Annotated in this window: 53 protein-coding genes and 1 other RNA gene (2 of these 54 running past the window's edge); 38 read left to right on the forward strand and 16 right to left on the reverse strand. The window is 65.5% G+C overall.

What is annotated here, in order from left to right; translation table 11 throughout:
* A protein-coding gene (gene hisD / locus BLV15_RS08270; RefSeq protein WP_090226478.1) for a histidinol dehydrogenase crosses the window boundary here: on the forward strand, positions 1–73 show its final stretch. The gene continues 1,235 nt to the left of window position 1, outside the view; the window shows 73 of its 1,308 coding nt (coding positions 1,236–1,308); its start codon lies beyond the left edge, outside the window; its stop codon occupies positions 71–73.
* 131 nt (positions 74–204) lie between these two features.
* Positions 205–1,272, forward strand: coding sequence for a histidinol-phosphate transaminase (hisC, locus tag BLV15_RS08275; protein WP_090226481.1), 1,068 nt, complete (start codon positions 205–207; stop codon positions 1,270–1,272).
* 65 nt (positions 1,273–1,337) lie between these two features.
* Here hisC and algW read toward each other — a convergent pair whose 3' ends face one another.
* A complete protein-coding gene (algW, locus tag BLV15_RS08280; protein ID WP_090226483.1) occupies positions 1,338–2,513 on the reverse strand; it encodes a Do family serine endopeptidase AlgW in 1,176 nt (391 codons plus the stop codon).
* A gap of 243 nt (positions 2,514–2,756) precedes the next feature.
* Here algW and BLV15_RS08285 point away from each other — a divergent pair, with 243 nt between their 5' ends.
* The 3 genes from BLV15_RS08285 to cysN all read left to right on the forward strand — a co-directional run bounded on the left by BLV15_RS08285 (position 2,757) and on the right by cysN (position 6,466).
* Positions 2,757–3,515, forward strand: a complete 759-nt coding sequence (locus BLV15_RS08285; protein WP_090226486.1) for a Nif3-like dinuclear metal center hexameric protein — start codon at positions 2,757–2,759, stop codon at positions 3,513–3,515.
* Between the two features lie 133 nt (positions 3,516–3,648).
* Positions 3,649–4,566 carry a sulfate adenylyltransferase subunit CysD gene (cysD, locus tag BLV15_RS08290; protein ID WP_090226488.1) on the forward strand — a complete coding sequence of 306 codons (918 nt, stop codon included), beginning with the start codon at positions 3,649–3,651 and terminating at the stop codon, positions 4,564–4,566.
* Between the two features lies 1 nt (position 4,567).
* Positions 4,568–6,466: a sulfate adenylyltransferase subunit CysN gene (gene cysN / locus BLV15_RS08295; protein ID WP_090226490.1), complete on the forward strand. Its 1,899-nt coding sequence runs from the start codon at positions 4,568–4,570 to the stop codon at positions 6,464–6,466.
* Between the two features lie 242 nt (positions 6,467–6,708).
* Here the strand turns inward: cysN and BLV15_RS08300 are convergent, their stop codons facing one another.
* Positions 6,709–7,149: a Z-ring associated ZapG family protein gene (locus BLV15_RS08300; protein ID WP_090226492.1), complete on the reverse strand. Its 441-nt coding sequence runs from the start codon at positions 7,147–7,149 to the stop codon at positions 6,709–6,711.
* Positions 7,150–7,378: 229 nt separating this feature from the next.
* Between BLV15_RS08300 and BLV15_RS08305 the strand changes: the two genes are divergently transcribed.
* The 3 genes from BLV15_RS08305 (at position 7,379) to zapE (ending at position 10,676) form a co-directional block, all read left to right on the forward strand.
* The gene (locus BLV15_RS08305) at positions 7,379–8,008 is read left to right on the forward strand and encodes an alpha/beta hydrolase (RefSeq protein WP_090226495.1); all 630 of its coding nucleotides are present in this window, start codon (positions 7,379–7,381) and stop codon (positions 8,006–8,008) included.
* 26 nt (positions 8,009–8,034) lie between these two features.
* A complete protein-coding gene (locus BLV15_RS08310; RefSeq protein ID WP_090226497.1) occupies positions 8,035–9,390 on the forward strand; it encodes a tryptophan--tRNA ligase in 1,356 nt (451 codons plus the stop codon).
* A gap of 194 nt (positions 9,391–9,584) precedes the next feature.
* Entirely contained in the window at positions 9,585–10,676 is a 1,092-nt protein-coding gene (gene zapE, locus BLV15_RS08315) for a cell division protein ZapE (protein WP_090226500.1), read from the forward strand.
* A gap of 60 nt (positions 10,677–10,736) precedes the next feature.
* Here the strand turns inward: zapE and BLV15_RS08320 are convergent, their stop codons facing one another.
* On the reverse strand, positions 10,737–11,630 hold the full coding sequence (locus tag BLV15_RS08320; protein ID WP_175534334.1) for a GlxA family transcriptional regulator: 894 nt from the start codon (positions 11,628–11,630) through the stop codon (positions 10,737–10,739).
* Positions 11,631–11,890: 260 nt separating this feature from the next.
* Between BLV15_RS08320 and BLV15_RS08325 the strand changes: the two genes are divergently transcribed.
* The 9 genes from BLV15_RS08325 (at position 11,891) to BLV15_RS08365 (ending at position 18,874) form a co-directional block, all read left to right on the forward strand.
* Positions 11,891–13,027 carry an acyl-CoA dehydrogenase family protein gene (locus BLV15_RS08325; protein ID WP_090226505.1) on the forward strand — a complete coding sequence of 379 codons (1,137 nt, stop codon included), beginning with the start codon at positions 11,891–11,893 and terminating at the stop codon, positions 13,025–13,027.
* A 51-nt stretch (positions 13,028–13,078) separates the two neighbouring features.
* A complete protein-coding gene (gene nfi, locus BLV15_RS08330) occupies positions 13,079–13,801 on the forward strand; it encodes a deoxyribonuclease V (RefSeq protein ID WP_090226508.1) in 723 nt (240 codons plus the stop codon).
* A 266-nt stretch (positions 13,802–14,067) separates the two neighbouring features.
* Positions 14,068–14,496 carry a 50S ribosomal protein L13 gene (gene rplM, locus BLV15_RS08335; RefSeq protein ID WP_090226511.1) on the forward strand — a complete coding sequence of 143 codons (429 nt, stop codon included), beginning with the start codon at positions 14,068–14,070 and terminating at the stop codon, positions 14,494–14,496.
* A 14-nt stretch (positions 14,497–14,510) separates the two neighbouring features.
* Positions 14,511–14,903, forward strand: a complete 393-nt coding sequence (gene rpsI / locus BLV15_RS08340) for a 30S ribosomal protein S9 (RefSeq protein ID WP_090226514.1) — start codon at positions 14,511–14,513, stop codon at positions 14,901–14,903.
* 252 nt (positions 14,904–15,155) lie between these two features.
* The gene (petA, locus tag BLV15_RS08345; RefSeq protein ID WP_090226516.1) at positions 15,156–15,749 is read left to right on the forward strand and encodes a ubiquinol-cytochrome c reductase iron-sulfur subunit; all 594 of its coding nucleotides are present in this window, start codon (positions 15,156–15,158) and stop codon (positions 15,747–15,749) included.
* Positions 15,749–16,960 carry a cytochrome b gene (locus BLV15_RS08350; protein ID WP_090226519.1) on the forward strand — a complete coding sequence of 404 codons (1,212 nt, stop codon included), beginning with the start codon at positions 15,749–15,751 and terminating at the stop codon, positions 16,958–16,960. The genes petA and BLV15_RS08350 overlap by 1 nt, the downstream gene beginning before the upstream one ends.
* Positions 16,960–17,742 carry a cytochrome c1 gene (locus BLV15_RS08355; RefSeq protein ID WP_090226522.1) on the forward strand — a complete coding sequence of 261 codons (783 nt, stop codon included), beginning with the start codon at positions 16,960–16,962 and terminating at the stop codon, positions 17,740–17,742. Before BLV15_RS08350 ends, BLV15_RS08355 begins: the two co-directional genes overlap by 1 nt.
* 91 nt (positions 17,743–17,833) lie before the next feature.
* A complete protein-coding gene (locus BLV15_RS08360) occupies positions 17,834–18,451 on the forward strand; it encodes a glutathione S-transferase N-terminal domain-containing protein (RefSeq protein ID WP_090226524.1) in 618 nt (205 codons plus the stop codon).
* A 15-nt stretch (positions 18,452–18,466) separates the two neighbouring features.
* Complete coding sequence (locus BLV15_RS08365; protein ID WP_090226526.1) at positions 18,467–18,874, forward strand: ClpXP protease specificity-enhancing factor; 408 nt, start codon at positions 18,467–18,469, stop codon at positions 18,872–18,874.
* A gap of 43 nt (positions 18,875–18,917) precedes the next feature.
* Here the strand turns inward: BLV15_RS08365 and BLV15_RS08370 are convergent, their stop codons facing one another.
* From BLV15_RS08370 to BLV15_RS08385, 4 genes are read right to left on the reverse strand one after another with little or no spacing between them, the layout of a single operon-like run.
* Positions 18,918–19,496, reverse strand: a complete 579-nt coding sequence (locus BLV15_RS08370) for a BON domain-containing protein (protein WP_090226527.1) — start codon at positions 19,494–19,496, stop codon at positions 18,918–18,920.
* Positions 19,493–20,086, reverse strand: coding sequence for a phosphoheptose isomerase (locus BLV15_RS08375; protein WP_090226530.1), 594 nt, complete (start codon positions 20,084–20,086; stop codon positions 19,493–19,495). Before BLV15_RS08375 ends, BLV15_RS08370 begins: the two co-directional genes overlap by 4 nt.
* A 29-nt stretch (positions 20,087–20,115) precedes the next feature.
* Positions 20,116–20,490, reverse strand: a complete 375-nt coding sequence (locus BLV15_RS08380; RefSeq protein ID WP_090226533.1) for a YraN family protein — start codon at positions 20,488–20,490, stop codon at positions 20,116–20,118.
* The gene (locus BLV15_RS08385; protein ID WP_090226535.1) at positions 20,487–22,298 is read right to left on the reverse strand and encodes a penicillin-binding protein activator; all 1,812 of its coding nucleotides are present in this window, start codon (positions 22,296–22,298) and stop codon (positions 20,487–20,489) included. Before BLV15_RS08385 ends, BLV15_RS08380 begins: the two co-directional genes overlap by 4 nt.
* Before the next feature lie 123 nt (positions 22,299–22,421).
* Here BLV15_RS08385 and rsmI point away from each other — a divergent pair, with 123 nt between their 5' ends.
* The 18 genes from rsmI to lpxC all read left to right on the forward strand — a co-directional run bounded on the left by rsmI (position 22,422) and on the right by lpxC (position 41,736).
* Entirely contained in the window at positions 22,422–23,288 is an 867-nt protein-coding gene (gene rsmI / locus BLV15_RS08390) for a 16S rRNA (cytidine(1402)-2'-O)-methyltransferase (protein WP_090226538.1), read from the forward strand.
* A 46-nt stretch (positions 23,289–23,334) separates the two neighbouring features.
* Positions 23,335–23,693: RNase P RNA component class A (gene rnpB, locus BLV15_RS08395), an RNA gene on the forward strand.
* A 298-nt stretch (positions 23,694–23,991) separates the two neighbouring features.
* Positions 23,992–24,447: a division/cell wall cluster transcriptional repressor MraZ gene (gene mraZ / locus BLV15_RS08400; protein WP_090226541.1), complete on the forward strand. Its 456-nt coding sequence runs from the start codon at positions 23,992–23,994 to the stop codon at positions 24,445–24,447.
* Between the two features lie 5 nt (positions 24,448–24,452).
* Positions 24,453–25,394 (forward strand): 16S rRNA (cytosine(1402)-N(4))-methyltransferase RsmH, encoded by a 942-nt coding sequence (gene rsmH / locus BLV15_RS08405; RefSeq protein WP_090226543.1) that lies wholly within the window; start codon positions 24,453–24,455, stop codon positions 25,392–25,394.
* The gene (gene ftsL, locus BLV15_RS08410) at positions 25,391–25,684 is read left to right on the forward strand and encodes a cell division protein FtsL (RefSeq protein WP_090226546.1); all 294 of its coding nucleotides are present in this window, start codon (positions 25,391–25,393) and stop codon (positions 25,682–25,684) included. The genes rsmH and ftsL overlap by 4 nt, the downstream gene beginning before the upstream one ends.
* Positions 25,681–27,417 carry a peptidoglycan D,D-transpeptidase FtsI family protein gene (locus BLV15_RS08415; RefSeq protein ID WP_090226550.1) on the forward strand — a complete coding sequence of 579 codons (1,737 nt, stop codon included), beginning with the start codon at positions 25,681–25,683 and terminating at the stop codon, positions 27,415–27,417. The genes ftsL and BLV15_RS08415 overlap by 4 nt, the downstream gene beginning before the upstream one ends.
* On the forward strand, positions 27,417–28,880 hold the full coding sequence (locus BLV15_RS08420) for a UDP-N-acetylmuramoyl-L-alanyl-D-glutamate--2,6-diaminopimelate ligase (RefSeq protein ID WP_090226552.1): 1,464 nt from the start codon (positions 27,417–27,419) through the stop codon (positions 28,878–28,880). The genes BLV15_RS08415 and BLV15_RS08420 overlap by 1 nt, the downstream gene beginning before the upstream one ends.
* Positions 28,873–30,234, forward strand: coding sequence for a UDP-N-acetylmuramoyl-tripeptide--D-alanyl-D-alanine ligase (locus BLV15_RS08425; RefSeq protein WP_090226555.1), 1,362 nt, complete (start codon positions 28,873–28,875; stop codon positions 30,232–30,234). The genes BLV15_RS08420 and BLV15_RS08425 overlap by 8 nt, the downstream gene beginning before the upstream one ends.
* Positions 30,235–30,236: 2 nt before the next feature.
* Positions 30,237–31,319 carry a phospho-N-acetylmuramoyl-pentapeptide-transferase gene (mraY, locus tag BLV15_RS08430; RefSeq protein WP_090226557.1) on the forward strand — a complete coding sequence of 361 codons (1,083 nt, stop codon included), beginning with the start codon at positions 30,237–30,239 and terminating at the stop codon, positions 31,317–31,319.
* Positions 31,320–31,333: 14 nt separating this feature from the next.
* Positions 31,334–32,683 (forward strand): UDP-N-acetylmuramoyl-L-alanine--D-glutamate ligase, encoded by a 1,350-nt coding sequence (gene murD / locus BLV15_RS08435; RefSeq protein WP_090226559.1) that lies wholly within the window; start codon positions 31,334–31,336, stop codon positions 32,681–32,683.
* Positions 32,680–33,906, forward strand: coding sequence for a putative lipid II flippase FtsW (gene ftsW / locus BLV15_RS08440; RefSeq protein WP_090226562.1), 1,227 nt, complete (start codon positions 32,680–32,682; stop codon positions 33,904–33,906). The genes murD and ftsW overlap by 4 nt, the downstream gene beginning before the upstream one ends.
* Positions 33,896–34,966 carry an undecaprenyldiphospho-muramoylpentapeptide beta-N-acetylglucosaminyltransferase gene (murG, locus tag BLV15_RS08445; protein WP_090226564.1) on the forward strand — a complete coding sequence of 357 codons (1,071 nt, stop codon included), beginning with the start codon at positions 33,896–33,898 and terminating at the stop codon, positions 34,964–34,966. Before ftsW ends, murG begins: the two co-directional genes overlap by 11 nt.
* On the forward strand, positions 34,959–36,407 hold the full coding sequence (murC, locus tag BLV15_RS08450; RefSeq protein WP_090226567.1) for a UDP-N-acetylmuramate--L-alanine ligase: 1,449 nt from the start codon (positions 34,959–34,961) through the stop codon (positions 36,405–36,407). Before murG ends, murC begins: the two co-directional genes overlap by 8 nt.
* Positions 36,404–37,336, forward strand: a complete 933-nt coding sequence (locus BLV15_RS08455) for a D-alanine--D-alanine ligase (protein WP_090226570.1) — start codon at positions 36,404–36,406, stop codon at positions 37,334–37,336. Before murC ends, BLV15_RS08455 begins: the two co-directional genes overlap by 4 nt.
* 1 nt (position 37,337) lies before the next feature.
* Positions 37,338–38,219, forward strand: coding sequence for a cell division protein FtsQ/DivIB (locus BLV15_RS08460; protein WP_090226572.1), 882 nt, complete (start codon positions 37,338–37,340; stop codon positions 38,217–38,219).
* A 16-nt stretch (positions 38,220–38,235) separates the two neighbouring features.
* On the forward strand, positions 38,236–39,483 hold the full coding sequence (gene ftsA / locus BLV15_RS08465) for a cell division protein FtsA (RefSeq protein WP_090226575.1): 1,248 nt from the start codon (positions 38,236–38,238) through the stop codon (positions 39,481–39,483).
* 51 nt (positions 39,484–39,534) lie between these two features.
* Positions 39,535–40,713, forward strand: coding sequence for a cell division protein FtsZ (gene ftsZ, locus BLV15_RS08470; RefSeq protein WP_090226578.1), 1,179 nt, complete (start codon positions 39,535–39,537; stop codon positions 40,711–40,713).
* Positions 40,714–40,824: 111 nt separating this feature from the next.
* Positions 40,825–41,736, forward strand: coding sequence for a UDP-3-O-acyl-N-acetylglucosamine deacetylase (gene lpxC, locus BLV15_RS08475; protein WP_090226580.1), 912 nt, complete (start codon positions 40,825–40,827; stop codon positions 41,734–41,736).
* A gap of 117 nt (positions 41,737–41,853) precedes the next feature.
* Here the strand turns inward: lpxC and BLV15_RS08480 are convergent, their stop codons facing one another.
* Both BLV15_RS08480 and plsB read right to left on the reverse strand, forming a co-directional pair.
* Complete coding sequence (locus BLV15_RS08480; RefSeq protein WP_090226583.1) at positions 41,854–42,531, reverse strand: DUF4197 domain-containing protein; 678 nt, start codon at positions 42,529–42,531, stop codon at positions 41,854–41,856.
* Between the two features lie 69 nt (positions 42,532–42,600).
* On the reverse strand, positions 42,601–45,081 hold the full coding sequence (gene plsB, locus BLV15_RS08485; protein WP_090226586.1) for a glycerol-3-phosphate 1-O-acyltransferase PlsB: 2,481 nt from the start codon (positions 45,079–45,081) through the stop codon (positions 42,601–42,603).
* A 491-nt stretch (positions 45,082–45,572) separates the two neighbouring features.
* On the opposite strand from plsB, the gene BLV15_RS08490 reads away from it, so the two are divergent.
* Positions 45,573–45,782, forward strand: coding sequence for a cold-shock protein (locus tag BLV15_RS08490; RefSeq protein WP_090226589.1), 210 nt, complete (start codon positions 45,573–45,575; stop codon positions 45,780–45,782).
* A gap of 169 nt (positions 45,783–45,951) precedes the next feature.
* On the opposite strand, the gene BLV15_RS08495 is transcribed toward BLV15_RS08490, so the two are convergent.
* The 4 genes from BLV15_RS08495 to BLV15_RS08510 form a co-directional block, all read right to left on the reverse strand.
* The gene (locus BLV15_RS08495; RefSeq protein ID WP_090226593.1) at positions 45,952–46,323 is read right to left on the reverse strand and encodes a hypothetical protein; all 372 of its coding nucleotides are present in this window, start codon (positions 46,321–46,323) and stop codon (positions 45,952–45,954) included.
* A gap of 30 nt (positions 46,324–46,353) precedes the next feature.
* Complete coding sequence (locus BLV15_RS08500; protein WP_090226596.1) at positions 46,354–47,160, reverse strand: putative RNA methyltransferase; 807 nt, start codon at positions 47,158–47,160, stop codon at positions 46,354–46,356.
* Positions 47,160–48,311 carry a succinyl-diaminopimelate desuccinylase gene (dapE, locus tag BLV15_RS08505; protein ID WP_090226598.1) on the reverse strand — a complete coding sequence of 384 codons (1,152 nt, stop codon included), beginning with the start codon at positions 48,309–48,311 and terminating at the stop codon, positions 47,160–47,162. The genes BLV15_RS08500 and dapE overlap by 1 nt, the downstream gene beginning before the upstream one ends.
* Before the next feature lie 102 nt (positions 48,312–48,413).
* Complete coding sequence (locus tag BLV15_RS08510; protein WP_090226601.1) at positions 48,414–51,005, reverse strand: glycosyltransferase; 2,592 nt, start codon at positions 51,003–51,005, stop codon at positions 48,414–48,416.
* 328 nt (positions 51,006–51,333) lie between these two features.
* Between BLV15_RS08510 and tcdA the strand changes: the two genes are divergently transcribed.
* Together tcdA and BLV15_RS08520 are read left to right on the forward strand one after the other, a co-directional pair.
* The gene (tcdA, locus tag BLV15_RS08515) at positions 51,334–52,146 is read left to right on the forward strand and encodes a tRNA cyclic N6-threonylcarbamoyladenosine(37) synthase TcdA (RefSeq protein ID WP_090226604.1); all 813 of its coding nucleotides are present in this window, start codon (positions 51,334–51,336) and stop codon (positions 52,144–52,146) included.
* Positions 52,147–52,246: 100 nt separating this feature from the next.
* Positions 52,247–52,714: a YehS family protein gene (locus BLV15_RS08520; RefSeq protein WP_090226606.1), complete on the forward strand. Its 468-nt coding sequence runs from the start codon at positions 52,247–52,249 to the stop codon at positions 52,712–52,714.
* On the opposite strand, the gene BLV15_RS08525 is transcribed toward BLV15_RS08520, so the two are convergent.
* The 3 genes from BLV15_RS08525 to BLV15_RS08535 all read right to left on the reverse strand — a co-directional run.
* Complete coding sequence (locus BLV15_RS08525; protein ID WP_090226609.1) at positions 52,715–53,701, reverse strand: DUF72 domain-containing protein; 987 nt, start codon at positions 53,699–53,701, stop codon at positions 52,715–52,717.
* A gap of 375 nt (positions 53,702–54,076) precedes the next feature.
* Entirely contained in the window at positions 54,077–54,490 is a 414-nt protein-coding gene (locus BLV15_RS08530; protein ID WP_090226612.1) for a SufE family protein, read from the reverse strand.
* A protein-coding gene (locus BLV15_RS08535) for an aminotransferase class V-fold PLP-dependent enzyme (RefSeq protein ID WP_090226615.1) crosses the window boundary here: on the reverse strand, positions 54,487–55,216 show its 3' portion. It continues 476 nt past the right edge of the window; the window shows 730 of its 1,206 coding nt (coding positions 477–1,206); its start codon lies beyond the right edge, outside the window; it ends in the stop codon at positions 54,487–54,489. Before BLV15_RS08535 ends, BLV15_RS08530 begins: the two co-directional genes overlap by 4 nt.

The raw sequence follows: 55,216 nt of genomic DNA on the forward strand, positions 1-55,216 counted from the left end.
GGTGGCCTCGGTGCTCGCTCGCGGCGAGTCTCTGACCGCTCACGCGCGTAGTGCCGAGTACCGGATCAAGTGAGTAGGGTGCGCCGTGCGCACCTTGTGAGTGTTCCGGTGCGCACGGCGCACCCTATGGGGTCGTAGCTTCGTGCATCGAGCGAAGCGATACCCGTCACCCCTAATGCAACGTATTCGAGGAGAGAAGGGCAGATGAGCAAATTCTGGAGCCCCTTCGTCAAGAACCTGGTGCCCTACGTGCCGGGCGAGCAGCCGAAACTGACCAAACTGGTCAAGCTGAACACCAACGAGAACCCCTATGGCCCGTCGCCGAAAGCGATCGCCGCCATGCAGGCCGAGCTGGGCGACGCCCTGCGCCTGTACCCGGACCCGAACGGCGAGCGCCTCAAGCAGGCGGTCGCCGCGTTCCATGGCGTGCGCGCGGAGCAGGTCTTCGTCGGCAACGGTTCCGACGAGGTCCTGGCCCACGCGTTCTACGGGCTGTTCCAGCACGACCAGCCGCTGCTGTTCCCGGACATCAGCTACAGCTTCTATCCGGTCTATTGCGGCCTCTACGGCATCGATTACCGCACCGTACCGCTGGATGACGCCTTCCAGATCCGCATCGAGGATTACGCGCAGCCCAACGGCGGCATCGTCTTCCCCAACCCGAACGCGCCGACCGGCTGCCTGCTCGGTCTCGACGCCATCGAGCAACTGCTCGGTGCCAACCCCGATTCGGTGGTGCTGGTCGACGAGGCGTACATCGACTTCGGCGGCGTCAGCGCGGTGAGCCTGGTGGACCGCTATCCGAACCTGCTGGTCTGCCAGACCTTGTCGAAGTCGCGCTCGCTGGCCGGGTTGCGCGTCGGCCTGGCGATCGGTCACCCGCAGCTGATCGAAGCGCTGGAACGGATCAAGAACAGCTTCAACTCCTACCCGCTGGATCGCATCGCCATCGCCGGCGCGGCGGCGGCGTTCGAGGACCAGGCGTATTTCGAGCAGACCTGCGCGGCGGTGATCGACAGCCGCGAGAAGCTGGTGGGCGAGCTGAAGGGGCTGGGGTTCGAGGTGTTGCCGTCGGCGGCGAACTTCGTCTTCGCCCGGCATCCGCAGCGCGATGCGGCGCAGCTGGCGGCCGGGGTGCGCGAGCAGGGCGTCATCGTGCGACACTTCACGGCGCCGCGCATCGCCCAGTTCCTGCGCATCAGCATCGGTACGCCGGAGCAGAACGCGGCGTTGATCGAGGCGCTGTCCGGGCTGGGCCTGCCGCAGGCCTGAGCGAAGCACGGGTAAGAAAAGGCCGGGGCGCGTCGTGCGTCCCGGCCTTTTTCGTTGCGGCGGGCCTACTTCTTGTTCGGCGTCGCGGCCGGGGCAGGGGGCGCCGGGGGCGGGCGCACGCCGACCGGAGCCTTGAAACTCAGCGGCTTGCCGTTGCGCAGCACGTCGATGGTGACGTTCTCGCCGGGGTGCACGCGGGCGACCTGGTTCATCGCCGCGCGACCGTCCCGCGCGGTCACGCCGTCGATGCTGACGATCACGTCGCCGGGTTGCAGGCCGGCCTTCTGCGCGGGGCCTCCGTTATAGACGCCAGCCACCAGCACGCCGCTGTCCAGCTTGAACGAGGTCGCCAGTTCGGGCGTCAACTGCTGCACCTCGATCCCCAGCCAGCCGCGGATCACCTGGCCGTGCTCGATGATCGCTTCCATCACTTCCTGGGCCAGCTTCACCGGGATGGCGAAGCCGATGCCCAGCGAGCCGCCGCTGGTGCTGTTGGAGAAGATCGCGGTGTTGATGCCGATCAGATTGCCCTGCACGTCGACCAGCGCCCCGCCGGAGTTGCCGGGGTTGATCGCGGCGTCGGTCTGGATGAAGTCGGCGTAGGTGTTCAGCTTCTGGTCCTGGTAGCGGCCGGTGGCGCTGATGATGCCCATGGTCACCGTCTGGCCGACGCCGAAGGGGTTGCCGATGGCCAGCACGACGTCGCCGACGGCGATGTCGTCGGAGCGGCCGAGGGTGATCGCGGGCAGCTTCGGCAGGTCGATCTTGAGTACCGCGAGGTCGGTTTCCGGATCGCTGCCGACCACCCGGGCGAGGGCGTCGCGGCCGTCCTTGAGGGCCACGATGATCTGGTCGGCGCCGGCGGTGACGTGGTTGTTGGTCAGCAGGTAGCCTTCGTGGCTCATGATCACCGCCGAGCCGAGGCTCGACTCCATGCGCCGCTGGCGGGGCATGTTGTCACCGAAGAAGCGGCGGAACAGCGGGTCGTCGAGCAGCGGGTTGCTGGCCTTGTTGATCACCTTGGTGGTGTACAGGTTGGCTACCGCCGGCGCCGCGGCGACCACCGCGCTGGCGTAGGACACCGGGCCCTGGCGCTGCGGCAGGATCGAGATCGGCGCCTGCTGCAGGTTGACCTCGTGGCTGGGTATGCCGACCCACTCGGGATAGCGCTGAATGATCAGCATCGCCAGCAGCAAACCCACCACCAGGGGCCAGGCGAAGAAGCGCAGAGCCTTGAGCATCGCAGGAAAGTCTCGTCGGGAAATGGAGCGCGCCGTATCGGCGTCGCGGGTCGTACTGGCAGCGGTGCGGCGCGGATCGGTCCCCGCGCGGCGCCCGAAGTGGCGGCATTATAAGGGCTGGCCGGGTAAAAACGAGGGGCAGCGGTTTCACCTGCTGCCGCGCTTTTCCGTAGTATGGGCGGCCCTTGCCGAAGCCTGCCTCCGGGCCGGTTTCTCGTCCCGAACCCTTGCGTGGAGAAGCCCATGGCTGTCGCCCTGAGTGCCCTGGTCGAAGAGGCCGATCGTTACCTGAATGCCGCACGCATCCAGGATTACTGCCCCAATGGCCTGCAGGTCGAAGGACGACCGCAGGTGCAGCGGATCGTCAGCGGCGTGACCGCGAGCCAGGCCCTGCTGGACGCCGCGGCCGAGGTCGAGGCGGACGTGGTGCTGGTCCATCACGGTTACTTCTGGAAGAGCGAAGATCCCTGCGTGGTCGGCATGAAGCGCCGCCGCCTGAAGACCCTGCTGGTCCACGACATGAGCCTGCTGGCCTATCACCTGCCGCTGGACGTGCATGCCGAGGTCGGCAACAACGTGCAGCTGGCGCGCCAGCTCGACCTGATCGTCGAGGGCCCGCTGGAGCCGGAGAATCCGCGCAACGTGGCGCTGGTAGGTTCGCTCGCCGAACCCATGGCGGCGCGCGATTTCGCCCGGCGCGTGCAGAACGTCCTGCTGCGCGAACCGCTGCTGATCGAGGGCGATACGCCGATCCAGCGGGTCGCCTGGTGCACGGGCGGGGCGCAGGGCTACATCGATCAGGCGATCGCCGCCGGCGTCGACCTGTACCTCACCGGCGAGGCGTCGGAGCAGACCTTCCACAGCGCGCGGGAGAATGGCGTGAGCTTCATCGCCGCCGGCCACCACGCCACGGAGCGCTATGGCGTGCAGGCGCTAGGCGATTATCTGGCGCGCCGATTCGCCCTCGAACACCTGTTCATCGATTGCCCCAACCCGATCTGAGCAGGCGTTTCCGAGGGCATAACGCTAGATCGTTTCGATCTAGATGGCTCCCTGAATAGAAGAAGGCGCTGTGCTAGAGTGCGCGCTCGTCCACGGCCCGTCTGGCCGTATGTACCGATATCCGTGAGTAACCATGGTCGACAAACTGACGCATCTGAAGCAGCTGGAAGCCGAGAGCATCCACATCATTCGCGAGGTCGCCGCCGAGTTCGACAACCCGGTGATGCTGTATTCCATCGGCAAGGATTCCGCCGTGATGCTGCATCTGGCGCGCAAGGCCTTCTTCCCCGGCAAGCTGCCGTTCCCGGTCATGCACGTCGACACGCGCTGGAAATTCCAGGAGATGTACCGTTTCCGCGACAAGATGGTCGCCGAGATGGGCCTCGATCTGATCACCCACATCAACCCGGACGGCGTGGCGCAGAACATCAACCCCTTCACCCACGGCAGTGCCAAGCACACCGACATCATGAAGACCGAAGGGCTGAAGCAGGCGCTCGACAAGTACGGTTTCGATGCGGCCTTCGGTGGCGCGCGGCGCGACGAAGAGAAGTCTCGTGCCAAGGAGCGCGTGTATTCCTTCCGCGACAGCAAGCACCGCTGGGACCCGAAGAACCAGCGTCCGGAGCTGTGGAACGTCTACAACGGCAAAGTGAAGAAGGGCGAGTCGATCCGCGTGTTCCCGCTCTCCAACTGGACCGAGCTGGACATCTGGCAGTACATCTATCTGGAACAGATCCCGATCGTGCCGCTGTATTTCGCCGCCGAGCGCGACGTCATCGAGAAGAACGGCACGCTGCTGATGATCGACGACGAGCGCATCCTCGAGTACCTCACGGACGAAGAGAAAGCCCGCATCCAGAAGAAGAGGGTGCGTTTCCGTACCCTCGGTTGCTACCCGCTGACCGGTGCGGTGGAGTCCGATGCGACCAGCCTCACCGACATCATCCAGGAAATGCTCCTGACCCGGACTTCCGAACGCCAGGGCCGCGTGATCGATCACGACGGCGCCGGCTCGATGGAAGAGAAAAAACGTCAGGGGTACTTTTGATATGTCGCACCAATCCGAACTGATCAGCGAGGACATCCTCGCCTACCTGGCCCAGCACGAACGCAAGGAGCTGCTGCGCTTCCTCACCTGCGGCAACGTCGACGACGGCAAGAGCACCCTGATCGGGCGCCTGCTGCACGACTCCAAGATGATCTACGAGGACCATCTGGAAGCCATCACCCGCGACTCCAAGAAGGTCGGCACCACCGGTGACGACATCGATCTGGCGCTGCTGGTCGACGGTCTGCAGGCCGAGCGCGAGCAGGGCATCACCATCGATGTCGCCTACCGCTATTTCTCCACCGCCAAGCGCAAGTTCATCATCGCCGACACCCCCGGCCATGAGCAGTACACCCGCAACATGGCCACCGGCGCGTCCACCTGCGACCTGGCGATCATCCTCATCGATGCGCGCTACGGCGTGCAGACGCAGACCAAGCGCCACAGCTTCATCGCCTCCCTGCTGGGCATCCGCCACATCGTCGTGGCGATCAACAAGATGGACATCAACGGTTTCGACCAGGCGGTGTTCGAGCAGATCAAGGCCGATTACCTGGCCTTCGCCGAGCACATCCAACTGAAGCCGACCACCCTCGAGTTCGTGCCGATGTCGGCGCTCAAGGGCGATAACGTGGTCAACCGCAGCGAGCGCTCGCCGTGGTACACCGGCAAGCCGCTGATGGAAATTCTCGAGACCGTGGAGATCGCCGGCGACCGCAATTTCGACGACATGCGCTTCCCGGTGCAGTATGTCAACCGGCCGAACCTGAACTTCCGCGGCTTCGCCGGCACCCTGGCCAGCGGCGTGGTGCACAAGGGCGACGACGTCGTCGTGCTGCCGTCGGGCAAGGGCAGCCGGGTCAAGTCCATCGTCACCTACGAGGGCGAACTGGAGCAGGCCGGGCCTGGCCAGGCGATCACCCTGACCCTGGAAGACGAGATCGACGTGTCGCGCGGCGACATGCTGGTGCACGCCGACAACCGTCCCCAGGTGGTCGACAGCTTCGACGCCATGCTGGTGTGGATGGCCGAAGAGCCGATGCTGCCGGGCAAGAAATACGACATCAAGCGCGCCACCAGCTACGTGCCGGGCTCGATCGCCAGCCTCGCCCACAAGATCGATATCAACGAACTGCAGGAAGTGCCGGCGAGCACCCTGGCGCTCAACGAGATCGGCAAGGTGCGCATCGCCCTGGATGCCTCCATCGCCCTCGACGGCTACGCGCAAAACCGCACCACCGGCGCCTTCATCGTCATCGACCGGCTCACCAACGGCACTGTCGGCGCCGGCATGATCGTCGCCCAGCCGCTCGGCAGCGGCGTTGGCGGTCATCACGGCGCGCTGGCGCACGTGTCCACCGAGGAGCGCGCCACGCGTTTCGGGCAGCAGCCGGCCACCGTGCTGTTCAGCGGCCTTTCCGGCGCGGGCAAGAGCACCCTGGCCTACGCGGTCGAGCGCAAGCTGTTCGATTCCGGCCGCGCGGTCTACGTGCTGGACGGCCAGAACCTGCGCCACGACCTGAACAAGGGCCTGCCGCAGGACCGTTCCGGGCGCACCGAGAACTGGCGCCGTGCCGCCCACGTGGCACGCCAGTTCAACGAGGCCGGCCTGCTGACGCTGGCCGCGTTCGTTGCCCCGGACGCCGAAGGGCGCGAGCAGGCGAAGACCCTCATCGGCGCGCAGCGGCTGATCACCGTGCACGTCAAGGCGTCCCTGGAAGCCTGCCGCGCGCGCGATCCGCAAGGGTTGTACGCCGCCGGGCAGGGCAACATCCCGGGCGATTCCTTCGCCTACGACGAGCCGCAGGATGCCGATCTGGTCATCGATACCGAACAGGTTTCGCTGGAAGAGGGTGTCAGGCAGGTGCTGGAGTTGCTTCGCCAGCGCGGCGCGATCTAACCCGGCACGCGGCCCGCGGCGTTGAAAGCCGCGGGATCGCCGGACAGGTTCTGAAACGCCGTACGCCAAAAAAGCCCCGCTCGTGCGGGGCTTTTTCGTGTCTGGAGCGCGCCTCGGGTGCCGCGCTTCTCGTCAGGCGTCAGGCGTCAGGCGCCAGGCGAGCTTCCGTGGTGCCGGTTTCACCGCGTGCGGCCAACAAAAAGCCCCGCATTGGCGGGGCTTTCGTCAACCAGTTTGCGACGTCAGTGGCGATTCTTCAGCCCGTAGCCTTCGGCCAGGGTGCCGGCGGTATCGGCGCTTTTCGGCGCGTAGTCCTTCGGCACTTCCACGCTCGCCGGCGGCGTCAGGCGTTCGCGCGGGCTGTAGGCTTCGTCGGCGTGCAGCGCGGCGAGCAGGCGCTGGCGCGTCAGCTCGTCCAGGGCCAGACGGTTGGCGCCGTCGGACAGGTGCTCCTGCACGTCCTGATAGCTCTGGGTGAGTTTCTTCACCAGGCCGGCGGTGGTGTTGAAGTGGGTGACCACTTCGCTCTGGTAGGTATCGAAGCGTTCCTGCAGATCGTCGAGTTGACGCTGCGTGCGATTGGGCGCGGCGTGCGGCAGCAGGCGGGCGACCAGAAAACCGATGGCGATGCCGGCGAGCAGGGTGAGGGCCGGTAGCAACCAGGCCGTAAGCGTCTGTTCCACGAGTCCTTCCTCTATAAACGGCTTTGCTTTACGTTACCGGCTCGGGCCTGGGCTGTATACCGCGATGCGTGTCGCCAGGCTTGTCGTCGCGGCTTTCATGACCGCGACGCCGGATGCGATCGAGGGATCTCGCGATCCCCCTGCCCGGTGGTTTTTCGCGCACTCCGCTGAAATCCGCCGGGGTTCAACCAAGACGAGTCGACCCGCCACGAGGTCACGGAGTTCCCCCTTGCTCAGCCGCGAAACCCCCTTGCTGCTCGACGGCCCCTGCGGCCAACTCGAAGCCCTTCACCTCGACCTGCCCGAGGCCCGTGGCCTGGCGCTGGTCTGCCATCCCAATCCGATCCAGGGCGGCACCATGCTGAACAAGGTGGTTTCCACCCTGCAGCGTTCCGCCCGCGATTCTGGCTACACGACGTTGCGTTTCAATTACCGCGGCGTCGGTGCCAGTGCCGGCGCCTCGGACATGCGCGAGGGCGAAGTGGACGATGCCGAGGCCGCGGCCGACTGGCTGCTGGCACAGCATCCGGGATTGCCGCTGACGCTGCTCGGCTTCTCCTTCGGCGGCTTCGTCGTGGCCAGCCTGGCGGCGCGCCTCGAGGCCCGCGGCATCGCCGTGCAGAAGGTGTTCATGATCGCGCCGGCAGTGATGCGCCTGGGTGCCGACTTCGTCCTGCCGTCGCACGGGCAGATCACCCTGATCCAGCCGGAGCAGGACGAGGTGATCGAGCCGCAGCGGGTGTTCGACTGGAGCGCTGCGCAGGCGCGTGCCCATGAGCTGCTGAAAGTGGCAGAATGCGGCCACTTTTTTCACGGCAAACTGACCGATCTGAAAGATCTGCTGCTGCCTCGCCTCTGACCGAACGCCGCCAACAAGCGAACGCCATGACCACACGCATCCTCACCGGAATCACCACCACCGGCACGCCGCACCTGGGCAACTACGCCGGCGCCATTCGCCCGGCGATCGTCGCCAGCCGCGATCCGCAGGCGGATTCGTTCTATTTCCTCGCCGACTACCACGCGCTGATCAAGTGCGACGACCCGCTGCGCATCCAGCGCTCGCGCCTGGAGATCGCCGCCACCTGGCTGGCCTGTGGGCTGGACCCCGAGCGCGCGACCTTCTACCGGCAGTCGGACATCCCGGAAATCCCCGAGCTGACCTGGCTGCTCACCTGTGTCGCCGGCAAGGGCCTGCTCAACCGGGCGCACGCCTACAAGGCGTCGGTGGACAAGAACCTGGAGAACGGCGAGGACCCGGATGCCGGCGTGACCATGGGCCTGTTCAGCTACCCGATCCTGATGGCCGCCGACATCCTGATGTTCAATGCGCACAAGGTGCCGGTCGGGCGTGACCAGATTCAGCACGTGGAAATGGCCCGCGACATCGGCCAGCGCTTCAATCACCTGTTCGGTGCCGGCAAGGAGCTCTTCACCCTGCCCGAGGCGGTGATCGAGGAGGGCGTGGCGACGCTGCCGGGCCTGGACGGGCGCAAGATGTCGAAGAGCTACGACAACACCATCCCGCTGTTCGGCAGCGCCAGGCAGCTCAAGGATGCCATCGCCCGCATCGTCACCGACTCGCGCGCCCCCGGCGAGCCGAAGGACCCGGACAACTCGCACCTGTTCACCCTCTACCAGGGCTTCGCCACGCCCACCCAGCAGGCGGCTTTCCGTGACGAGCTGCTCAGCGGCCTGGCCTGGGGCGAAGCCAAGCAGCGCCTGTTCCAGCTGCTCGACGACGAGCTCGGCGAGGCGCGCGAACGCTACCACGCGCTGGTCGAGCGTCCGTCCGATCTGGAGGACATCCTCCTTGCCGGCGCCGCCAAGGCGCGCAGAACCGCCACGCCGTTCCTCGAGCAGTTGCGCGAGTCGGTCGGCCTGCGCTCGTTCCGCAGCCAGGCACAGGGCCCTGCCGGCGGCAGGAAGAAGGCCGCCAAGGGTGCGCGGTTCGTCAGCTTCCGCGAGCGCGACGGCAGCTTCCACTTCCGCTTGCTCGCCGCCGATGGCGAAGAACTGCTGCTCTCGCGTGCCTTCGCCGACCCCAAGGCGGCGGGTGCCGCCAGCCAGCGCGTGGTCGAGGAGGGCGCCGACGCGCTCGACCTGCGCGCCGGTGCCAATCGCTTCGCGCTGTGGCTCGATGGCGAGCTGCTGGCGCAGAGTCCGGCCTACGCCGACGCGTCGCAGCGTGATGCCGGCATGGCGCGGCTGCGCGAGGCGCTCGCCAGCCTCGCCGCCTGACGGAACATAGTGGCGCGCGCGTTCTCCAACGACCTGCGCCACGCAGCGCCGCGGTCCTCGCGGCGCCCTCATCGCTGGCAACCGTCCGCCTTACCTGCAACCGTGAGGACAGTGCCTTGAACGACCTCAGCCAATTGCCAACCCCGGAGGCCGCCGCTAAAGTGTCGGCCCCGCTTCACGACCCCGACTCGGCCATGACCCCTCTTGAGCGCTATCAGGCTGACCTGAAACGTCCCGACTTCTTCCACGATGCGGCGCAGGAAACAGCCGTGCGGCATCTGCAACGCCTGTATGACGATCTGGTGGCGGAGCAGAACAAATCCGGCCTGCTGGGCAAGCTGTTCGGCAAGAAGCGCCAGGGGCCGATCAAGGGCCTGTACTTCTGGGGCGGCGTCGGCCGCGGCAAGACCTACCTGGTCGATACCTTCTTCGACGCGTTGCCGTTCAAGGAAAAGACCCGCACGCACTTCCACCGCTTCATGAAGCGCGTGCATGAGGAAATGAAGACCCTCAAGGGCGAGAAGAACCCGCTGACCATCATCGGCAAGCGTTTCGCCGACGAGAGCCGGGTGATCTGCTTCGACGAGTTCTTCGTCTCCGACATCACCGACGCGATGATCCTGGCGACCCTGCTCGAGGAGCTGTTCAAGAACGGCGTGAGCCTGGTGGCGACTTCCAACATCGTCCCCGACGGCCTCTACAAGGACGGCCTGCAGCGCGCGCGCTTCCTGCCCGCCATCGAGCTGTTGAAGAAGCACACCGAGATCGTCAACGTCGACAGCGGCGTCGACTACCGCCTGCGCGCGCTGGAGCAGGCCGAGCTGTTCCACTGGCCGCTTTCCGCCGAGGTCGATGCGCTCATGGCGCAGAGCTTCGTCAGCTTGCTGCACGACTGCGAGCACGCCGAGGACGATGTCGACCTGATGATCGAGAACCGCGCGATCCATGCGCGCCGGGTCTGCCAGGACGTCGCCTGGTTCGACTTCCGCGATATCTGCGACGGCCCGCGCAGCCAGAACGACTACATCGAGCTGGGCAAGATCTACCACGCGGTGCTGGTTTCCAAGGTCGAGAAGATGGACGCCGCGAAGGACGACATGGCGCGCCGCTTCATCAACCTGGTGGACGAGTTCTACGACCGCAACGTCAAGCTCATCCTCTCCGCTGAGGTCGAGTTGAAGGACCTCTACAGCGGCGGCCGGCTGACCTTCGAGTTCCAGCGCACCCTCAGCCGTCTGCTGGAAATGCAGTCGCACGAGTTCCTCGCGCGCCCGCACCGTCCCTGACCCGTTGCGCGGCGCGCGTCTGCTCGCCGCGCCGGCCGGAATCCTTTTCTTCCCGAATGCTCACGCGTCCTTGCGGTGGAACTGCTGCCGATAGCGGTTCGGCGACAGCTCGGTGTGCTGGCGGAAGAGGCGGGCGAAGAAGCTCGCGTCGTCGTAACCCACTTCGTAGCTGATCGTCTTGATGCTCTTGCGCGTCGCCGAGAGCAGGCCCTTGGCCGTCTCGATGCGCAGGCGTTGCAGGTAATGCAGCGGTTTGTCGCCGGTGGCGGCCTGGAAGCGGCGCATGAAATTGCGAATGCTCATGCCGTGTTCGCGGGCGACGTCCTCGAAACGGAACTTGTCGGCGAAGTGCTCCTCCAGCCAGTGCTGAATCTGCAGCACGGCGACGTCCTGGTGCAGCTTCTGCCCGCCGAAGCCGATCCTCCCCGGCGTGTAGCTGCGTTGCACCTCGAAGAGGATGTCGCGCGACACGCCCTGTGCCACGGCGGCGCCGCAGAAACGTTCGATCAGGTAGATGTAGAGGTCGCAGGCGGAGGTCACGCCGCCGGCGCAGTAGAGGTTGTCGGCGTCGGTGAGGTGCTTGTCCTGGTTCAGTTGCACGCGCGGATAACGGCGGGCGAACTCCTCATGGAAGCGCCAGTAGGTGGTCGCTTCCTTGCCATCGAGCAGCCCGGCCTCGGCCATCCAGAACACTCCGGTGGCCTCGCCGCAGATGGCGCCTCCGGCGGCGTGGCAGTCGCGCAACCACTGAAGAACCTGCGGATGTCGCTCGCGCAGCGCGTCGAAGTTGCCCCAGAACGCTGGCAGGATGATCGCGTCGGCGGCTTGCAGTCCTCCATTCACCGGGATGCTGACGTCGCTGAAGCTTCGTACCGGGCGGCCGTCGGGGCTCACCAGCTGGATCTCCAGCGTAGGGCCCAGGCCGAGCTGCTTGCCGTGGCGCACGCTGGCCATGTGGAAGAAGTCTTTTGCCTGCATCAGCGTCGAGCCGAAGGAGCCTTCGGTGGCGAGAATACTGACCCGCAGGGGCACGGAGGTCGCGTTGGGCATGCTCTTGTTCTTATAGGTAAATAGTGGGGTATAAGCGTCAGTTTCCGGCAGGATCGTCTTATTTTTTGTCGCTTGTGTCCAGTGTGTAGCGGGTCGGCGTGGCCTACAGTCTCGGGCTCATGCTGCCTACAACTCCAATAACAGACGCATCCGAAGGTGATCCGATGATTCCCAGAACTCCGTTCAATTCCGACCACGAACTCTTTCGCGACAGCGTGCGCAAGTTCCTCGAACAGGAGGCGGTGCCGTTTCACGCACAGTGGGAGAAGGACGGTCACGTCGATCGGAGCCTCTGGAACAAGGCCGGCGAGGCGGGGATGCTCTGCTCGCATCTGCCGGAGGAATACGGCGGCATGGCGGCGGATTTTCTCTACAGCACCGTGGTGATCGAAGAGGTCGGCCGGCTGGGCCTGACCGGTATCGGCTTCTCGCTGCATTCGGACATCGTCGCGCCTTACATCCTGCATTACGGCAGTGAGGCGCTGAAACAGAAGTACCTGCCGCGGATGGTGACGGGCGAACTGGTCACGGCCATCGCGATGACCGAGCCGGGCGCCGGGTCCGACCTGCAGGGCGTCAAGACCACCGCGGTGGCGGATGGCGACGAGTACGTCATCAACGGCTCGAAGACCTTCATCACCAACGGTTTTCTCGCCGACCTGGTGATCGTCGTCGCCAAGACCGATCCCAAGGCGGGCGCCAAGGGTACCAGCCTGTTCCTGGTCGAGGCGGGAACGCCCGGCTTTTCCAAGGGCAAGCGCCTGGAAAAGGTCGGCATGAAGGCACAGGACACCTCCGAGCTGTTCTTCCAGGATGTACGGGTGCCGAAGGAAAACCTCCTCGGCCAGGCCGGAATGGGCTTCGCCTACCTGATGCAGGAACTGCCTCAGGAGCGCCTCACTGTCGGTATCGGCGCCATGGCCTCGGCCGAGGCGGCGCTGAAGTGGACGCTGGATTACACCCGCGAGCGCAAGGCGTTCGGCAAGGCCATCGCGGATTTCCAGAACACCCGTTTCAAGCTCGCCGAAATGGCCACTGAAATACAGATCGGTCGGGTGTTCCTCGATCGCTGTCTCGAACTGCACCTGGACGGCAAGCTCGACGTGCCGACGGCGGCGATGCTCAAGTACTGGAGCACCGACCTGCAATGCAAGGTGCTCGACGAGTGCGTGCAGTTGCATGGCGGTTACGGCTTCATGTGGGAATACCCGGTTGCCCGCGCCTGGGCCGACGCTCGGGTGCAGCGCATCTACGCCGGCACCAACGAGATCATGAAGGAAATCATCGCGCGCACGCTCTAGCGAACCCGTCGGCCATGCGCTCGTCAAATCCGGATCACAGAGGAGAAGCGCATGTCCGAGGTCGTCACTTCGGCGAATTCAGTGTTCCAGGACTGGGACGGCAGCGTGGCCAGCGCCCGTGCCCTGCAGACCGCGCTCGCCGGGCAGGTTCGTATCGTCGATGACTATCCGCCACTGCAGGTGATCGCCGGTGTCGACGTCGGTTTCGAGGAGGGCGGCGCCGTCACTCGCGCCGCGGCGGTGCTCCTCGACGCGCAGACGCTGCTGCCCGTGGCGCAGTCCGTGGCTCGGGTTCCCACCAGCATGCCCTATGTGCCGGGCCTGTTGTCCTTCCGCGAGCTGCCGGCATTGCTGGCGGTGCTGGAATCGCTGCCGCGGGTGCCGGATCTGATCGTCTGCGACGGCCAGGGGATCGCTCATCCTCGACGCCTGGGGATAGCCTCGCATCTGGGCGTGGTAACGGGGCTACCGACGATTGGCGTGGCGAAGAACATCCTCTGTGGCGAGCACGGCGAGCTGGGCGTCCAGCGAGGCGCGAAGGTGCCGCTCGAGCATCGGGGAGACATGATTGGTTGGGTCCTGCGCAGCAAGGACGGCGTGCGTCCGCTGATCGTTTCTCCGGGGCATCGGGTCTCCATGCAGTCGGCTGTCGAGTTGGTTCTTGGCTGGGGACGCGGCTATCGATTGCCGGAGCCGACGCGTCTGGCCGACCGCCTGGCGTCCCGCCGAGGACCGATGCCGGGGGCGGAGTCGCGGACGATGGAGCTGTTCTGAAGGCGGAGCCATTGCCCGAAAATGAAAAATCGGGTTGCTATTTCTGCAGTAATCGGCATAATTCCGCGGCTTTCTCGACGGGGATGCCTAGCTCGTTGGGATTGAAGGTGGGGATGCCTAGCCCGCCGAACCCTTTGCCGTAGCGGACGCGCTGACCCGAGCCCCCGATAGCGTCTGTTTCCGGCCGACCCTGACCTTGTCAGGGCAAGCACTATTAAGTAAGATTCGCCGTCTATTTTTCAGGGCGGCCCCTGAGGCTATAACGAATGAAGACTTTTACTGCGAAACCGGAAACCGTTAAGCGCGACTGGTACGTCGTCGACGCTGCCGGCCAGACCCTGGGTCGTCTGGCCACCGAAATTGCCAGCCGCCTGCGTGGCAAGCACAAGCCCGAATACACTCCGCACGTTGATACCGGCGACTACATCGTCGTGATCAATGCCGAGCAGGTTCGTGTTACCGGTGCCAAAACCACCGACAAAATGTACTACTCGCACTCCGGTTTCCCGGGTGGCATCAAGTCGATCAACTTCGAGAAGCTGATCGCCAAAGCCCCTGAGCGTGTGATCGAGACCGCGGTCAAAGGCATGCTGCCGAAGAACCCGCTGGGTCGCGACATGTATCGCAAGCTGAAGGTGTACAAGGGTGCCGCTCACCCGCACACCGCTCAGCAGCCTCAAGAACTGAAGTTTTAACGGGATAGCTCATTATGTCGGCGACTCAAAATTACGGCACTGGCCGTCGTAAGACCGCTACCGCTCGCGTCTTCCTGCGTCCGGGTACTGGCAACATCTCTATCAACAACCGCAGCCTGGACCAGTTCTTCGGTCGCGAAACCGCCCGCATGGTGGTTCGTCAGCCGCTGGAACTGACCGAGACCGTCGAGAAGTTCGACATCTACGTCACCGTTCTCGGTGGTGGTGTCAGCGGTCAGGCCGGCGCGATTCGCCACGGCATCACCCGTGCGCTGATGGACTACGACGAGTCCCTTCGTCCTGCCCTGCGCAAAGCTGGCTTCGTTACTCGCGATGCCCGTGAAGTCGAACGTAAGAAGGTCGGTCTGCGTAAAGCGCGTAAGCGTCCGCAGTACTCCAAGCGTTAATTCGCTGGACCTCAAAAAACGCCCATCTCCTTGCGGATCTGGGCGTTTTTTTATGCGCGATCGCTTTTGGTGTGACAACTTGACGCATCGTTGGAGTCCCCGTCGCACAAGGCGTTCAGCTGATTTGGGTCAGGTAATTACCTTGTCAGAAAAGGGGCTTTTCTTTACCATCTGGCAACTTTTTGCGCGACCCGAAATTTACCTAGTAGATGCCTGAACCAACAGGCCACAAAGCTGATGGGAGACGACTTAATGAGCAATGACGGCGTGAATGCTGGCCGGCGTCGCTTCCTCGTAGCAGCCACCTCCGTGGTGGGTGCTGCAGGAGCGGCGGGTGCCGCGGTCCCGTTTGTGGGATCGTGGTTCCCAAGCGCCAAGGCCAAGGCCGCAGGCGCACCGGTGAAGGTGAACATCAGCAAGATCGAGCCGGGTCAGCAAATGATTGCTGAGTGGCGCGGCCAGCCGGTGTTCATCGTTCGCCGCACCGAGGAGATTCTGAAGAATCTGGACAAGGTGGCTGCCAACGTGGCGGACCCGGAGTCCAAGGCGTCGGTTCAACCGTCCTACGTCGATCCGAAACTGCGTTCGATCAAGCCGGAAATTCTCATTCTCGTGGGGCTCTGCACGCACCTTGGGTGCTCCCCGTCGTATCGTCCGGAAGTCGCTCCCGCCGACCTGGGGGCTGAATGGGTCGGTGGTTACTTCTGCCCATGCCATGGTTCCAAATATGACCTGGCCGGTCGCGTCTACAAATCGCAACCTGCTCCCTTGAACCTGCCGGTACCGCCGCATTCCTACGAATCGGATGCAGTGATCGTCGTCGGTGTGGACCAGGAGAAAGCCTGATGAGCAAATTCATGGAATGGGTCGATGCGCGCTTCCCCGCGACCAAGATGTGGGAAGACCATCTGTCCAAGTACTACGCACCGAAGAACTTCAACTTCTTCTATTTCTTTGGCTCCCTGGCGCTGCTGGTGCTTGTCAACCAGATTCTGACCGGTGTCTGGCTGACCATGAGCTTCACGCCGTCCGCCGAGGAAGCCTTCGCTTCCGTCGAATACATCATGCGCGACGTGGAGTACGGCTGGATCATCCGCTACATGCACTCGACGGGTGCCTCGGCGTTTTTCGTGGTGGTCTACCTGCACATGTTCCGCGGCCTGCTTTATGGTTCGTACCAGAAGCCACGCGAGCTGGTCTGGATCTTCGGCATGATGATCTACCTCGCGCTGATGGCCGAGGCCTTCATGGGCTATCTGCTGCCGTGGGGCCAGATGTCGTACTGGGGCGCGCAGGTGATCATTTCGCTGTTCGGTGCCATCCCAGTGATCGGCGATGACCTGACCCAGTGGATTCGCGGCGACTACCTGATCTCCGGCATCACCCTCAACCGCTTCTTCGCGTTGCACGTGATCGCACTGCCGATCGTTCTTCTCGGTCTGGTTGTGCTGCACATCCTGGCGTTGCACGAAGTCGGGTCGAACAACCCGCAGGGTGTGGACATCAAGAAGAAGAAGGACGAGAACGGCATTCCGCTCGACGGGATTCCTTTCCATCCCTACTACACCGTCAAGGACATCGTCGGCGTAGTGGTCTTCCTCTTCGTGTTCTGCGCGGTGATCTTCTTCTTCCCGGAAATGGGTGGGTATTTCCTCGAGAAGCCCAACTTCGAAGTGGCCAACGCCTTCAAGACGCCCGAGCACATCGCTCCGGTGTGGTACTTCACGCCGTTCTACGCGATTCTCCGCGCCGTTCCGGACAAGCTCATGGGCGTCATCGCCATGGGGGCGGCGATTGCCGTGCTGTTCGTGCTGCCCTGGCTCGACCGTAGCCCGGTCAAGTCGATGATGTACAAGGGTTGGTTGAGCAAGGTGTGGCTGGCAGTTTTCTGCATCGCCTTCGTCATTCTGGGCGTGCTTGGCGTGCTGGCTCCGACTCCGGAGCGCACCTTGGCATCTCGGATCTGTACCGTTCTGTATTTCGCGTACTTCATCCTGATGCCGTTCTATACCAAGCTCGAGAAGACCAAACCGGTTCCGGAAAGGGTGAATGGCTGATGAAAAAGCAACTCGCTGCACTGATTTTTGCAATCCTGCCGGTATTCACCTTTGCCGCTGGTGGTCATGACGTCCATCTAGACAAGGTCGATGTCGACCTGTCCGACAAGGCTGCCATGCAGGACGGTTTGCGCACGTTCGCCAACTACTGCATGGGCTGCCACAGTGCGCAGTTCCAGCGTTACGAGCGCGTGGCCAAGGATCTCGGCATTCCCGAAGAAGTGATGCTGGAGAACGTGGTGCTCACCGGTGCCAAGATCGGCGACCACATGAAGAACGGCATGCATCCGGCCGACGCCAAGGTCTGGTTCGGCGCCGCGCCGCCGGATCTGACGCTGGTCGCCCGCGTTCGTGGCAACGACTGGCTGTACAGCTACCTGCGTGCTTTCTACGAAGACCCGGCGCGTCCTTGGGGTGTGAACAACAAGGTGTTCCCGAACGTTGGCATGCCCAACGTGCTGGGTAAACTGCAGGGCCGCCAGGTGGTGGGTTGCAAGCAGGTCCAACTGGTCGATGACGGCAAGAAGCAGTTCGATCCGCTCACCGGCACGCCGATTACCCACGAGGCGTGCGACCAGCTCACCGTCCTTCCGAATACCGGTGCCCAAACCGAAGAGCAGTTCGATGAAACGGTCAAGAATCTCGTGACCTTCCTCGCTTACTCGGCCAACCCGGTCAAACTGGAAAGCCAGCGCATCGGCACCTACGTGCTGCTGTATCTTGCCTTCTTCTTCGTGTTCGCCTACCTGCTCAAGCGCGAATACTGGAAAGACGTGCATTGATTCGCTGAGCGATTCATCTGATCCAACGCGCGCGCCCTTATTGGGCGCGCTGTGTTTTCTGCCCTTTTTATTTCAAGCGAGGAGGAGCGCCATGAGCGTAACCAATCGGTTGGCTTGCTATTCCGACCCCGCAGACCATTACTGCCATCGCGTGCGCCTGGTGCTTGCGGAAAAGGGAATAGCGGCGGAGATCATCGAGGTTCAGCCCGGGCGCTGCCCGCCACGCTTGGCTGAAGCCAACCCCTATGGCAGTGTGCCGACTCTGGTCGATCGCGATCTGGCCTTGTACGAGTCCACGGTGGTGATGGAATATCTCGAAGAGCGGTATCCTCATCCGCCGTTGATGCCGGTCTATCCGGTCGCACGGGCCAATACCCGGCTGCTGATTCACCGCATCCAGCGTGACTGGTGCGCGCTGGTGGATCGGATACTCGACACGCGCAGCAAGGAGGCAGAGCGTGTACAGGCGCGCAAGGAGCTGCGCGAGAGCCTGACCGGCGTTTCGCCGCTGTTCGGCGACAAACCGTACTTCCTCAGTGAGGAGATGAGCCTGGTGGATTGCTGCCTGCTTCCGATTCTCTGGCGTTTGCCCCTGTTGGGTATCGAGCTGCCGCGGCCGGCTAAGCCGCTGCTCGACTACATGGAGCGCCAATTCGCCCGCGAGGCCTTCAAGGCCAGTCTGTCTGCCGTCGAGCGCGACATGCGCTAACAGCAAGGAGCCTTCATGAACTCCAGTCGTCCTTATTTGATTCGCGCGCTTTACGAGTGGATCGTCGATAACCAATGCACACCTCATCTGCTGGTGAACGCGGAATTCCCCAAGGTGCAAGTCCCGCCTGGCTACGCGGCTGACGGGCAGATCGTGCTCAACGTATCGCCCAGCGCGGTGCGGCACATGCACATGGACAACGAGGCGGTGAGTTTCGAAGGCCGTTTTGGTGGTGTCGCCCACAGCCTGTTCATTCCGGCGGCGGCCGTTCTGGCGATCTACGCGCGCGAGAACGGACAAGGCATGGTCTTCGATCTGGAGCCCACCAGCGCGCCGGGTGAAGAACCCGCAGACGACGGTGACGGTCCGGACGACGAGCCGCCGCGTCCGAGCGGGCGACCGAGCCTCAAGGTGGTGAAATGAAAAAAGGCGACCCTCTGGTCGCCTTTTTCATGCCTGCACCTTACTAGTCGATGTACTCGAAGAGTTTGACGATCTTCTGCACGCCGGAAACGCTCTGCACCTTGTTGGTGGCAAGGTTGGCTTCCTGATGGGTCACCAGGCCCAGCAGGTAGACGATGCCGTTTTCGGTGATCACCTTGATTCGCGAGCCGGGGATCACGCTGTCGGTGAGCATCTGCGTCTTGATCTTGGTGGTGAGCCAGGAGTCGTTGCTGCGGGCCAGGGCGGAAGAGGGTGGGAGCACCTGCAGTTCGTTATGTACGCGCTTGACGCGCTGCACGGCGGCGGCGGATTGCTCGGCGAGGTTCTTCAGGTCGGCTCGGGGCGTTTGCCCGGCCAGCAGGACGACGCCGTTGTAGCTGGCGACGACGATGTGCGAGTTCTGGTCGAGATCGGGGTTGGCCTTGGCGATGTTCACCGCGGCTTTGGTTTCGATCAGCGAGTCATCGATCTTGCTGCCGATGGTGCGTGTACCGCGATCGTCGTCGATAGGCTTGTCGCGGGTGGCGGTGAGTACGGAGCTGCAACCACTCACGCTCAGGCAGAGGGCGATGGCGAGCAGGGAAAGGCGTTGCCGGATCATTCTTCACTCCCGAACAGTTGACTGTCGATCTGGTCGCACAGGCAGTGGATCACCAGCAGGTGAACCTCCTGAATGCGCGCGGTAACTTTCGCCGGTACGCGAATCTCCACGTCTTCCGGCAGCAGTAGCGAGGCCATGCCGCCGCCGTCGCGGCCGGTCAGAGCCACGACCTGCATCTCGCGGTCGTGAGCCGCCTGGATCGCCTGGATGACGTTGGCCGAGTTGCCGCTGGTGGAGATTGCCAGGAGCACGTCGCCGGGCTGACCCAAGGCGCGTATCTGCTTGGAGAAAATCTCGTTGTAGCTGTAATCGTTGGCTATCGAGGTGATCGTCGAGGTGTCGGTGGTCAGCGCCACCGCCGGAAGGCTGGGGCGCTCGCGCTCGAAACGGTTGAGCAGTTCCGAGGAGAAGTGCTGGGCGTCACCGGCGGAGCCGCCGTTGCCGCAGGTGAGGATCTTCCCCTCGTTGAGCAGGGCATGAACCATCGCCTGGCTAGCCTGTTCGATGCTCGGAATCAGAACGTCCATGGCCTGCTGCTTGGTCTCAATGCTGGCCTGGAAGTGCTGGCGAATTCGGGATTGCATGTCCATCGGAAAGTGACCTTCAGTTGGCGGCCGTTTCAGGTATCGAAGGCGTTGCGGACCCAGTTCAGATCCGTAGGGAGATTGCTGTCGGCGCGGATGGCGATCACGTCGAAACGACAGGGATGCCTGCTCCAGCGCGACTCCTTTTGCAGGAAGTGCTCGGCTGCACTGACGAGCTTGGCGCGTTTGCGTGCGTCCACGCTCTCCAGTGCGCCGCCCCAGGCGTCGTAACGCCTGTAACGCACTTCGACGAATACTACTGTATCGCCGTCGAGCATGACCAGATCGAGCTCTCCACGGCGGCACGACCAGTTCTGCGCCAGCAGCCGCAGGCCCTGGCGTTGCAGGTGCTGGAGCGCTTTGGCTTCGGCGCTACGGCCGCTGGCCTGGCGATCGGGGGCGTCGCTCAATATGTGTCGTCCGGAAGACGCTGGACGCGGCCGTCGCGGAATTCGGCCCAGGGCAATTGCCGTTCGATGCGCTGCTGTGGATTCAGGTGCAGGCGACCGGACAGGCCGTCGATGCTGCTTTCCGGCAGCGCCTTCAGCTGACCCAGGTGAGGCGCCAGGCGATAGGCGTCGGCGCCCATGGCGTAAAGCCGGCCCAGGCTGCCGGAGGCTTGCGGCCACTGTCTGCTCACCTGCTGACGGAGTGCGTTGCCGGTGTCGAGCAGCCAGGGTGTTTCGCAGAAGCGGATGCCGTTCAGGTCCAGGTACTGCGTCTGGTCGTTGCTGCCGGAATAGACGTGGGACGTCGCGTACACCGGAACATCGCCGGCGTACTGGAACGTCAGTGTCGGCTTGATCTGCTGGGCCTGTTGCGGCGTGGCGGCGAGGAAGATGAAGTCTACGTCGGCGCGGCGCGAGGGCTGCGCCGCCACCTCGACGCCCAGCGCATTCTGCAGGCGCTTGGCCCGCGCTTCGCTCTGGCGCAGTTGGAACAGGTCGGCGATCTGCTGCGCCAGCTGCACCGGCTGGTCGACGCGTTCGGCGGCGATCAGGGTGCCGCCCGCGGTCTGCCAGCTCTGGCGGAAGGCATCGAGCACGCGATCGCCCCACTCCCCGCGCGGCACCAGCGCCACGGCGCGGCGCATGCCGTCCTGCCAGGCGCGACGCGAGACTTCGCGGGCTTCATCCTCGGCGGCGAGGCCGAACTGGAACAACTGCGGCGGGCCTGCCTGGGCAAGGTCACTGTAGTTGAGCGCGAGGGTGGTCAGCGGCAGTTGCTGGCGTTCGCCGAGTTGCTTGACCAGCGGCTTCTCCAGTGGGCCGATTACCAGCTGCACGCCATCGGCCTGCGCCTGGCGGTAAAACGCGTCCATCGAGGTCAGTTGCGCGCTGTCGTAGAAGGTCACCTGGGGCGGATTCTGCCCCGCCTGCTGGGCTTCGAACTGGGCTGCCAGGAAGCCGTCGCGCAGCGCGCGGGCCACGGACGCCAGTTGGCCTTGCTGGGGCAGCAGCAGGGCGACCTTGGTCAGCGGTTGATCGGCCAGTTGCTGCAGCTTGACCAGCGCCTCGGGCAGGTGCTGAGCCGCAGGGTGCTGTGGATGCTGGGCTTGCCAGGCGCTGATCGCGGCCTTCTGCTGCTCCAGCGTGCCGGCCGGCTTGGTGGCGCGGACCAACGCCAGCCAGCCGTCGAGGTCGGCGTCGGCGGTCGGTTGCAGTTGGTCGTCCGGCAGGCTGGAGACCAGTGTCCAGATCGCCTCGTGGTTGTCGCTGGCTTGTTGTCCCGACAATAGAGGAGCGATGAACACGCGCTCGCGCGCCGCAGCGAGGACCTGACCATCGGCCTGCAGCGCCTGGGCGCGGACCATCTGGGTGCGGACCTGTTGCTCCACCGGAAGCTCGCCCAGGCGTTGCAGGCTCGGATGCTCGAGGGCTTTGAGCGCCGACTTCGGCTGGCCGCGCGCCAGTGAGAGTTCCGCCGCCAGGGTGCTGGCGTAGATCTGCTGCGCCGGTTTGAGATTCTCCAGCGAAACCTGATCGAGGATCTGCGCCGCGCGCTCGGGATTGCTCTGCCGGTACGCCAGGTCGGCTGCCGACAGCCTCAGCGAAGCAGCTTCTTCCGGCTTGGCGGAGCCTGCCTGCTGAAGGAGCTGTTCGATACTGGCCTGCGGTGTGCGTGGCAACTCGCCGAGGTTGGAAGTGGGCTGGCTCGCGCAGGCGGCCAGCAGGGCGGCGATGCAGAGTGCGGAGAGCGGACGCAGGCAGGCAATCATGTAAGCGTTTCCGTTGCTCGTACGAGAGAGGGGCGAATTGTACCCAAGGGCTCCCGGTGGTGCGATGTCGGGTGCCTGAAACGGGCTACAATGCGTGCTTTTGCGCCAATGGCGAGGTGTGTTGTGACAACTTCCGCTGCCCGGGATTCCCAGTTCGGTACGCTCTATGTGGTCGCCACGCCGATCGGCAATCTGGACGACATCAGCGCCAGGGCGTTGGCTATCCTGCGTCACGTGGCGCTGATCGCGGCCGAGGACACCCGGCATTCCGCGCGGCTGATGCAGCACTTCGGCATCTCCACGCCGCTGGCGGCCTGCCACGAGCACAACGAGCGCGAGCATGGCGGGCGCTTCCTCGCGCGTTTGCAGGCCGGTGAGGATGTCGCGTTGATCTCCGACGCCGGAACGCCGCTGATTTCCGATCCGGGGTTCCACCTGGTGCGCCAGGTGCGTGCGGCGGGAATTGCCGTGGTGCCGGTGCCGGGCGCCTGCGCACTGATTGCCGGACTGTCCGCGGCGGGGCTGCCGTCGGATCGCTTCATCTTCGAGGGTTTCCTGCCGGCCAAAGGGGCCGCCCGGCGCGCGCGCCTGGAGCAGGTCAAGGAAGAGCCGCGCACGCTGATCTTCTACGAGGCGCCGCACCGCATTCTCGAGTGTGTCGAGGACATGCGGGCGGTGTTCGGCGACGAGCGCCAGGCCGTGCTGGCGCGAGAGTTGACCAAGACCTTCGAGACCATCAGGGGGCTGCCGCTGGTCGAATTGCACGAGTGGATCGCGGCGGACAGCAACCAGCAGCGCGGCGAGTGCGTGGTGCTGGTTTCCGGATGGCAAGCGCCGGAAGGTGAGGACGCGGTGAGCGCGGAAGCCTTGCGGGTGCTCGATCTCCTGCTTGGCGAGCTGCCGCTCAAGCGGGCCGCGGCGCTGGCGGCGGAGATCACGGGCGTGCGCAAGAACCTGCTTTACCAGGTCGCGCTCGAGCGCCAGAAGTGAAACGGGGCTTGTTCGTTATCCGGCCTGCAGATACCCTTGCCGGCGGAGAGTCGATCGGACAGTCGCTGTTCCATATTGTTCCGCAATATGGGAGGGAGGAAAGTCCGGGCTCCATAGGGCGGAGTGCCAGGTAACGCCTGGGAGGCGTGAGCCTACGGAAAGTGCCACAGAAAATAACCGCCTAAGCGCTTCGGCGCCGGTAAGGGTGAAAAGGTGCGGTAAGAGCGCACCGCACGGCTGGCAACAGTCCGTGGCTAGGTAAACCCCACTCGGAGCAAGACCAAATAGGGTTCCATTGGCGTGGCCCGCGCTGGAACCGGGTAGGTTGCTAAAGGCGTGCAGCGATGTACGTCGTAGAGGAATGACTGTCCTCGACAGAACCCGGCTTACAGATCGACTCTCCACCTCTTTTTCTGCCGTATTCCCCGCCTGTCAGATCGCCGCAAGAGCCCACTCTTAATAAATCACTTTAAGTTTGAAGTTCAGGTTCTTGCGCGTATTCGCTATTTAAGCCTTATCCCTCTTCCGGGCTCGTCCCAACTCCGACTTCTTATCTCTAAATCACCGACACATAAGGGTTTTTTACCTCTTTGCGTGCCTTGACGATGGGGTGCGTGCATTTCTATAGTGTGCGGAAGTGGTACGAAGTGGCACGAAGTGGGTTATTTGGGCACGGAAAGCTAATTATTGGGGAAGCGCAACCTTGTTCCGCGGAGCTAACGCCATCAGTCTCGACGCCAAAGGGCGACTCGCGATGCCGAGCCGGTATCGTGACGAGCTCGTTTCGCGTTGCTCTGGCCAGCTCATCGTGACCATCGACGCCGTCGACCCCTGCCTCTGTGTCTACCCCCTTCCCGAATGGGAACTGATCGAAACCAAGCTGCGTGAACTGCCCTCCCTGCGTGAAGAGAACCGTCGCCTGCAGCGCCTGCTGATCGGTAACGCGGTGGATCTCGAGCTCGATGGCAGCGGTCGCTTCCTGGTTCCGCCGCGACTGCGCGAGTACGCCAAGCTGGACAAGCGCGCGATGCTGGTGGGTCAGCTGAACAAATTCCAGCTGTGGGATGAGGACGCCTGGAACGCGGTTTCCGACGCCGATCTCGCCGCTCTCAAACAACCCGGCGCGCTGCCGGACGAACTGCGTGACCTGATCCTGTGAGCCCGATGACCAGCGACTTCCGCCACATCACCGTTCTGCTGCACGAGGCCGTCGACAGCCTCGATGTCCGCGTGGGTGGCTGCTATATCGATGGCACCTTCGGGCGTGGCGGACACAGCCGGCTGATCCTGGAAAAACTCGACTCGAGCGGGCGTCTACTGGGCTTCGACAAGGACCCACTGGCGATCGCCACGGGACAAACGCTAGCGGCCGAAGACGGCCGCTTCGTCGTTGTACAACGCAGCTTTGCCGAAATGGTCGATGAGGTCCGGGCTCGCGGGCTGGACGGCAAGGTCGCCGGCATCCTGCTGGACCTCGGGGTTTCCTCGCCACAACTGGACGACCCGGAGCGTGGTTTCAGCTTTCTGAACGACGGTCCGCTGGACATGCGCATGGACCCGAGCCGTGGCATCAGTGCGGCCCAGTTCATCGCCACCGCCAGCGACGAAGAAATCGCCCGCGTGTTCAAGGACTACGGCGAGGAGCGCTTCGCCAAGCGCATGGCGCGCGCCGTCGTGCAGCGTCGCGAACAGACGCCGTTCACCCGTACCGGGGACCTCGCTGCCGTGCTGACCGAGGCCAATCCGGCCTGGGAAAAGGGCAAGAACCCGGCGACCCGTGCCTTCCAGGGCCTGCGCATCCATATCAACAACGAGCTCGGCGATCTCGAGCGCGGCCTCGACGCAGCGCTGGAAGCCCTCGAAGTCGGCGGCAAGCTGGTGGTGATCAGCTTCCATTCGCTCGAGGACCGCATCGTCAAGCAGTTCATGCGCAAGCACGCCAAGGGCGAAGCGGACAAGCTACCGCGCGACCTGCCGATCATTCCAAAGGCCTTCGAGCCGCGCCTGAAACTGCTCGGCAAGCCGCAGTACGCTTCCGACGCCGAGACCAAGGCCAACCCGCGCTCGCGCAGCGCGGTGATGCGCGTCGCGGAGAAACTGCGATGAGCCGTTCGTTCTCCAAACCGTTGCCGACCGGCAGCCTGCTGATGCTGATCCTGTTCATTGGCGTGCTGGTGTCGGCGATCGCGGTGTCCTACAGCGCGCACTGGAATCGCCTGCTGCTCAATTCGCTCTATGCCGAACTCAGCGTGCGCGACAAGGCACAGGCCGAGTGGGGCCGCCTGATCCTCGAGCAAAGCACCTGGACGGCGCACAACCGTATCGAAACCCTGGCCACCGAACAGCTCAAGATGCGCGTTCCGCAGGCCGCTGAAATCCGTCTGGTGGCGCCATGACCGGCCTCGAAGGCGCGCTCTATCCCTGGCGTTTCCGCCTGGTGCTGGCGCTGCTCGGCCTGATGGTGGCGGCCATCGTCTGGCGCATCGTCGACCTGCACGTGTTCGACCACGACTTCCTCCAGGGGCAGGGCGACGCGCGCAGCGTTCGTACCATGCCGATCCCGGCGCACCGCGGCCTGGTCACCGACCGCAACGGCGAACCGCTGGCGGTCAGTACGCCAGTAACCACGCTGTGGGCCAACGGCAAGGAACTGCAGGCCGCGCGTGACCAGTGGCCGGCCCTCGCCGCGGCACTCGGCCAGGAGCCGAAGGCGTTCAGCGAGCGCCTGGCGCAAAGCGCCGACCGCGAATTCATGTACCTGGTGCGCGGCCTGACGCCCGAGCAGGGGCAGAGCGTGCTCGACCTCAAGGTGCCGGGCGTCTACTCCATCGAGGAATTCCGTCGCTTCTATCCGGCGGGCGAAGTCACCGCCCACGTGGTCGGCTTCACCGATGTCGATGATCGCGGCCGCGAGGGCGTCGAGTTGTCCTTCGATCAGTGGCTGGCCGGCGTGCCGGGCAAACGCCAGGTGCTCAAGGACCGCCGCGGCCATCTGATCCGCGATCTGCAGGTCACCCGCAACGCCAAGGCCGGCAAGGCGCTGTCGCTGTCCATCGACCTGCGTCTGCAGTACCTGGCGCACCGCGAGCTGCGCAACGCGCTGGTCGAGTTCGGCGCCAAGGCCGGCAGCCTGGTGATGGTCGACGTGAAGACCGGGGAAATCCTGGCCATGGTCAACCAGCCCACCTACAACCCGAACAACCGCCGCAACCTGCAGCCGGCCGCCATGCGCAACCGGGCGATGATCGACGTGTTCGAGCCCGGCTCGACGATGAAGCCGCTGTCGATGAGCGCCGCGCTGCAGAGCGGTCGCTGGAAGCCCAGCGACACCGTCGACGTCTGGCCGGGATCGCTGCAGATCGGTCGCTACACCATCAAGGACGTGTCGAAGACCGAGGGTCGCACCCTCGACCTGACCGGCATCCTGATCAACTCCAGCAACGTCGGCATGAGCAAGGTCGCCTTCGACATCGGCGGCGAAGCCATCCACGACATGATGCAGAAAGTCGGCTTCGGCCAGGACACCGGCCTCGGGTTCCCCGGCGAGCGCGTCGGCAACCTGCCCAGCCATCGCGACTGGAAACAGGCCGAGACCGCCACCCTGTCGTATGGCTATGGCCTGTCGGTGACGGCGATCCAGCTGGTCCACGCCTACGCCACACTGGCCAACAACGGCCGCATCGTGCCGCTCTCACTGGCGCGCGTCGACCGCACGCCGGACAGCGCCCAGGTAATCCCCGAGGACGTCGCCAAGACCATGCAGGGCATGCTCCAGCAGGTCATCGAGGCGCCGCGCGGCGTCTATCGCGCGCAGGTGCCGGGCTACCACGTCGCCGGCAAAAGCGGTACCGCGCGCAAGGCCTCGGTTGGCACCAAGGGCTACACCGAGAACGCCTACCGCTCGCTGTTCGCCGGCTTCGGCCCGATGAGCAACCCGCGCATCGCCATGGCCATCGTCATCGACGAACCGAGCAAGAGCGGCTACTTCGGTGGCCTGGTCTCCGCGCCCGTGTTCAGCCGGGTGATGTCCGGCGCGCTGCGCCTGATGAACATCGCACCGGACAACCTGCCGCCGCCCACCGAGGTGCAGGCCGCCGATGCGAAGACCGTCCAGGGAGGTCGCGGCTGATGACCATGCCCCTGAACAAGTTGCTGCCCGAAAGCGGCCACCCCGCGATGATCCGCGAACTGACCCTGGACAGCCGCACCGTGCGTGCCGGCGACCTTTTCCTCGCCGTGCCCGGCCTGAGCCAGGACGGTCGCATCCATATCGCCGATGCCATCGCCCGTGGCGCTGCCGCCGTCGCCTATGAAAGCGAAGGCGCGCCGGCACTGCCCGAGGGCGATGCGGTGCTGTTGCCGGTGAAGAACCTTTCCGCACAGCTCTCGGCCATCGCCGGGCGTTTCTACGGCGAGCCGAGCCGCGCGATGCGCCTGATCGGTGTCACCGGAACCAACGGCAAGACCAGCGTCAGCCAGTTGATCGCCCAGGCGCTGGATCGTCTCGGCGAGCGTTGCGGCATTGTCGGGACCCTCGGCAACGGGTTCCACCACGCCCTGGAAAGCGGCCGTCACACCACGCCCGATCCGGTTTCGGTGCAGGCCACCCTGGCCAACCTGAAGCAGGCCGGCGCCCGCGCCGTGGCGATGGAAGTGTCCTCGCACGGGCTGGACCAGGGGCGCGTGGCCGCGCTGGCCTTCGACATCGCGGTGTTCACCAACCTGTCCCGCGATCACCTCGACTACCACGGCACCATGCAGGCCTACGGCGCCGCCAAGGCGCGCCTGTTCGCCTGGCCGGGTTTGCGCTGCCGGGTGCTGAACCAGGACGACGCCTTCGGCCGCGAGCTGGCCGCACAACGTAGCGATTCGCGCCTGATCGGCTATAGCCTGGACGATGCGTCCGCCTACCTTTATTGCCGCCAGGCGCGCTTCAGCGACGAAGGCGTGCGCGCCGAGCTGGTGACGCCGTACGGCGAAGGCCTGCTGCGCAGTTCGCTGCTTGGCCGCTTCAACCTGAGCAACCTGCTCGCGGTGGTCGGCGCGCTGCTGGGCATGGACTACCCGCTGGATGAAATCCTCGCGGTGATGCCGCAGCTGCAGGGTCCGGTAGGGCGCATGCAGCGCCTGGGTGGCGGCTCGCAGCCGCTGCTGGTGGTGGATTACGCGCACACGCCGGATGCGCTGGAAAAGGTGCTCGAAGCGCTGCGCCCGCATGTGCAGGGCGAACTGCTCTGCCTGTTCGGCTGCGGTGGCGATCGTGACCGCGGCAAGCGCCCGCTGATGGCGTCGATCGCCGAGCGGCTGGCCGATCGCGTGGTGGTCACCGACGACAACCCGCGTAACGAGAGCCCGGCGGCGATCCTCGACGACATCCGCGCCGGTTTCAGCGCGCCGGATGACGCCGAATTCGTCGAAGGCCGCGGCGCCGCCATCGCTCGTCTGGTCGCGAGCGCCAAGCCGGGCGACGTGGTGCTGCTGGCCGGCAAGGGCCATGAGGATTACCAGGAGATCGCCGGCGTGCGCCAGCCGTTCTCCGACTTGCAGGAAGCCGCCGCTGCGCTGGCCGCCTGGGAGCAGAACCATGCTTAAGCCTCTTTTCCTGAGCGAAGTCGCCGCTGCGCTGAACGCCCGCCTTATCGGCGCCGACGTCAGTTTCGCCGCCGTCAGCAGTGACAGCCGCGCGATCCAGCCGGGGCAACTGTTCATCGCCCTGGTCGGACCGAATTTCGACGGCCACGATTACCTCGCCGAAGTCGCCGCCAAAGGCGCGGTCGCCGCCCTCGTGCAGCGCGAAGTGGCCGACGTGCCGCTGCCGCAACTGCTGGTGGCGGATACCCGGCTGGCGCTCGGTCGCCTCGGTGCGCTCAACCGCGATGCCTTCGGCGGCCAGGTCGCGGCAGTCACCGGTTCCAGCGGCAAGACCAGCGTAAAGGAGCTGCTCGCCGCGATCCTTCGCGTGCAGGGGCCGACCCTGGCCACCCGCGGCAACCTGAACAACGATCTCGGCGCGCCGCTGACGCTGCTCGAGCTGGGCGCGGAACACCAGGCGGCAGTGATCGAACTCGGCGCCTCGCGGCTGGGCGAAATCGCCTACACCGTCGGCCTGACCCGGCCGCACGTGGCGATCATCAACAATGCCGGGCTGGCCCATGTCGGCGAGTTCGGCGGTCCGGACAAGATCGTCGAAGCCAAGGGCGAGATCCTCGAAGGTCTGCCGGCGGACGGCATCGCCGTGCTCAACCGCGACGACAAGGCGTTCGCCATCTGGACGACGCGCGCCGCCGGACGCCGCGTCATCAGCTTCGCGCTGAACGACGCCGGCGCCGACTTCCATGCCGACGCGCTGTCGCGCGATGTGCGCGGTTGCCCGGCTTTCACGCTGCGCGGGCCGGCTGGCTCCGCGCGCGTCCAGCTCAACCTGCTCGGCCTGCATAACGTCGCCAACGCCCTGGCCGCCGCCGCCGCCGCGCACGCGCTCGGGGTTCCGCTGGCGTCGATCGTCGCCGGTCTGCAGAGCGTGCAGCCGGTCAAGGGACGCGCGGTGGCGCAGTTGGCACCGAACGGCGTGCGCGTGATCGACGACACCTACAACGCCAACCCGGCGTCGATGTTCGCCGCCATCGACATCCTCGCCGGTTTCGACGGGCGCAAGGTGCTGGCCCTGGGCGACATCGGCGAACTCGGCCGGTGGGCCGAGCAGGGCCACCGCGATGTCGGCGCCTATGCCGTCGGCAAGGTCGACGCACTCTATGCGGTCGGTCCGAACATGGCCCACGCGGTCGCCGCGTTCGGCGCCGCGGGCCGGCATTTTCCCGATCAGGCCAGCCTGATCGAAGCGATCCGCGCCGAGCAGGCCGCGGAAACCACCATTCTCATCAAGGGTTCGCGTAGCGCGGCGATGGAAAACGTCGTCCAGGCCCTGTGCGCAACGGAGGCACACTGATCATGCTGCTGCTGCTGGCGGAGTACCTGCAACAGTTCTACAAGGGATTCGCGGTATTCCAGTATCTGACCCTGCGCGGCATCCTGGGGGTGCTCACCGCGCTGTCGCTGGCGCTGTGCCTGGGCCCGTGGATGATCCGCACCCTGCAACTGCGCCAGATCGGCCAGGCGGTGCGCAACGATGGACCGCAGTCGCACCTGTCGAAGAAGGGCACGCCGACCATGGGCGGTGCGCTGATCCTCTCGGCTATCACCATCAGCACGCTGCTCTGGGCCGACCTGTCGAACCGCTACGTGTGGACCGTGCTGCTGGTGACGCTGGCGTTCGGCGCCATCGGCTGGGTCGACGACTACCGCAAGGTGATCGAGAAGAACTCGCGCGGACTGCCGAGCCGCTGGAAGTACTTCTGGCAGTCGGTGTTCGGCCTGAGCGCGGCGATCTTCCTGTTCCTCACCGCCAAGGCCCCCGTGGAGACCACGCTGATCCTGCCGATGGTGAAGAGCGTCGGCATTCCGCTGGGCGCCGGTTTCGTCGTGCTGACCTATTTCGTCATCGTCGGCTCGAGCAACGCGGTCAACCTCACCGACGGCCTCGACGGCCTGGCGATCATGCCAACCGTGATGGTCGGCGGCGCGCTGGGCATTTTCTGCTACCTGTCGGGCAACACGAACTTTTCCGAGTACCTGCTGATTCCCTACGTCGCTGGCGCCGGTGAGCTGATCATCTTCTGCGGCGCGCTGATCGGCGCCGGCCTTGGTTTCCTCTGGTTCAACACCTACCCGGCGCAGGTCTTCATGGGTGACGTCGGCGCGCTGGCGCTGGGCGCCGCGCTCGGCACCATCGCCGTGATCGTCCGCCAGGAAGTGGTGCTGTTCATCATGGGCGGCGTGTTCGTCATGGAAACCCTGTCGGTGATCATCCAGGTCGCCTCCTTCAAATTGACCGGCAAGCGCGTGTTCCGCATGGCGCCCATCCACCACCACTTCGAACTCAAGGGCTGGCCCGAACCGCGCGTGATCGTGCGCTTCTGGATCATCACCGTGATCCTGGTGCTGGTTGGCCTCGCCACCCTGAAGCTGCGTTGAGGAACGAGATACCGATGAGCCTGATCGCTTCCGACCAATTCCGCATCGTCGTCGGCCTCGGCAAGAGCGGCATGTCCCTGGTGCGCTTCCTCGCGCGCCAGGGGGTGCCCTTCGCCGTCGCCGACACGCGCGCGAATCCGCCGGAGCTGGCGACCCTGCAGGCGGAGTATCCGCAGGTTCAAGTGCGCTGCGGCGAGCTCGACGTGGACTTCCTCTGCCGCGCCCAGGAGCTTTACGTGAGCCCCGGCCTGGCGCTCGCCACTCCGGCGCTGCAGGCGGCGAAGGCGCGTGGCGTGTCGCTGTCCGGCGATATCCAGCTGTTCGCCCGGCACGCCAAGGCGCCGATCGTGGCGATCACCGGCTCGAACGCCAAGAGCACCGTGACTACCCTGGTCGGCGAGATGGCCGTGGCGGCCGGCAAGCGCGTCGCCGTCGGCGGCAACCTCGGCCAGCCGGCGCTGGACCTGCTCGACGATGCGGTCGAGCTGTACGTCATCGAGTTGTCCAGCTTCCAGCTGGAAACCACCGAACAACTGAATGCCGAAGTGGCCACCTGCCTCAACGTCAGCGAAGACCACATGGACCGCTACAGCGGGCTGCCGGCCTATCACCTGGCCAAGCACCGGATCTTCCGCGGCGCACGCCAGGTGGTGGTGAACCGCGACGACGCGCTGTCGCGCCCGCTGGTGGCGGACGACCTGCCGCGCCTGACCTTCGGCCTGGGCAAACCGGACATCCGCGGTTTCGGCCTGATCGAGCATGACGGCGAGAAGTGGCTGGCGTTCCAGTTCGAGCCCCTGCTGCCGGCCAGCGCCCTGAAGATCCGCGGCGCGCACAACCAGTCCAACGCGCTGGCGGCCCTGGCCCTCGGTCATGCTGTCGGGCTGCCGATGGAAAGCATGCTCGCGGCGCTGAAAGCCTTCGGCGGTCTGGCGCATCGCTGCCAGTGGGTCGGCGAGCGTGCCGCGGTGAATTACTACGACGATTCCAAGGCGACCAACGTCGGCGCCGCGCTGGCGGCCATCGAAGGCCTGGGCGCGGACATCGACGGCAAGCTGGTGCTGATCGCCGGCGGCGACGGCAAGGGTGCCGATTTCTCCGCGCTGCGAGCGCCGGTGCAACGTTTCTGCCGCGCGGTAGTGCTGCTCGGTCGCGACGCCGAACGCCTCGGCGCCGCGCTGGGCGAAGGTGTGCCGCAGGTACGCGTGGCGAGCCTCGACGAGGCGGTGCGGCGCAGCGCCGAACTGGCTCTGCCGGGTGATGCCGTGCTGCTGTCCCCGGCCTGCGCCAGCCTCGACATGTTCAAGAATTTCGAAGAGCGCGGACGCCTGTTCGCCCAGGCCGTGGGAGGGCTGAGCCAATGAGCCAGGCACTCTTCGGCTTCCTTCGCCCGTACCCGTCGCCGCTGGCCGGCCGCCGCGGCATGGACATGGATTTCCCGCTGCTCGCCGGTTGCCTGGCGCTGCTCGGCCTCGGCCTGGTGATGATCACCTCGGCGTCCTCGGAAGTCGCCGCGGCGTCCTCCGGCAACCCGCTCTATCACATGATCCGCCACCTGGTTTACCTCGGCATCGGCTTCGTCGCCTGCGCGGTGGTGATGATGATTCCGCTGGCCACCTGGCAGCGCCTCGGCGGCATGCTGCTGATCGGCGCCATCGCGCTGCTGGTGATGGTGCTGATTCCCGGCATCGGCCGCGAAGTGAACGGCTCGATGCGCTGGATCGGCTTCGGCATGTTCAACGTGCAGCCCTCGGAAATCGCCAAGATGTTCGTGGTGATCTACCTCGCCGGCTATCTGGTGCGGCGCCAGGAAGAGGTTCGCGAGAGCTGGATGGGCTTCTTCAAGCCGTTCATCGTGCTGTTGCCGATGGCCGGCCTGCTGCTGCTGGAACCCGACTTCGGCGCCACCGTGGTGATGATGGGCGCGGCGGCCGGGATGCTCTTCCTCGGCGGCGTCGGGTTGTTCCGCTTCGGCCTGATGGTCGCTCTGGCGGTGGGCGCGGTGTTCGTCCTGGTGCAGGCGCAGCCTTACCGGATGGCGCGACTGGTCACCTTCACCGACCCCTGGGCCGACCAGTTCGGCTCCGGCTACCAGCTGACCCAGGCGCTGATCGCCTTCGGCCGCGGCGAGTGGTTCGGTGTCGGCCTGGGCAACAGCATCCAGAAGCAGTTCTACCTTCCCGAAGCGCACACCGACTTCGTCTTCTCGGTGCTCGCCGAGGAACTCGGCCTGGTCGGCGCGCTGGCGACCGTCGCGCTGTTCTGCTTCGTCAGCGCCCGTGCGCTTTACATCGGCCTGTGGGCGGAGAAGGCCAAGCAGTTCTTCGCCGCCTATGTCGCCTACGGCCTGGCGTTCCTCTGGATCGGTCAGTTCCTGATCAACATCGGGGTGAACGTCGGCCTGCTGCCGACCAAGGGCCTGACCCTGCCGTTCCTCAGCTATGGCGGCAGCTCGCTGGTGATCTGCTGCGTCAGCCTCGGCCTGCTGCTGCGTATCGAGTGGGAGCGGCGCAGCCTGCTCGGCAGCGAGGAAACGGAATTTTCCGAAGCGGATTTCGCCGAGGAGGAGCCACTGCATGGCCGCTAACGTACTGATCATGGCTGGTGGCACCGGCGGACACGTATTCCCCGCGCTGGCCTGCGCCCGCGAATTCCAGGCGCGCGGCTACGCCGTGCACTGGCTCGGCACGCCCAACGGCATCGAGAACGAACTGGTGCCACAGGCCGGCTTGCCGCTGCACCTGATCCAGGTCAGCGGCCTGCGCGGCAAGGGGTTCGCCTCGCTGCTCAAGGCCCCGCTGCAAGTGCTGCGCGCGCTCTGGCAGGCGCGCAAGGTGGTTCGCCAGCTGAACCCAGTGTGCGTGCTCGGCCTTGGCGGCTACGTCACCGGCCCCGGCGGCGTCGCTGCGCGGCTGGCCGGTTCGCCGCTGATCGTCCATGAGCAGAATGCCGTGGCCGGAACCGCCAACCGCCTGCTGGCGCCGATTGCCGCGCGTATCTGCGAAGCCTTTCCGGACACCTTCGGTGCCTCCGCCAAACGCCGTACCACCGGCAATCCGGTGCGCGAGGAGTTGTTCCTGGAGACCCCGCGCGATGCGCTGGCCGGCCGCAAGCCGCGCCTGCTGGTGCTCGGTGGCAGTCTCGGCGCAGAGCCGCTGAACAAGCTGCTACCCGAGGCGCTGGGTTCGGTCGCCGCCGAACTGCGTCCGGAAGTCTTCCATCAGGCGGGCAAGCGGCATGCCGAGGTCACCACCGAGCGCTATCGCGCGGTCGGTGTCGACGCGCAGGTCGCACCGTTCATCGCCGACATGGCTCGCGCCTACGCCTGGGCCGACCTGGTGATCTGCCGTGCCGGTGCGCTGACCGTCAGCGAGCTGGCCGCCGCCGGGCTTCCGGCGTTCCTGATCCCGCTGCCGCACGCGATCGACGACCACCAGAGCCGCAATGCCGACTATCTGGCGAGGGAGGGCGCTGCCGTCCTTTTGCCGCAAGCTACGACCGACGCGGCGAAGCTCGCCGCGCAGCTGACCGAGGTTTTGATGCAACCCGAGAAACTCGAGGCGATGGGCGCGATCGCCCGGCGCCTGGCCAAACCCGATGCCACCCGTGCCGTGGTGGATATCTGCCTGGAGGTGGCCCATGGCTAAGTCCCCCGCAGCGGTCAAGGCCGAAGTCCGGCGCATGCGCCGCATCCGTCGCGTGCACTTCGTCGGTATCGGTGGCGCCGGCATGTGCGGTATCGCCGAAGTACTGCTCAACCTCGGCTACGAAGTCTCCGGCTCCGACCTCAAGGCCTCGGCCGTTACCGAGCGCCTGCAGAGCTTCGGTGCCGAGATCTTCCTCGGCCACCAGGCGGGCAACGTGGCGGGCGCCGATGTGCTGGTGGTTTCCAGCGCGGTGAACACCAGTAACCCGGAAGTCGCGCTGGCCCTGGAGCAGCGTATTCCCGTGGTGCCGCGCGCGGAAATGCTCGCCGAGCTGATGCGCTATCGCCACGGCATCGCGGTTGCCGGCACCCACGGCAAGACCACCACCACCAGCCTGCTGGCCTCGGTGTTCGCCGCCGCCGGTCTCGATCCGACCTTCGTCATCGGTGGCCGCCTGAACGCCGCCGGCACCAATGCCCAGCTCGGCAGCAGCCGCTACCTGATCGCCGAGGCTGACGAGAGCGATGCCAGCTTCCTGCACCTGCAGCCGATGGTCGCGGTGGTCACCAACATCGACGCCGACCACATGGCGACCTACGAAGGCGACTTCAACAAGCTGAAGAAGACCTTCGTCGAGTTTCTCCACAACCTGCCGTTCTACGGCCTCGCCGTGGTCTGCAACGACGACCCGGTGGTGCGCGAAATCCTCCCGCAGATCGCCCGTCCGACCGTGACCTACGGCTTCGGCGAGGCGGCCGACGTGCGTGCGATCGACGTTCGCCAGGAAGGCATGCGGACCCATTTCACCGTGCTGCGTCCGGATCACGAACCGCTGGCCGTGTCGGTGAACATGCCCGGCAAGCACAACGTGCTCAACGCCCTGGCAACCATCGCCATCGCCGGTGACGAGGGCATCGACGACGATGCCATCGTGCGCGGTCTGGCCGACTTCCAGGGCGTCGGCCGGCGCTTCCAGGTCTACGGCGAACTGCCAGTGGACGGCGGCAGCGTGATGCTGGTCGACGACTACGGCCATCACCCGCGCGAAGTCGCCGCGGTGATCGCCGCGGTACGCGACGGCTGGCCCGAGCGCCGCCTGGTGATGGTCTATCAGCCGCACCGCTATACCCGCACCCGCGACCTCTACGACGACTTCGTCCAGGTGCTCGGCGACGCCAATGTCCTGTTGCTGATGGAAATCTACCCGGCCGGCGAAGAGCCGATTCCCGGTGCCGATGCGCGCAACCTGTGCCACAGCATCCGCCAGCGCGGCCGCCTGGACCCGATCTACATCGAGCGCGGCGTCGAGCTGGCGCCGCTGGTCAAGCCGCTGCTGCGCGCGGGCGACATTCTGCTTTGCCAGGGCGCCGGTGACATCGGCGGGCTGGCCCCGCAACTGCTGAAAAGCCCCCTGTTCGCCGCCGAGAGGACCTCGAAATGAACCGCGTCGATCCCAAAGCCTTTGGCCGTGTCGCCGTGCTGTTCGGCGGCCTGAGCGCCGAGCGCGAGGTATCGTTGAAATCCGGGGCGATGGTGCTCGGCGCCCTGCAGGCGGCCGGTGTCGACGCCTTCGGCATCGATGTCGGCGCCGATTTCGTGCAGCGTCTGGCGCAGGAAAAGATCGACCGCGCGTTCATCATCCTGCACGGCCGCGGCGGCGAAGATGGCGCCATGCAGGGCCTGCTTGAGTGCGCCGGAATCCCCTACACCGGCAGCGGTATCCTCGCCTCCGCGCTGGCGATGGACAAGCTGCGCACCAAGCAGGTGTGGAGCAGCCTCGGCCTGCCGACGCCGCATCACGCGATTTTGCGCGACGAATCCGACTGCCGGTCGGCGGCGACGGAACTGGGCTTCCCTTTGATCGTCAAACCCGCGCATGAAGGTTCAAGTATCGGCATGGCCAAGGTGAACGACATCGATGCATTGATCGATGCCTGGCAGGCCGCCAAACAGTTCGATTCGCAGGTTCTCGTCGAACAGTGGATCCACGGCCCGGAGTTCACCATCGCCGTGTTGCGCGGTGAGGTTCTGCCGCCGATCGCCCTCGGCACTCCGCATTCTTTCTACGACTACGACGCCAAGTACCTGGCGTCCGACACCCAGTACCGGATTCCCTGCGGCCTCGATGCGGCCAAGGAAGAGGAACTCAAGACCCTCACCGCGAAAGCCTGCGAAGCCGTCGGCACCCAGGGTTGGGCGCGCGTCGACGTGATGCAGGACGAGGATGGCCAGTTCTGGCTGCTCGAAGTGAACACCGCTCCCGGCATGACCGACCACAGCCTGGTTCCGATGGCCGCTCGCGCGGCTGGCCTGGATTTCCAGCAACTGGTGCTGTCGATCCTCGCCGACAGCTTCGAGGCGAGGTACTGACATGCACGGCGTCCTGCTGCGTCATCCCCATCAGCCCATCGGTCGCGCGCCTCTGCGCGGCAAGGCGCCGCCGCGTGGCGCCAGCCGCATGGTGGCCAAGCAGCCGCTGTCCGAGCGTTTGCCGAAGCCGAACTTCAGCCTGGTCAAGCGCCTCGGCTGGCCGTTGCTGCTGATCGGCCTGGGCTTCGGTGCCTACGAGCTGTCGCAGAAACTGCTGCCTTACGCCGACCGGCCGATCGCCAAGATCAGCGTCGAAGGGGACCTCAGCTACATCAGCCAGCAGGCCGTGCAACAGCGCATCGCGCCGTTCATTTCGGCGAGCTTCTTCACCGTCGACCTCGCCGGTATGCGCGGCGAACTGGAGCGCATGCCCTGGATCGCCCACGCCGAAGTGCGCCGCGTCTGGCCGGATCAGGTGCTGGTGCGCCTGGACGAGCAACTGCCGATCGCCCGCTGGGGCGAGGGCGCCTTGCTGAACAACGCCGGTGAGGCCTTCGAGCCACGCGAGCTGGCCAACTACGAACACCTGCCGCAGCTGTCCGGGCCGCAGCGCGCCCAGCAGCAGGTCATGCAGCAGTACCAGGTGATCAGCCAGCTGCTGCGTCCGCTGGGCTTCTCGGTGCAGCGCCTGGAACTGCGCGAGCGCGGCAGCTGGTTCGTCTCCATGGCCGTGAACGACGGCGGCGAGCACATCGAGCTGTTCGTGGGCCGCGATAACATGGTTGAAAAAATACGTCGCTTCACCGCCATCTACGAGAAGGCGCTGAAGCCGGAACTAGCGAACATCAAGAGCATCGACCTGCGTTACTCCAACGGCCTCGCCGTGGCGTGGCGTGAGCCGGCGCCGGACACGGCGGCAGCAGCCAAGCCGGTCGTGAATTGAGGAGAAGACAATAGCCATGGCAAGCGTGCAAAGCGGCAAGATGATCGTCGGCCTCGACATCGGTACCTCCAAGGTGGTGGCGCTGGTGGGTGAGGTGTCGGCCGATGGCCAACTGGAAATCGTCGGCATCGGTACGCATCCGTCGCGCGGCCTGAAGAAAGGCGTCGTGGTGAACATCGAGTCCACCGTGCAATCGATCCAGCGGGCCATCGAAGAAGCCCAGCTGATGGCCGGTTGCCGCATCCACTCGGCCTTCGTCGGCGTCGCCGGCAGCCACATCCGCAGCCTGAATTCCCACGGCATCGTCGCCATCCGCGATCGTGAAGTCAGCCCCGCCGACCTGGAGCGTGTGCTCGATGCCGCCCAGGCCGTGGCGATCCCCGCCGACCAGCGCGTGCTGCACACGCTGCCGCAGGACTACGTTATCGATAACCAGGAAGGCGTGCGCGAGCCGCTGGGCATGTCCGGCGTGCGCCTGGAAGCCAAGGTGCACGTGGTGACCTGTGCGGTGAACGCGGCGCAGAACATCGAGAAGTGCGTGCGTCGCTGCGGCCTGGAAGTCGACGACATCATTCTTGAGCAACTGGCGTCGGCCTACTCGGTGCTCACCGACGACGAGAAGGAACTGGGCGTCTGCCTGGTCGACATCGGCGGCGGCACCACCGACATCGCCATCTTCACCGAAGGCGCGATCCGCCACACCGCGGTTATCCCGATCGCCGGCGACCAGGTCACCAACGACATCGCGATGGCGCTCCGTACACCGACGCAGTATGCCGAGGAGATCAAGATTCGATATGCTTGCGCCCTGGCCAAGCTGGCTGGCGCTGGAGAGACCATCAAGGTTCCCAGCGTGGGCGACCGCCCACCCCGGGAACTCTCCCGACAAGCTCTGGCCGAAGTGGTCGAACCCCGTTATGACGAGCTTTTCACCTTGATCCAGGCCGAGCTGCGACGCAGTGGTTACGAGGACTTGATCCCCGCAGGGATCGTTCTGACCGGCGGCACGGCGAAGATGGAAGGCGCGGTCGAACTGGCCGAGGAAATCTTCCACATGCCGGTACGGCTGGGTGTTCCGCACACCGTCAAGGGCCTCGCGGACGTCGTCCGCAACCCCATCTATTCCACAGGCGTGGGCCTGCTGCTTTACGGTCTGCAAAAGCAGAACGACGGCATTTCCATGTCCAGCGTCGGCAACTACAGCGAAGAAACCAAGACACCTGTTCTGGAGCGGCTCAAGCGCTGGGTCCAGGGCAATTTCTGAAATTAAGTGTGCTGTTGGCAATACAACTAGAAAATGAAAGGAGAGGGGACCATGTTCGAGCTCGTAGACAACATCCCGCAAAGCGCAGTAATCAAGGTCATCGGTGTCGGTGGTGGCGGTGGTAACGCCGTCAATCACATGGCGAAGAACAACATCGAAGGCGTCGAGTTCATCTGCGCCAACACCGACGCACAGGCGCTGAAGAACATTTCCGCGCGCACCGTGCTGCAACTCGGCCCAGGCGTGACCAAGGGTCTCGGCGCGGGCGCCAACCCGGAAGTCGGCCGTCAGGCTGCGATGGAAGACCGCGAGCGCATCGCCGAAGTGCTGCAGGGCACCGACATGGTGTTCATCACCACCGGCATGGGCGGCGGTACCGGTACCGGCGCCGCTCCGGTGATCGCCCAGGTCGCCAAGGAAATGGGCATTCTCACCGTGGCCGTGGTCACGCGTCCGTTCCCGTTCGAAGGTCGCAAGCGCATGCAGATCGCCGACGAAGGCATCCGCGCGCTGTCCGACAGCGTCGACTCGCTGATCACCATCCCCAACGAGAAGCTGCTGACCATCCTCGGCAAGGACGCCAGCCTGCTGTCCGCCTTCGCCAAGGCCGATGACGTGCTGTCCGGCGCCGTTCGCGGTATCTCCGACATCATCAAGCGTCCCGGCATGATCAACGTCGACTTCGCCGACGTGAAAACCGTGATGAGCGAGATGGGCATGGCGATGATGGGCACCGGTTGCGCCAGCGGCCCGAACCGCGCCCGCGAAGCTACCGAAGCGGCGATCCGCAACCCGCTGCTGGAAGACGTCAACCTGCAGGGCGCCCGCGGCATCCTGGTCAACATCACCGCCGGTCCCGACCTCTCGCTGGGCGAGTACTCCGACGTCGGTAACATCATCGAGCAGTTCGCGTCCGAACACGCCACCGTCAAGGTCGGTACCGTCATCGATCCGGACATGCGCGACGAGCTGCACGTCACCGTGGTCGCGACCGGTCTGGGCGCGAAGATCGAGAAGCCGGTCAAGGTCATCGACAACACCGTGCAGCCCGCTGCAGCCGCTGCCCAGCCCGCTCCGGCGCGCCAGGAAGCCGCCGTCAACTACCGCGATCTGGATCGTCCTACCGTCATGCGTCAGAACCACGGCAGCGCCACCGCCGCCAAGCTGAACCCGCATGACGACCTGGATTATCTGGATATTCCGGCGTTCCTGCGTCGCCAGGCTGATTAATGGAATGTATCAGGCGCATTGTGGTGATTGGTGTTCAGCAAAGGCCGGTTCTGCTAACATTCCCGGCCATTGTTGACAACAATTCTCGATAGCGCAAAAGCGGCCAAAGCCATGATCAAACAACGCACCCTGAAGAACACCATCCGTGCCACGGGCGTCGGCTTGCACTCCGGGGAGAAGGTTTACCTGACCCTGAAACCGGCCCCTGTGGATACCGGAATCGTGTTCTGTCGCACCGATCTCAACCCGACCGTGGAAATCCCCGCACGGGCCGAGAACGTTGGCGAAACCACCATGTCGACCACCCTGTTCAAGGGTGAGACCAAGGTGGACACCGTGGAGCACCTGCTTTCGGCCATGGCCGGCCTGGGCATCGATAACGCCTATGTGGAACTGTCCGCTTCGGAAGTTCCGATCATGGACGGTAGCGCCGGTCCGTTCGTGTTCCTGATCCAGTCCGCAGGGCTGCAGGAGCAGGAAGCGGCGAAGAAATTCATCCGCATCAAACGTGAAGTAACCGTGGAAGAAGGCGACAAGCGCGCCACCTTCGTGCCCTTCGACGGGTTCAAGGTGAGTTTCGAGATCGACTTCGACCACCCGGTGTTCCGTAACCGCACCCAGACCGCGAGCGTGGATTTTTCCAGCACCTCGTTCGTCAAGGAAGTCAGCCGGGCGCGGACATTCGGCTTTATGCGTGACATCGAGTACCTGCGTTCGCAGAACCTGGCACTCGGCGGCAGCGTGGAAAACGCCATCGTGGTCGACGAGAACCGCGTGTTGAACGAGGACGGCCTGCGTTACGAGGATGAGTTCGTCAAACACAAGATTCTCGATGCCATCGGCGATCTCTACCTGCTGGGTAACAGCCTGATTGGCGAGTTTCAAGGCTTCAAATCGGGTCATGCACTGAACAACCTCCTGCTGCGCACGCTGATCGCGCAAAAGGATGCTTGGGAAGTGGTGACGTTCGAAGACGCCCAGAGCGCGCCGATTTCCTACATGCGTCCCGTCGCGGCGGTGTAGGGCAACACTCTCCCTTTCGTTTTTCTTGAGGCCACCTTCGGGTGGCCTTTTTTTTATCCGGGATTCCGGCGGGAAGATGCTGCCGCAGCGCGTCGGCCGCCGCGTGCGGCGCTGCACTCAGAGGGCGCCGAAGACCTTCTTCGCCAGGCTGGTGGCGGCTGCTGCGGGGTTATCGCGAATGCTCGCTTCCTGCTTGGCGATCATCTCGAACAGGCCGTTGAGCGCCTGCTCGGTGACATAGCTTTCGATGTTGGCGCTCTTCGCGTCGACCACGCCGAAGGCGGCGGCCTGTCCGGCGAAGCTGTTGTATTGCTTGGCCAGGCCGACCTGGTCGGTGGCCTGCTTGACGATGGGCAGGAACTTGGCGCGGATCTGCTCGCGGCTGGTCTTGTCCAGGTAGGTCGTCGCCGAGTCCTTCGGGCCGGCGAGGATGCTCTTGGCGTCGGTCACGGTCATCTTCTTCACCGCATCCACCAGCAGCGCCTGGGCTTGCGGCACGGCGGCCTCGGCGGCCTTGTTCATGCTGGTTTCCAGCGCGTCGACCTGGGCGCCCATGCCCATCATCTTCATGGTCTTGGCGGCCTTGCCGAGCTTGCCCGGCAGCTCGATGCGCACCTCGTCGTTGTTGCTGAAACCGCCCGGCTTGCCGAGCTGCTGCACGGCGACTTTGGCGCCCTGGGCGAGGGCGTCCTTGAGTCCGCCGCTGGCATCGGTCTGCGACAGGTCGGAGAGCGAGAGGGCGAACACCTGGCTGGACAGGACCAGGCCGGCGAGCAGAGTAGTCAGGCGGAACATGGCGACATCCTTCTGGTGGGGTGGAGGAAAGCATAGCCCGGAACGCCCGCGGCGGGCCGGGCTGCGGGATCAGGCGATGCTCGCTTCTTCGTTGCGATCCTGCGCGACCTGGCGAATCGACAGGCGGATTTCCGGCGGCAGCACCCGTTTCGCGGCGCCTTCCACCAGTTCCCCGAGCATCGGGTGGTGGCTGAGCTTGCCGGCGTCGTCCTTGCGCAGGACGCCCTGGTCGAGCAGCGACTGGATGAAGTGGCGGAACAGGCTCTTGTCGAAGAATTCCGGTGCGTTCAGCCCGTGCAGGATCGACAGGCGCTGGGCCATGACCGTGCAGAGGTTCTCCAGCTCTTCGGCCGACAGGGTGTTCTGCGGGTGGTTGAGCAGCAGGGCGATGGCCATGTAGAAGCGCTGCAGGGTCTGCATGATGGCGCGCGCCAGCAGCGTCAGCAGGACGAAGTGCCGCGAACTCGGCGCCGGACGCACGTAGGTGTCCTCTTCCCGGCGCAGCAGGCCCTGTTCGACGAAGGCGGCGAGCCATTCGTCCACCACGGCGTCCAGCTGCTCCGGCGCGTAACGGATGAACAGCTCCGATTGCAGGTACGGGTAGAGCGCGTGGGTAAAACGCAGGATCTGCTCGCGGTTCATCCGCGGGCTGCTCTGGAAGAAGCTGGCGAGCAGCGCCGGCAAGGCGAAGATGTGCAGGACGTTGTTGCGGTAGTAGGTCATCAGGACGGCATTCTGCTCGTCCAGATAGAGGATCTTGCCCAGCGCGTCCTTCTGCTCGGCGAGCAGCTGCATGCCCTGCACGTACTCGATGAGGCTGTTGCCGTCGCCCTCCGGCAGCGTGGTGTGCTCGGAGTAGGGCACCCGCCGCAGCAGCGCCAGGTACATGTCGAGGATGCGCGCCAGGCCGCGCTCGTCCAGCGCCAGCTTGGTGGTGGAGAGCATCGCCAGCGCCACCAGGTTGACCGGGTTCACCGCCGCCGCCTCGTTCAAGTGCCGCGCGACCCGCTCGGAAAGCGCGTGGGTGGCGTCGTTGAGCCAGTCCGGGCGGTAGTCCGGCCCCAGCTCCTGCTGGCGCCAGTCCGGCTGCTGCTGGTCGAGGAACTCGGCCAGGCGGATCGGCTCGCCGAAGTTGACCCAGACGCTGCCGAAACGCTGCTTGAGCGCGCCGATCACCTTGAAGATGTCGAAGATCGACTCCTTCTTCTTGGTCGCGCCACGCAGTTCGCCCAGGTAGGTGCGGCCTTCGAGGACGCGCTCATAGCCGATGTAGACCGGCACGAAGAGGATCGGCAGGCGGTGCGTGCGCAGGAAGCTGCGCAGGGTGATGGCGAGCATTCCGGTGCGCGGCCGCAGCATGCGCCCGGTACGCGAGCGGCCGCCCTCGACGAAGTACTCGACCGGGAAGCCCTTGCTGAACAGCGTGTGCAGGTATTCGTTGAACACCGCGGTGTAGAGCGGGTTGCCCTTGAAGGTGCGGCGCATGAAGAACGCCCCGCCGCGGCGTAGCAGGCCGCCAATCACCGGCATGTTCAGGTTGATCCCGGCGGCGATGTGCGGCGGCGTCAGGCCGTTGCGGAACAGCAGGTAGGAGAGCAGCAGGTAGTCGATGTGACTGCGGTGGCAGGGCACGTAGATCACCTCGTGACCGTTGACCACCTCCTGCACGCGCTCGATGTGATGGACCTTGATGCCGTCGTAGATCTTGTTCCAGAACCACGACAGGATGATTTCGAGGAAGCGGATCGCACTGTAGGTGTAGTCCGAGGCGATCTCGTTGCCGTACTTCAGCGCCTGCGCTTCGGCGCGCTCGATGGAAATCTTCTCGCGCTCGGCCTCGTCGAGAATCGCCTGGCGGACCTGCGGGCCATGCACCAGGCCTTTCACCAGGTTGCGTCGGTGCGACACGTCCGGGCCGATCACCGCGGCTTTCTGGTTGCGGAAGTGCACGCGCAGGATGCGGTGAACCATGCGCAGCGTGCGCTCGCTGCCCTTGCCCTGCGCGACCAGTTCGCGCAGGTGGATGGGCGCGGCGAACTGCACGCTGGTCTTGCGTCCGAGGGCGAGGATGCTCACCAGCTTGCGCAGGCGCCCGGTGACCGCCCAGCTGTCGGCGAACAGCAGTTTCCACGGGCTGGTTTCGCGATCGGGCGACTGCCCCCAGAACACGCTCACCGGAATGATCTGGACGTCCTCGGCGGCGTTGTGGCCGATGGCGTTGACCAGTCGCACCAGCGTCGGCGAAGCGACGCGCTTGTCCTGGCGGCCGAGCCAGTCGGGCTCCGGCATCAGGTAGAAGAACGCCGCCGGCTCGAGCAGTTCGCCCACCGCCACCGGCAGTACCGGGCGCGGCAGGCCGACCTTGACGCACTCGTGGTCGACCACCGCGAGGTCGCTGATCGATGCCTGGCGCAGCGCGTAGACCACCGGCTTGCCGCGATCGAGCTTGAGCGGAAAGGCCGACTGGTTGATGGTTTCCGAGCGAACCCAGAGGTAGAGCAGGCGACGCAGGGTGCCGAAGATCAGGCGGCGAAAGGGGGAGCGGGTCATACAGGTCTTACGGTTGCAGGGCTTCGGCCCGGGACGGCTAGTGTGACGTATCCGCCGCTGGCCGGCAAAAGCGCGGCCGTCGGGGATGAGGCGTCGGCCGATGCGCATCGCTGAGCGCCAGGCGGGTGCAGCGCCCGCGCTCGAAATCCGGGCGAATCGCGGGGCGCGGCATATTCTGGTGCTGCACGAAGCACCTTTTCGGCCCACGCTTCATGGCCCTGCCGTAGCTTCCAGATGGCATGGCGAAGTCCGGCGAAAACAGCTGCAGCCCAGCATTTATGGGCCTTTGGCGGTCGCCTAAAAAAAATCTTTGCAGAGCCTGCGCTTCCTCTTAGACTCCGACGTGGCCCATTCAGGAACGCTTTTCGATAGCCTGCTCCCGCCCGTTTCCGGTCTGGTTGTAAGCGATAGAAAGAACGTTTTTGCGGAACCGTAGAGGCCTTTCCACAGGCGGAGAGGCGAACAGAATAATGTGAGTTGGGAGTGTGGTAATGGCTGATCGTGAGCACGGCACCGTCAAGTGGTTCAATGACGCCAAGGGCTATGGGTTCATTCAACGTGATAGCGGGGCGGACGTGTTCGTTCATTACCGCGCGATCCGTGGCGAAGGTCACCGCTCTCTGGTCGAAGGCCAGAAAGTCGAGTTTTCCGTGACCCAGGGCCAGAAAGGCCTGCAGGCCGAAGACGTCGCCCGCGTCTGAGCCTTGCGGCAACGAAAAAGCCCGCCTTCAGGCGGGCTTTTTCTTGGCGGTTGGGTTGTCTCTCGTGGGCCTCGTCATCACGTACACGTAGGGTGCGCCGTGCGCACCGAAGCGAGGGGGGCTGGTGCGCGCGGCGCACCCTACGGCGACGACGTTTATTGGCCCTCGCTCAGTCGGTGCGCCAGACGATTTCCTGTTCGCCCTCGGCGTCGATCCTGATCCAGCGTTCGCCTTCCTCCAGGCTTTCCTCCTCCTGCCAGCTACCGGGTGCGCAGCGCACCTGCACGCCGAGCGCGGCGAAGGCGTCACGGGCGCAGGCGATGTCGTCGTCCCAGGGCGTGGCGTCGCTTTCCAGCATCAGGCTGTGCCACTTGCCGACCGCTTTCGGGACCCAGGTGACGGGAATCCCGGCGGCTTCGCATTTGAAGGTCTGGCCCTTCTGCCGCCAGGCGCTGCAGGGGCCGATGGCCTGTTCCAGCCAGGCGGCGACGCTCTGCTGGTCGGCATCCTTCAGGTAGATCTCGATATCCGGTTGGCGCATGGTTTTCTCGGCAGTGGCATGGGCGGCCCGCTACAGGTCGCGTTCGATCCAATCGTAACGTATGCCGACGCCGACCTCTAAGGGTGCGGCGATAACCGCCTCGCGGCGTTCGGCGCTGGCACGCCAGCCGTGCGGGGTCATTGCCAAGAGGTCGGCGCGGGCCTCGGGGCTTTCCAGGCGCAGGCTGAATTCCAGCGTCTCGCTGTGCGCCAGGTGCATGCCGGCGGGGATCAGCGCCAGGTGTTTCTCGTCGTCGTAATCGCGCACTTCATCGTAGAGCTTGCCGCGCAGCGCCATCAGGTGCCCGCTGCTCGGCCCCATGCGCAGCAGCGCGCCGCCCGGTGCCAGCAGGCGCCGCGCTTCCTGCCAGTCGAGCGGGCTGAAGACGCTGGTCAGCACCTGGCAACTGGCGTCGGCCAGCGGCACCCGTGCCATGCTCGCCACCAGCCAGTGCAGGCGCAGATCGCGGCGACAGGCGCGCTTGATCGCCTCACGGGAGATGTCCAGCGCATAGCCTTCGCTGCGCGGCAGCGCGGCGCCGATCTGCGCGGTGTAGTAGCCCTCGCCGCAGCCGATGTCCAGCCAGCGCTGTGGCGCGCGTTCGGCGACCAGCTCGGCCAGGCGGCGCGCCAGCGGGGCATAGTGGCCGCCATCGAGAAAGCGCCGGCGCGCCTCGACCATCGCCGCGTTGTCGCCGGGATCGCGACTGTTCTTGTGCTGCACCGGCAGCAGGTTCAGGTAGCCCTGGCGCGCGCGGTCGAAACGGTGCCCGGCCGGGCAGGCGACACCGTTGTCGGCGTCGTGCAGCGGGCCTGAGCAGAGCGGGCAGATCAGCATCAGGCGAGCAGCTCGACGAGGGTCTGGTAGTAGATATCGGTTAGGCAGTCGAGGTCGCTGGCGAGGATGCGCTCGTCGATCTGGTGGATGGTGGCATTCACCGGGCCGAGCTCTACCACCTGGGTGCCGAGGGTGGCGATGAAGCGTCCGTCCGAGGTGCCGCCGGTGGTCGAGGGGCGGGTTTCGCGGCCGGTCACCGCGCGGATGCCGCTGGCCACGGCGTCGAGCAGCGCGCCGGGTTCGGTGAGGAACGGCAGGCCGGACAGCGCCCAGTCGATGTGCCAGTCCAGGCCGTGCCTGTCGAGAATGGCGGCCACCCGCTGCTGCAACCCGTCCACCGTGGATTCGGTGGAGAAACGGAAGTTGAACATCGCCGTCAGCTCGCCGGGGATCACGTTACTGGCGCCGGTGCCGGCGTTCAGGTTGGAAATCTGGAAGCTGGTCGGCGGGAAGAAGGCGTTGCCTTCGTCCCAGTGCTCGGCGGCCAGCTCGGCGAGTGCCGGCGCGGCCAGGTGGATCGGGTTCTTCGCCAGTTGCGGGTAGGCGACGTGCCCCTGCTTGCCGCGCACCGTGAGCAGCGCGCCGAGCGAGCCGCGCCGGCCGTTCTTCACCACGTCGCCGAGCAGGGTGCTGCTCGAGGGCTCGCCGACGATGCACCAGTCGAGGCGTTCGCCGCGTTCGCGCAGGCGTTCGACCACCGCGCGGGTACCGTGCTGCGCCGGGCCTTCCTCGTCGCTGGTGATGAGGAAGGCGATGGCGCCCTTGTGGTTCGGGTGCATGACGACGAAGCGCTCCACCGCGACGATCATAGACGCCAGGCTGCCTTTCATGTCCGCCGCGCCGCGCCCGCAGAGCATGCCGTCCCCGTCGATGTGTGCCTCGAAGGGCGGGTGCTGCCAGCCGTGCAGCGGGCCGGTGGGCACCACGTCGGTGTGCCCGGCGAAGCACAGTACCGGGCCTTCGCCGCCGCGGCGCGCCCAGAAGTTGTCGACCTCGCCGATGCGCATCGGCTCCAGTTCGAAGCCGAGCGCGGCCAGGCGTCGCATCATCAGTTCCTGGCAGCCTTCGTCGACCGGCGTCACCGAGGGGCGGCGGATCAGCTCGCAGGCGAGCTCCAGAGTGGCGGAAAGGGGAGCGGAAGGGGCCGTCATGCTGGAACTCCGAAAGGCGGGGCAGGGTGCGTCAAAGGGGCGCTATGGTAGCAAAAACGGCGGCCCGAAGGCCGCCGTCAGGGCGTCGCTGCGGGTTCCGCGTCAGGCCGGAACCTCGTCGGGCTGCGCCTGGGGCGGTTTCGGCAGGGACGAGAGCAGCGCCATGATCAGCGCCGCCAGGTAGGGCAGCGACTGCACCAGCAGCATCGCGACCCAGAACTTCACGTCGTTGCTCGGCAGACCCTGGACGATGGCGATGCCCAGCGCCGCGCCCCACAGCAGCAGCATCACGAACACCTCTTCGCGGGCTTCCGCCAGCGCCACCAGGATGCCGTGGTTGGAGGCCATCTTCGGCGTGCGGAAGAACGGAATGCTCTTGGTGAAGAAGCCGTAGAGCACCGCCTTGGCGATGGTGTGCGACAGCGCCAGGCCGGCGACCGCCGCGCAGAACGCATCCTTCAGGTTGACCCCCACGGCGCGCCGGTAGAGGAAGATGATCTTGCCCACCTTGAAGAAGAACAGCGCCAGCGGTGGCAGGGCGAAGATCAGCAGCGGCGGGTCGACCCGTGTCGGCACGATGATCATCGCCGCCGACCAGAGCAACGCGCCGAGGGTGAAGAAGATGTTCATGCCGTCGGCGACCCAGGGCAGCCAGCCGGCGATAAAGTGGTAACGCTGGCCGCGCTTGAGCTCCGAGCCCTTGCCCAGCAGGAGCGCACGAGCATGGCCCTTCATGATCTGGATGGCGCCGTAGGCCCAGCGGAAGCGCTGCTTCTTGAAGTCGATGAAGGTATCCGGCATCAGCCCCTTGCCGAAGCTGTCGTGGGCGTAGGCGGCCGAGTAGCCTTTCTCGAACACGCGCAGGCCCAGTTCGGCGTCCTCGCAGATGGTCCAGTCGGCCCAGCGCAGTTCGTCCATCACCGTGCGGCGGATCATCGTCATGGTGCCGTGCTGGATGATCGCGTCGCGGTCGTTGCGGGTGACCATGCCGATGTGGAAGAAGCCCTTGTACTCGGAATAGCAGAGCTTCTTGAACAGGCTTTCGTTTTCGTCGCGGTAGTCCTGCGGCGACTGCACCACGGCGATGCGCGGGTCGGCGAAGTGCGGGACCATGTGCTTGAGCCAGTTGCGGTCGACGCAGTAGTCCGAGTCGATCACCGCGACGATTTCGGCGTCGGGCGCGGTGTGCGGCAGGATGTAGTTCAGCGCGCCGCCCTTGAAGCCGTGCAGCGGCGCGACGTGGAAGAAGCGGAACCGCGGGCCGAGTTGCTCGCAGTAGTCGCGTACCGGCTCCCACACCGTCGGGTCCTTGGTGTTGTTGTCGATGATCAGGACTTCGAAGTCCGGGTAATCGAGGTTGGCCAGGGCGTCGAGGGTCTGTTTGACCATCTCCGGCGGCTCGTTGTAGCAGGGCACGTGCACCGAGACCTTGGGCCGGAAACTGCTGTCGCCGACCACCGGGATGAACGGCCGGCGGCGTTTGTGCACCCAGACCACCTCGGCCAGCTCATGGGCTTCGGTGAGCAGCACGATGAACACGCCGAGGGCGCCGATGCCGAGCAGCGCGCCCACCGTCAGGCTGAACCAGGTCGCGTACTGCTGGCTGTAGTCGTAGCCGATCCATACCAGCGCCGAACCGCCGACGAAGGCGACGAAGGTCAGGAAGGTGCGGCCACGCTGGCGCAGCGCGCTACCGTCGATCAGCAGCAGGGCCAGCGACAGCAGCGCCATCACCACCGAAGCGACCGCCAACAGGCGCCATTGCGGGATCGCCACGACCGGGCCTTCGAAGGCGAACTTAGCCTGCCGGTTGAGGTTATAGACCCCCCAGTAGGCGCCCACCGAACCCTCGTCGCTGGCTTTCCACGGCTGGTCGAAGGCCTCGATGACGAAGTAGTTGTAGCCCTGGCTGTTCAGCTTGTTGACCAGCGTGCGCAGGTACACGGCCTGGTCGGCCTGGGTGGCATCGGCGCCGCCGCGCATGCGTCCGTTGCTCGGCCAGCCGACCTCGGAGATCAGCAGCGGCTTTTTCGGGAACAGCTTGCGCAGGTCGCGCGCGCGGTCGAGGACGAACTGTCCGGCATCCTCCATCGGGATGAATTCCCAGTACGGCAGCACGTGAGCGGCGATCAGGTCGGCGTGCTTCGCCAGCTCCGGGTGCTCCTCCCAGATGTGCCACTGCTCGGACGTGGACACCGGCACCTTCACCGCCGCGCGCACGCGATCCATGAAGGCGATTAGTTGCTCGGCGGTGACTTCCTCGCGGAACAGTGCCTCGTTGCCCACGGTGACGCGAACCACGCTGCGCGAGTGGTTGGCCAGATCGATGGCCTTGGCGATCTCGCGCTCGTTGCGTTCCTGGTCGTTGCTGATCCAGATACCCAGGGTCACGCGCAGACCGAATTCCTCGGCGATCGCCGGGATGTTGGCCAGCGCGCCGTCCACCGAGTAGGTGCGGATGTTGTCGGTGTGCTTGCTCAGCAGCTCCAGGTCCTGGCGGATTTCCGCATCGCTGGGATACACGCCCTGTTGCGGGCTCTGGCCCTGGCGGAACGGCGAATAGGAGAAGCCGGAGATCTGCGCGGGCCAGTCCGGCGCGCTCACCGGGCGGTTGTAGAGCGCCCAGAAACCGGTGAACAGCGCAGCGATGGCCAGGAAGACCACCAGGTTGAGACCAAATTTTCGCGATGACATAGGTGCTTTCAGGTTCCGATGCGTGGAACGGGGGAGGGCGGCGAGCGCCGTCGGCGCGCATCCTACTCTGGCGTCCGCGCCAGTGTACAGGCGCGCTGCGGAGCGATTCGGGCCGCTGTTCGCAGCCTACAGCCTTGGGCCTTGCGGGGGTGAAGAAGTTCGCCGCACGCCACGCGCTGCGGGCGCTGCGCCCGATGCCGGTCGCGCAGAAAAAAGCAGGGCTCAGCGGCCTCGGTTTTCCTGCGGAGCGTCGCCGCGTGGCGATCCGGGCTTTATCTGCGCGGCGCCCGGTCCAATAATGCGCACCGGTTTTTCTTCCGAGGTGAGCATGGGTACAGACGATCAGCGTTTCGGCGGCATCGCCCGGCTCTATGGCCGCGATGGGCTCGAACGCCTGGCCGCGGCGCACGTGGCGGTGGTCGGTATCGGCGGCGTCGGCTCGTGGGCGGCGGAAGCGCTGGTGCGCTCCGGCGTCGGCGAGATTTCCCTGTTCGACCTCGACGACGTCTGCGTCAGCAACACCAACCGCCAGGCGCATGCGCTGCTGGACTCCGTAGGCCGGGCCAAGGTCGAGGTGATGGCCGAGCGCCTGCTGGCGATCAATCCGGCGTGCCGCGTACACGCCGTGGCGGACTTCGTCACCCGCGAGAGCATGGCCGAGCACATCACCGGGCACCTCGACTGCGTGCTCGACTGCATCGACAGCGTCGCCGCCAAGGCCGCGCTGATCGCCTGGTGCAAGCGACGCAAGATCCAGATCGTCACCACCGGCGGCGCCGGTGGGCAGATCGACCCGACGCAGATCCAGGTCGCCGACCTGAACAAGACCTTCAACGATCCGCTGGCGGCCAAGGTGCGCTCGACCCTGCGCCGCGACTACGCCTTCTCGCGCACGCCGGGACGCAACTACAGCGTTCCCTGCGTGTTCTCCACCGAGCAGCTGCGTTACCCGGCGCCGGACGGCACTGTCTGCCAGTCCAAGGCGTTCGTCGGCGAGGGCGTGAAGCTCGACTGCGCCGGCGGTTTCGGTGCGGTGATGATGGTCACCGCCAGCTTCGGCATGGCCGCCGCGGCCAAGGCGGTGGACAAACTGGTGGCCGGCGCGCGGCGCCCCGCCGAGCGGCAGACGCGCCTCGAGTGAGCCTACTCGGCGCCGACCGCGCCGCGGCCGTATAATCGTCGGCCTTTTCGCTTCACTACCGCGCCGTGCCTGCGGCGCGGGCTTCCACGAGACCCCTGCGATGATGAATAACGATGTGCTGCGCAGCCTGCGCTACATGCTGGATGTCAGCGAGCCCAAGCTGGTGAAGATCTGCCAGTTGGCCGATTACAGAGTCAGCATCGAGGACATGGCCGCCTACCTGAAGAAGGATGACGAGGAAGGCTTCCAGCCCTGCAGCGACGAAGTCATGGCGCACTTCCTCGATGGCCTGGTGTTCTACAAACGCGGCAAGGACGAGAGCCGGCCGCGCCTACCGGTGGAGAAGCGCATCACCAACAACGCCATCCTGAAGAAGCTCCGCGTGGCCTTCGAGCTGCGCGACGAGGACATGCACGCCATTCTCGAAGCCGCGGAGCTGCCCATGGGCAAGGCTGAGCTGAGCGCGCTGTTCCGCAAGCCCGGCCACAACAACTACCGCGAATGTGGCGATCAGGTGCTGCGCAACTTCCTCCGGGGCCTGACCCAGCGCGTACGCCCCGCGGACTGACTAACGCGGTTTCTTAGGCTTGCGCGGCTTCGACGGGTTGCGCTTCGCGCCGCCGTGTTCGGCGATCAGCCGGTCGGCTTCGGCGGCGCGTTCGGCCAGCGGCGCCGGTGCCCCCGTCAGACCGAGGCGCACGGCCAGCTTGCCGGCGTCGAAGGGCGCCTTGACCTTGATGTCGTTGTCGAAATAGCAGAACAGGTCGCGCCGCTTGCGCGAAGGGGGCTTGCGCTCGACGATCAGCCGCGCGTCGTCCACCTGGCCGCCTTCGCTCCAGGCCTTCATCCGCCGCGCCCAGTCGTCCAGCGCCGCGTCGGCGTAGCCGCTGGCGTAAAGCTCCTCCTCGCCATGCAGGCGCAGATAGACGAAATCGCTGGTGACGTCCTCCTTCAGCGGCCACTTGCCCGCGGTATCCGCCACCACCAGCGCCACGTCGTGCTCGCGCAGCATGTCGACGAAAGCGCGATCCTCGAAGCTGGCGTGGCGGATCTCCACCGCGTGGCGCATCTTGCGCGGCTCGTCGATCGCCAGGTGGGTGCGTCCCTCCATGCGCGGCTCATGCCCGCGGGCGATGTGCAGCGCTTTTTCGGTGTCGTGCGGCAACAGGCGCAGGAAGGCCTCGAACTGCTCCGGATCGAAACGGAAGCTCGGTGGAAACTGCCAGAGGATCGGCCCCAGCTTGCGCTGCAGGCGCAGCAGGCCGGAGGCGAAGAAGTTGGCGATCGGCTTTTCGACGTCGTCGAGCCGGCGGATGTGGGTGATGTAGCGCGGTGCCTTGACGCTGAAGACGAATTCCTCGGGCGTCTCGTCATGCCAGCGTGCCCAGCTTTCCGGGCGTTGCAGGGAATAGAAGGAACCGTTGATCTCGATGCTGCCGACCGCGCGGGAAGCGAACTGCAGCTCGTCGTCCTGGCGCAGCTTCTCCGGATAGAAGACGCCGCGCCAGGGTGCGTATCGCCAGCCGGATATGCCGATGCGGATGTCTGCGCTCATGTGCTCTCTGCCTCGCGTTCAAGCAGTCGACTGCGAGTGGCGGGAACGGGTTCCGGGCGGGCGACCACAAGGCGTGGTGCGCGCGGCGCACCCTACGAAGCGCAGCCAGCCCGCGCGTCCGTATCGGCGCGTTGCCGCCGGTTCACGCCTCCGTGCCCAGTCCCCGCGCTTGCCGTAGGTGCCATGCGCACCGTGGCGCGCGCGGATCAGTGCGTTGCCGCCAGTTCACGCATCCGCGCCCGGTCCCGCGCTTGCCGTAGGGTGCGCCATGCGCACCGTGGCGCGCCCGGATCAGTGCGTTGCCGCCGGCTCACGCCTCCGTGCCCGGTCCCACGCTTGCCGTAGGGTGCGCCATGCGCACCGTGGCGCGCCGGATCAGCGCGTTGCAGCCAGTTCACGCATCCGCTCGAGCACGGCGTTCAACCCGTTGCTGCGCGACGGGCTGAGCTGGCGCTGCAGGCCGAGTTGGGCGAACCAGTCGGCGAGGTCCAGCGCCGCCAGCCCGGCGCCGTCCAACCCCTCGATGCGCGCCAGCAGAAGCGCCAGCAGGCCACGCAGCAGGCGCGCATCGCTGGCCGCGCGAAAATGCAGCGCCTGATCGCGGCGCTCCGCCACCAGCCAGACCAGGCTCTCGCAGCCGTGCACGCGGTTGGCCTCGCTGCGTTCGGCCGCGTCCAGCGGCTCCAGGCGCTCGGCCCATTGCAGCAGCAGGCGCGCGCGCTGCTCCCAACCCGGAAGCCGGGCGAACGCGTCCAGTGCCTGCTGCGCAAGCGGCGGCAATTCGCTCATCGCAGCAGCTCCAGGGCGGCATCGAGGGCGGCGAAGAAACGCCGCAGGTCCTCGCCGTCGTTGTACAGCGCCAGCGACACGCGGACCGCGCCGGCCAGACCGAGGCGCTCGTACAGCGGCATCGCGCAATGGCTGCCGACACGCACCGCGATGCCCTGTTCGCCGAGCAGGTGCGCCAGGTCGGCGTTATGCACGCCGTCGACGGCGAAGCAGGCCAGGGCGATCCGCGGCGCGCCGAGCAGGCGCACGCCATCGCGGGCGGCGAGGCCGGCCAGCAGTTCGGCGTGCAGCGCGGCTTCGTGGGCAGCGACGGCCGTTTCATCCAGCCCGTCCAGGTAGTCCAGCGCGGCGCCGAGGCCGATCACCCCGGCAATCGGCGGCGTTCCCGCCTCCAAACCCATGGGCGCCGGATGGAATTCGGCGTCCTGAAACTCGGCATGGCGGACCATCTCGCCGCCGAACTGCCAGTGGCGCAGGCGGGCCAGGGCGTCGCTGCGGCCATAGAGCACGCCGACGCCTTCCGGCCCATAGAGCTTGTGGCTGGAGAATGCGTAGAAGTCGCAGCCCAGAGCGTGAAGATCATGCCGGCCGTGCACCGCGCCCTGGGCGCCGTCGACCACGCTGAGGGCGCCCCGCGCGCGGGCCAGGGCCAGCAGCTCAGGCAGCGGCTGCCAGCGGCCGAGCACGTTGGACAGCTGGCTCACCGCGAGCAGGCGCGTGCGGGCG

Source organism: Pseudomonas kuykendallii (genome assembly GCF_900106975.1).
GTDB lineage: Bacteria > Pseudomonadota > Gammaproteobacteria > Pseudomonadales > Pseudomonadaceae > Pseudomonas_O > Pseudomonas_O kuykendallii.

Excerpts from the sequence above, each read along its gene's own strand:
- hisC (WP_090226481.1), top strand. The coding sequence starts at position 205 with ATGAGCAAATTCTGGAGCCCCTTCGTCAAGAACCTGGTGCCCTACGTG.
- algW (WP_090226483.1), bottom strand. The coding sequence starts at position 2,513 with ATGCTCAAGGCTCTGCGCTTCTTCGCCTGGCCCCTGGTGGTGGGTTTG.
- BLV15_RS08285 (WP_090226486.1), top strand. The coding sequence starts at position 2,757 with ATGGCTGTCGCCCTGAGTGCCCTGGTCGAAGAGGCCGATCGTTACCTG.
- cysD (WP_090226488.1), top strand. The coding sequence starts at position 3,649 with ATGGTCGACAAACTGACGCATCTGAAGCAGCTGGAAGCCGAGAGCATC.
- cysN (WP_090226490.1), top strand. The coding sequence starts at position 4,568 with ATGTCGCACCAATCCGAACTGATCAGCGAGGACATCCTCGCCTACCTG.
- BLV15_RS08310 (WP_090226497.1), top strand. The coding sequence starts at position 8,035 with ATGACCACACGCATCCTCACCGGAATCACCACCACCGGCACGCCGCAC.
- zapE (WP_090226500.1), top strand. The coding sequence starts at position 9,585 with ATGACCCCTCTTGAGCGCTATCAGGCTGACCTGAAACGTCCCGACTTC.
- BLV15_RS08320 (WP_175534334.1), bottom strand. The coding sequence starts at position 11,630 with ATGGCCAGCGTGCGCCACGGCAAGCAGCTCGGCCTGGGCCCTACGCTG.
- BLV15_RS08325 (WP_090226505.1), top strand. The coding sequence starts at position 11,891 with ATGATTCCCAGAACTCCGTTCAATTCCGACCACGAACTCTTTCGCGAC.
- nfi (WP_090226508.1), top strand. The coding sequence starts at position 13,079 with ATGTCCGAGGTCGTCACTTCGGCGAATTCAGTGTTCCAGGACTGGGAC.
- rplM (WP_090226511.1), top strand. The coding sequence starts at position 14,068 with ATGAAGACTTTTACTGCGAAACCGGAAACCGTTAAGCGCGACTGGTAC.
- rpsI (WP_090226514.1), top strand. The coding sequence starts at position 14,511 with ATGTCGGCGACTCAAAATTACGGCACTGGCCGTCGTAAGACCGCTACC.
- petA (WP_090226516.1), top strand. The coding sequence starts at position 15,156 with ATGAGCAATGACGGCGTGAATGCTGGCCGGCGTCGCTTCCTCGTAGCA.
- BLV15_RS08350 (WP_090226519.1), top strand. The coding sequence starts at position 15,749 with ATGAGCAAATTCATGGAATGGGTCGATGCGCGCTTCCCCGCGACCAAG.
- BLV15_RS08355 (WP_090226522.1), top strand. The coding sequence starts at position 16,960 with ATGAAAAAGCAACTCGCTGCACTGATTTTTGCAATCCTGCCGGTATTC.
- BLV15_RS08360 (WP_090226524.1), top strand. The coding sequence starts at position 17,834 with ATGAGCGTAACCAATCGGTTGGCTTGCTATTCCGACCCCGCAGACCAT.
- BLV15_RS08365 (WP_090226526.1), top strand. The coding sequence starts at position 18,467 with ATGAACTCCAGTCGTCCTTATTTGATTCGCGCGCTTTACGAGTGGATC.
- BLV15_RS08370 (WP_090226527.1), bottom strand. The coding sequence starts at position 19,496 with ATGATCCGGCAACGCCTTTCCCTGCTCGCCATCGCCCTCTGCCTGAGC.
- BLV15_RS08375 (WP_090226530.1), bottom strand. The coding sequence starts at position 20,086 with ATGGACATGCAATCCCGAATTCGCCAGCACTTCCAGGCCAGCATTGAG.
- BLV15_RS08385 (WP_090226535.1), bottom strand. The coding sequence starts at position 22,298 with ATGATTGCCTGCCTGCGTCCGCTCTCCGCACTCTGCATCGCCGCCCTG.
- rsmH (WP_090226543.1), top strand. The coding sequence starts at position 24,453 with ATGACCAGCGACTTCCGCCACATCACCGTTCTGCTGCACGAGGCCGTC.
- ftsL (WP_090226546.1), top strand. The coding sequence starts at position 25,391 with ATGAGCCGTTCGTTCTCCAAACCGTTGCCGACCGGCAGCCTGCTGATG.
- BLV15_RS08415 (WP_090226550.1), top strand. The coding sequence starts at position 25,681 with ATGACCGGCCTCGAAGGCGCGCTCTATCCCTGGCGTTTCCGCCTGGTG.
- BLV15_RS08420 (WP_090226552.1), top strand. The coding sequence starts at position 27,417 with ATGACCATGCCCCTGAACAAGTTGCTGCCCGAAAGCGGCCACCCCGCG.
- BLV15_RS08425 (WP_090226555.1), top strand. The coding sequence starts at position 28,873 with ATGCTTAAGCCTCTTTTCCTGAGCGAAGTCGCCGCTGCGCTGAACGCC.
- mraY (WP_090226557.1), top strand. The coding sequence starts at position 30,237 with ATGCTGCTGCTGCTGGCGGAGTACCTGCAACAGTTCTACAAGGGATTC.
- murD (WP_090226559.1), top strand. The coding sequence starts at position 31,334 with ATGAGCCTGATCGCTTCCGACCAATTCCGCATCGTCGTCGGCCTCGGC.
- ftsW (WP_090226562.1), top strand. The coding sequence starts at position 32,680 with ATGAGCCAGGCACTCTTCGGCTTCCTTCGCCCGTACCCGTCGCCGCTG.
- murG (WP_090226564.1), top strand. The coding sequence starts at position 33,896 with ATGGCCGCTAACGTACTGATCATGGCTGGTGGCACCGGCGGACACGTA.
- murC (WP_090226567.1), top strand. The coding sequence starts at position 34,959 with ATGGCTAAGTCCCCCGCAGCGGTCAAGGCCGAAGTCCGGCGCATGCGC.
- BLV15_RS08455 (WP_090226570.1), top strand. The coding sequence starts at position 36,404 with ATGAACCGCGTCGATCCCAAAGCCTTTGGCCGTGTCGCCGTGCTGTTC.
- BLV15_RS08460 (WP_090226572.1), top strand. The coding sequence starts at position 37,338 with ATGCACGGCGTCCTGCTGCGTCATCCCCATCAGCCCATCGGTCGCGCG.
- ftsA (WP_090226575.1), top strand. The coding sequence starts at position 38,236 with ATGGCAAGCGTGCAAAGCGGCAAGATGATCGTCGGCCTCGACATCGGT.
- ftsZ (WP_090226578.1), top strand. The coding sequence starts at position 39,535 with ATGTTCGAGCTCGTAGACAACATCCCGCAAAGCGCAGTAATCAAGGTC.
- lpxC (WP_090226580.1), top strand. The coding sequence starts at position 40,825 with ATGATCAAACAACGCACCCTGAAGAACACCATCCGTGCCACGGGCGTC.
- BLV15_RS08480 (WP_090226583.1), bottom strand. The coding sequence starts at position 42,531 with ATGTTCCGCCTGACTACTCTGCTCGCCGGCCTGGTCCTGTCCAGCCAG.
- plsB (WP_090226586.1), bottom strand. The coding sequence starts at position 45,081 with ATGACCCGCTCCCCCTTTCGCCGCCTGATCTTCGGCACCCTGCGTCGC.
- BLV15_RS08490 (WP_090226589.1), top strand. The coding sequence starts at position 45,573 with ATGGCTGATCGTGAGCACGGCACCGTCAAGTGGTTCAATGACGCCAAG.
- BLV15_RS08495 (WP_090226593.1), bottom strand. The coding sequence starts at position 46,323 with ATGCGCCAACCGGATATCGAGATCTACCTGAAGGATGCCGACCAGCAG.
- BLV15_RS08500 (WP_090226596.1), bottom strand. The coding sequence starts at position 47,160 with ATGCTGATCTGCCCGCTCTGCTCAGGCCCGCTGCACGACGCCGACAAC.
- dapE (WP_090226598.1), bottom strand. The coding sequence starts at position 48,311 with ATGACGGCCCCTTCCGCTCCCCTTTCCGCCACTCTGGAGCTCGCCTGC.
- BLV15_RS08510 (WP_090226601.1), bottom strand. The coding sequence starts at position 51,005 with ATGTCATCGCGAAAATTTGGTCTCAACCTGGTGGTCTTCCTGGCCATC.
- tcdA (WP_090226604.1), top strand. The coding sequence starts at position 51,334 with ATGGGTACAGACGATCAGCGTTTCGGCGGCATCGCCCGGCTCTATGGC.
- BLV15_RS08520 (WP_090226606.1), top strand. The coding sequence starts at position 52,247 with ATGATGAATAACGATGTGCTGCGCAGCCTGCGCTACATGCTGGATGTC.
- BLV15_RS08525 (WP_090226609.1), bottom strand. The coding sequence starts at position 53,701 with ATGAGCGCAGACATCCGCATCGGCATATCCGGCTGGCGATACGCACCC.
- BLV15_RS08530 (WP_090226612.1), bottom strand. The coding sequence starts at position 54,490 with ATGAGCGAATTGCCGCCGCTTGCGCAGCAGGCACTGGACGCGTTCGCC.